Source organism: Propionivibrio limicola (assembly GCF_009469695.1).
Taxonomy (GTDB): domain Bacteria; phylum Pseudomonadota; class Gammaproteobacteria; order Burkholderiales; family Rhodocyclaceae; genus Propionivibrio; species Propionivibrio limicola.
Genome location: NZ_SSSR01000002.1, coordinates 113,853 through 171,523, shown reverse-complemented (window position 1 = coordinate 171,523; position 57,671 = coordinate 113,853). Strand labels below are relative to the sequence as shown.

Sequence of the window (57,671 nt, the reverse complement as noted above, 5' to 3'; positions counted from 1 at the left end):
CGGGCGTCAGGCACATCTCGCTGTTTCTCAACCTGTCGAAGAGGTTCTCGGTCAGATGGCAAAGCGTGACAAGCTCGGCCGCATTCAAGAACCCCGCGCCCCCCTTGATGGTGTGAAACCCCCGAAAAATATCATTGAGCAGACGGTGGTCGCCAGGGTCTTTTTCCAAGTCAACAAGCTTGTTATCGACATCTGAGAGAAGGTCGTTTGCCTCTTGCAGGAAATCCTGCAGGAGATCCTCCATTCCGGAAAAATCACTCATGTTGAAACTCCTAGAATCCCAGACTATCGAGCAAATCATCGACCTGCTGCTGACTTACAACGACATCCGAACGCCCATCGGCGTTAATAACAGGTCCGTTAAGCAGGGAATTGACAGATTCTGTGCGCCGTTCACCGGGCATCGTTTGAATAAGGATATTCATGAGTTGCGACTCAAGATCATGCGCCAGCGAGACTACCTTCTTGATCACCTGCCCTGTCAAATCCTGAAAATCCTGCGCCATCATGATTTCCATCAGTTGCGTCTTGGTTTCCGTAGTCCGCTGCGGCACGGAATATTTGAGGAATTCACGCGTCTCGACTGCCAGCAACTTGAATTCATCGACGCTCATACGATTGGCGAAAAGGGCATCCCACTTTCCACCCAACAGGGCTGCATCTTGCTCAATCTGATCCTGCAGGGGATTGGCAACATCTGTCGCATTCAACACCTTGCACGCCGCCTGCTCGGTGAGATTCGAGATATACGCCAACCGATCCCTGGCATCGGGGATAGCGCTGACCGTCTTCTCAATCAGCTTGTCGTAACCCAGTGCGGAGAGGGTGTCATGCAACTGCCTCGCCATTTGTCCAACCTGCTGGAAGACCTTTTCCTGGACGGGCCAATCCTCGGCCAACTCCGACGCACCGCCCCCGCTGCCAAACGAGTCCCCCCCCGTCCCTGTCGATCGGCTGTCTATTTCACCGACGATGGAATCGAACAGGCTCTGCAACTCCTGCGAATCCTCAACAAGGGCATCACTCTCTCGCGCCTGTTGCATGAGCGACGACTTTACTGGCGCCGGCTGAACAGGATGAAACCCGGCACCGGCCGCAATGCTTTCAAATAGCGCTTCGAGCTCGCTTGAGTCACCAGATGAATTAATGTCACTCATCTCAGCCACCCATCTTGTCGAAAATCTTCTGAAGCTTTTCGGACAACGTCGCCGCAGTAAAAGGCTTGACGATATAGCCACTTGCTCCAGCTTGCGCGGCGGCGATGATATTTTCCTTCTTGGCTTCTGCCGTAATCATCAGCACAGGCAGATGAGCAAGCGCAGGAGTAGAACGGATCGTTTGCAACAGCTGCAATCCGTCCATATTCGGCATATTCCAGTCCGTTACGACAAACTCGAAGCCGCCAGCCTGCAGCTTTTGCAAGGCAATCGCTCCGTCCTCGGCCTCATCAACATTCGTGAAACCAAGTTCCTTGAGGAGATTCCGGACGATGCGGCGCATCGTCGAAAAATCGTCAACCACCAGAATTCTCAACTTCGGATCAGCCATTCAATCACTCCTGATTTCTTCTTATCGCTCAAGCATCGGGCGGAGTGTCTCAGCCAGACCTTCAGCATCAAATTTCGCAACATAGGCGTCCACGCCCACAGCCTGCCCCATCGCCCGGTTGGCCTCGGATGATAGCGACGAGTGCATCACGACGGGAATTCCATCGAAACGGGAGTCGGACTTGATGTGCTTGGTCAGCACGTAGCCATCCATTTCGGGCATTTCGGCATCCACAAGAATGAGCCGTATGTCATTACGCAGCGGGGAATTCGTTTGCTTGGCATGTGCTGCAAGCCCTTGAAGGCGGCCCAAAGCCTCGACACCGTTCGTCGCATGTTTATGCTTGACGCCGAGTTTGTCGAAGACTTCGGCAATTTTCCGACGAGCCACAACCGAATCATCGACGAAAAAGACGCCTGTATCCTCTGCCACCTGAGCCGGAGGAATATCGACAATGATCGCCTCGCCAAACGCATTGGCAAGTATCTGTTCGACGTCGAGCAGCGAAACCAGCGTGCCGTTGTCCAACTCCGTAATTGCCGTAATCAGGCCTTGATTCGAGGAAAGCACACTCTCAGGCGCCCGGACCTTTTCCCAATCAACCCGGATAATGCGGTCCACCTCATGCACAAGAAACCCCAACGTGCGTTTGGAGTACTCAGCCACCATCATCGTTTTGCCTGGCTCCTTGGGCGGATCCTGTAAGTCAAGAAAGCTGACGAGGGAGAGAACGGGAATGACATTCCCGCGCAGCGACACCAGTCCCTCAACACCATGGGGCATATTCGGTGTCTTGGTGATGTGCGGAGCCTTACCAACCTCACGCACTTTGAACACGTTGATTCCGAAGGTTTCTCGGGTCCCCAGCGAAAAAAGGAGTATCTCCATTTTATTGGACCCGGCAAGACGCGTTCGTGCATCAACGCTATCGAGCAGACTGTTGTTTTCCACCAAATTCGTTGCCATCGTCTTGCTCCACACCGACTATTGTTTTTGCTCGGAAATCGACAGGCGCTCACCGCCCGTCAAAAGACGCGTCAGCACCTCCGATAGCTTTTGCGGTTCGAACTTTGGAACATATTCATCCACGCCAACCGACTTACCCAAATGCTGATTGGACATCCCAGAGAGTGACGAATGCATAATAACAGGGACCCCCGCAAAGCGTGGATCTGACTTGATCTTCTTGGTCAGGATATAGCCATCCATCTCCGGCATTTCGATATCAGTAAGCACGAGGCTGACAAAATCCGTCACCTGCTGCCCAGAGGCCTGTGCATAACCGGCAATTTTTTCCAATTCCTTCCAAGCATCGCGGCCATTGATCGCCTCGATGTATTTCACTCTCATCGCCTCAAGCGTTCGCTGTATTTGCTTACGTGCGACAACAGAATCATCCGCAAAGAACACCGTTAACGACTGATTATTCAGAGGCTTGATACTTCGATAAACGATCTCTTCGTCGTAGCTTGTCGTTTCCGACAACACCTTTTCGACATCCATCATCATCACGAGGCGGCCATCCTGCAGCTCCGTCACCGCAGTGACCAACCCGCCCATTTCGGCCATCAGCATCTCCGGGGGAACTCTCATTTGACTCCAGTCGAGCCGGAGAATGGTATCGACCCCCTCAACCAGAAAACCCTGCGTATGCCCGGCATACTCCGTGACGATCATGATCGATCTTGGTGTCTCGGTATTTACACCAGCATATCGCGCCAGATCGACCACTGGAACCAAAGCGCCACGCAGACTCACCATCCCCTCTACTGACGGAGGCATTTCTGGCGCGGCCGTAATTGGCGGAGTTCGCATCACTTCACGAACCTTGAAAACATTGATGCCGAAAGTCTCCCGCCGTCCAGTTGCCGAGTTGACACCCAGAGTAAAAAGCAAGATCTCTAACTTGTTGGTTCCGGCGAGTTTCGTACGCGCATCAATACTTTTTAGCAACTCTGACATGCCTGCTCCCTTGGAAAACCCCTTTATTATCCTGCGAAGGGCATCTTAATCGAACAATCCCTATTTCACCAGAACCCGATACCCCTCACATCGACATCCGCATTTTTGCTCCCGACCCGATTAGCCGAACGCTCGACCAACGCACGCAAATTTGCGAAAGAGGAAAATTCGTCAGGCACACCGCCCCAAAGCAGACGCAACCCGTTTTGAAAGATCCCCTAGAGGCACCACATCCTCCACCGCTCCGATCATCGCCGCCTCGCGGGGCATCCCGTAAACGACACAGGATGCTTCATCCTGACCAAATGTTCTTGCGCCAGACTGACGCATGCGCAACAGACCATGCGCCCCATCCTTACCCATGCCGGTCATGATCACGCCGATGGCGTTATGCCTGACAACATCGGCGGCTGAATCAAACAGAACGTCAACCGACGGACGGTGCCGATTTACCGGCGGCGTCTTGCACAATTCAATAGCATATCCCGCCGGGCTTCGCCTGATCTTCATGTGCGAATGCCCCGGAGCAATGTATACCGTGCCGGATTCCACCGATTCGCCGCCTTGGGCTTCGATCACACGGGGCAGGCAAAGACCATCGAGACGTGCGGCAAACGACCCCGTGAATGTTTCGGGCATATGCTGGACGATGAGTATGGGCGGATAGTTGGCGGGAACGCCCAACAGGAACGTCTTGACGGCCTCAGTCCCCCCCGTCGACGCACCAATAAAAATGATTTTGCCGCCATTCGTCGCCGGACGAATGAAAGACGCCTTGTCCATATCAGCGCCCCCGGGCCACGGGTGCATACACCGTCTTCCCAAGTGAACGGAATAAATCCGCCGCATGCAGAAAGCTCTCCGAGTGACCGGCAAAAAGCAACCCATCCTCACTCATCAGCGGCGCAAACCGCTTGAGTATCTTGTGCTGCGTCGGTTTATCGAAATAAATCATAACGTTCCGGCAAAACAAAGCGTCAATCGGCCCTCGCACAAACCAACTCGCCTCCAGCAGATTGAGGCGCTGGAAGGTCACCAATCGACGTAACTCCGGACGAACGGCAAACACTCCATCCGGCCCTGCACCGCTCCGCACAAAAAAACGGCTCAATCGCTCAGGCGACAATTTGTCGATCCGCTCTTTCGAATAAACACCCTTCGCGGCGGTTGCCAGGACATTGGTATCAAGGTCGGTGGCTACAATGGTCACTGGCGGCGTAAAGGTGTTAAACGCCTCCACGGCCGTCATGGCGATACTGTAAGGCTCCTCGCCGGTTGACGAGGCACAACACCAGATTTTGATCGATGGTCGCCCCTGCATTTTCTTCAGGTGGTCCGCAAGAATCGGGAAATGATGAGGCTCACGAAAAAAAGACGTTAGATTGGTCGTCAGCGAATTGACGAACTTTTCCCATTCACTTTTATCTCCGCGCTCAAGCAAGGCGAGGTATTCGCCAAACGAACGCTTGCCAGTTTCGCGCAGCCGACGAGCCAGACGGCTATACACCATGTCCTGCTTGGCAACCGAGAGCGAGATTCCTGCATGCTCGTAAATCAATTTACGCACGCGCTCGAAATCCGCCATCGTAAAGACGAACTCCCGATCAGAACCTTCCCGGCCCCCCGCAGCCTTGTCCGAGAGGGCAGACAGCGTTGAAAGCGGTTTACGCTCGATCACACATCACCTCCATATCCTGCATACACAGGGGAACAACCAGCTTGAAAACAGACTGCCAATTCTTCAGCCCGCTACGGTTTGCCTTGCACCGCGGACGAAAACATATCCCCGGCCTCGACGTCGCCGCCGACATCCAGCGTGGCATTGCCATCCTCCTGCAGCAGCGCCTCTTCAGTTCGTTTGTTCAGCACAACAATATTGATGCGGCGATTCGCCGGACTCAGAGGATCGTTTCGATCAAAAAGCACGGTTGACGCCAGACCAACCACACGCAGCACCTTGTTTTCATCCATCCCCCCTGCAATCATCTCGCGGCGCGATGTATTTGCCCGATTGGCAGAGAGCTCCCAGTTGGAGAAACCCTTCTCCCCCCCGGCAAACTGGGCTGCGTCGGTGTGCCCCGAAAAACTCACCTTGTTCGGAACCTCATTCAACGCTTTTCCGATTTCACGAAGAATCAGCCTTGAATAAGGCTTGAGTTCCGCACTGCTCGTATCGAACATCGGGCGGTTCTTTTCATCAATAATCTGGATTCGCAAACCTTCGGAGGTCACATCCAGCAGCAACTGGTTCCGGAACTGTTTGAGCGCTGGATTAAGCTCGATGAGCTTCTCGATATTCTGCTTAAGCAGTCCAAGAGCCGCCCGCTCACGCCGTTCGAATTCCTTGCGCACCTCTCCGGAACTGGATTCTCGAAGGGGCGGGCTTTTTTTCTTTGACGGGACATCTCCATCCTTGACCTGACCAGCGCTGCTCGTAAGGTCCTTCCCCCCCCCTTTCAGGACACTCGTTGCGTCACCAGCCCCGGAACCGCCCTGCATGCCAACCTTGAGCGGATTTTGAAAATAATCGGCAATACCCTTCAGATCGCCGTTCGCCGTTGAACCCAACAACCACATCAGCAGAAAAAACGCCATCATTGCCGTTACAAAATCGGCATAGGCGATCTTCCAGGCGCCACCATGGTGGCCGCCCGCGACTTTCTTGATGCGCTTGACGACGATAGGGCGAACTTCTTCGCTCACTCAAACTCTCCTTGGCGACTCAAACGGTCATTTCCCCTTGCGTGACTTAAGCTCTTCCTCAAGCTCAGCAAATGTCGGCCTGTCGTTGGAAAAGAGAACCTTGCGCCCGAACTCGACCGCCACCTGAGGCGCATACCCCGACATCGACGCCAGCAAAACAACCTTGATCACTTGGTAAATCTTTGAGCCCTCATGGGCCTTCTGCTCCAGCAGCGACGCAATCGGCGAAATAAAGCCATAGGAGATCAGAATACCGAGAAAGGTCCCGACCAGCGCGCCGCCGATCATTTTCCCGAGAACAGCCGGCGGCTCGCCCACCGACCCCATGACGTTAACCACCCCCATAACAGCCACTACGATACCGAAGGCCGGCGTAGCGTCCCCTGTTTTAGCCATGACATGCCCAGGGACCTCCACTTCGTGATGATGTGTCTCGATCTCAATGTCCATCAGATTTTCGATCTCCAAGGCATTGAGATTGCCCCCCACCATCATGCGGAGATAATCGGTAATGAACTCCATCACATGATGATCATGCGAAATTGACGGGTACTTGCTGAAGATCGGACTGTCGTGGGGATTTTCCACGTCGTTCTCAATCGACATCAAACCTTCCTTGCGCACTTTCGAGAGGACTTCGAAGAGCATCGCAAGCAAATCAACATAGAGCGCTCGGTTGTACTTGGACCCCTTGAAAATACTGGGAAGGGCGCCAACGGTAGCTTTGATGACCTTGATATCGTTGCCGGCGATGAACCCGCCGACAGTCAACCCGACGATAGCCACGTACTCGAGCGGCACCCAAAGTGCAGCCAGGCTACCGTGCACCGAATAGGTTCCGACCGACGCGGCCAGCACGATGACATAGCCAATGATTAGAAACATTAGACTCCTCCACGACGCACCGGACGAGGCGCATTTATCCAGCCGAGATTACGCGACTATTGTAACGGGATGGTACGCGCCGGCAAACTCAAACAGGTAGTATGCACAACGTCGACATGAATCCCTTGCACTTCGTGTGCAGGACAAACTTCCCGAGCCGCCAATACACTTCAATCGTATAAAATCACGCAAACAGCACAGTCGCACTTACACCATGAACTACTGCACCAAATGCGGCGCCCAGGTAGAACTCCGCATCCCCGACGGCGACAATCACTTGCGTCATGTTTGCCAGCGCTGTGGCGAAATCCACTACATGAATCCGAAACTGGTCATCGGCTGCATTGCCGAATGGAACGGCGAAATCCTGCTTTGCCGCCGAGCCATTGAACCTCGCTACGGATACTGGACGCTTCCAGCCGGCTTCATGGAAAACGGCGAATCAACAACCGAAGCAGCCTTGCGCGAAACACTTGAGGAAGCTTGCGCGATTGTTGAGATTGACGACCTTTTCTCGTTAATCAACGTTCCGCACATCAACCAGGTCCATCTTTTCTACCGTGGACAGCTAAAAACACCGGACTTCGGAGCCGGCGAGGAAAGCCTCGAAACACTTCTCTTCCCCGAAGAGGGGATTCCTTGGAAAGACCTGGCCTTCAGGACAGTCTCGCTGTGTCTTCGCGACTATTTTTCCGATCGCCGGCGCGGCCGGTTCTCCTTCCATGAGAGATCGCTTACACCAACTTCGTCAATCTAAATCCCAGCCCACACAAGGGGGCAAAAAAAAACCTCGCGTAACGGCGAGGTTTTTTTTGCGAAACCAAGGATTACTTCAGCTTGGTTTCCTTGTAAGCCACGTGCTTACGTACTACCGGATCATATTTCTTGATTTCCATCTTTTCCGGCATCGTTTTTTTGTTTTTTGTTGTTGTATAAAAGTGCCCTGTTCCGGCGGTCGATTCCAGCTTGATCTTTTCACGCATGACTAGGATTCCTTATCAGATCTCGCCGCGCACACGCAAATCTGCGAGAACAGCGTCGATACCCTTCTTGTCGATAATACGCAGACCAGCATTGGAAACGCGCAGGCGCACCCAGTGGTTCTCGCTCTCAACCCAGAAACGGCGGTACTGCAGGTTCGGGAGGAAGCGGCGCTTCGTTTTGTTGTTGGCGTGGGAAACATTGTTCCCGACCATCGGGGCTTTGCCCGTAACTTGGCAGACACGTGCCATGATCGTTGCTCCAATCAATCTTGGGGGAGAAAGGCGGCGATTTTATCCCAAACACTGCAAACAATTCAAGCGATTTTGGATACTGCCGCCACAATTCCGCTCTCATCACTTCCCACTCATGCGAACTTATTCCGTTTACAAATTGTTTGTGGCGCGAAGACGAGCCGCAGAAAGTGCTGTAGCACGGCAAGGCTACGCCAACAAAGTCACGGGCGATTCAGAAATGGGATTATCCGTTCTGCTACAGCAAACCACGCTCAGCAAAAGAAAGGGGCGTATGCTGCCCTGCCACAATAAAATGATCAAGCACCCGCACATCGACGAGCGCCAGCGCCTTCTTGAGTTCGCGAGTCAACGCCTCGTCAGCAGCGGAGGGTTCGCATACACCGGATGGATGGTTATGGGCAAACACAACGGCCGCCGCATTATGCGTCAATGCTTTTTTCACGACCTCGCGCGGGTAGACACTCGTTTGCGACAACGAGCCACAAAACAGTTCCTCTGAAGCGATCAGCTGATTTTGCGTATTCACCCAGAGCGCAAAAAACACTTCATGCGACAACCCGGAGAGATGCAACCGCAAATAGTCGCGCACAACGGTCGGCGACGAGAAGGCATCCGCTCCTTTCATTGTTTCGGCGAGCGCACGCCGCGACATTTCCAGAACGGCTTGCAATTGGGTGAATTTCGCCGGCCCCATCCCGGGAATCGCGGAAAACTCGGCTTCACCGGCCGCAAACAGGCGATTCAATCCCCCGAAGTGCCGCAACAAGTCGCGCGCCAAATCAACCGCACTCTTCCCCTTGATGCCAACGCGCAGAAAAATTGCCAGCAACTCCGCGTCCGAAAGCGTCGCCGCCCCTTGCGCCAACAGTCGCTCGCGCGGCCGTTCCCCGACCGGCCAGTCTGTAATAGCCATACGTTTTCTCGGTTAGAATTAATCCAATTTGCTCGCACCACATTCTAACCAAGCATTTGGAATAATTCACATGGAATTATCAGGAAAACGCATTGCCTTGGGCGTAACCGGCGGAATCGCCGCCTACAAGGCCGCCGACCTGGTTCGTCAATTGATCAAACAAGGCGCCAGTGTGCAAGTGGCAATGACCGAATCCGCGACTCGCTTTGTCACGCCGATCACCTTCCAGGCACTTTCCGGAAATTCCGTTTTTGTCGACCAATGGGATCAGCGCATTTCCAATAACATGGCGCATATCCAGTTCTCGCGGGAAGCCGATGCCCTGCTCATCGCCCCTGCCTCCGCCAACTTTATTGCCAAGGTCGCCCATGGCATCGCTGACGACCTGCTGAGCACGCTAACGCTCGCCCGGACCTGCCCGCTATTGGTCGCACCAGCCATGAACATGCAAATGTGGGAAAACCCCGCGACCCAACGGAATGTCGCGACGCTGCGCGGTGACGGGATCACCCTGCTTGGCCCAGCGCGCGGCGAGCAAGCCTGTGGCGACCATGGCTATGGCCGCATGCTTGAACCGGGAGAAATCGTTGAAGACATGATCGCATTCTTCCAGCCCAAACGCCTGAAGGGAAAGAAGGTGCTGATCACCGCCGGACCCACCTTCGAGGCCATCGACCCGGTACGCGGCATCACCAACCTGTCATCCGGGAAAATGGGATTCGCGATTGCCAAAGCGGCGCGCGAGGCCGGCGCCTGCGTAACTCTTCTTTGTGGCCCTGTAAGCCAACTGACGCCACGCGGCGTCAAGCGGATCGACGTCACCAGCGCGCTTGAAATGCACGCCACCGCGCTCGGACTCGCACCGTCGCAAGACGTATTCATCGGCGTCGCTGCCGTCGCCGATTACCGCCCCAAAACGGTCGCCAAGAACAAGGTGAAGAAAGACGGCAATGCGCCGTTACCAATCGAACTCGTGCAAAACCCGGACATCCTCGCTGAAGTCGCCGCCCTGCCGACGCCGCCTCTGTGTGTTGGCTTTTCCGCAGAAAGCGAGAAACTCGCCGAGCACGCCCAAAAGAAGCGTCTCGCCAAGAAAATCCCGCTCATCGTCGGCAATCTGGTTCAGGACGGATTCGGCGGGGATACCAACACCATGATTTTCTTCGACGACCATGGCGAAACCCCGTTGCCTCCCGGCCGCAAGATCGACCTGGCTCGTTTGCTCGTCGAACGCATCGCCCAGTTGCTTGGCCAACGCTGATCCGCAAAACCAACCAAAGCTCACAAACCATGCACCGCATCGACGTCCGCATCATCGACCCACGCCTGAAAGACAATCCGCCGCATTACGCCACCCCGGGCTCTGCCGGCCTCGACTTGCGCGCCTGTCTTGAAGGCCCGATAACCATCCACCCCGGCGAAACCCTGCTGATCCCGACGGGCCTGGCCATTCACCTGGCCGACCCCGGTCTGGCGGCAATGATCCTGCCAAGATCGGGACTTGGGCACAAACACGGTATCGTTCTGGGCAACCTCGTCGGATTGATCGACTCCGACTACCAAGGTGAAATCATGGTCTCGATCTGGAACCGCGGCAAAGCGAGCTTCGCCATCAACCCACTCGACCGGATCGCCCAGCTCGTTGTCGTGCCAGTGCTGCAGGTCGCCTTCAACATCGTTGATGAATTCGATGCCAGCACCCGCGGCGACGGTGGTTTTGGCAGCACTGGCAAGTCCTGACCAGCGGGATCACACCCGCAGGGCAACCGGAATCAGACCGCGCAAGGCGTTTCCGAGATACAGCAGGGAGGCCGCCAGCAAGTCCTCGCGCCGCAACACCTGCTCGACGGCACGGCCGGATTCAAGCAACTGCCGGCGCAATACGCCGGGGAGCAAACCGCACGCGAGCGGCGGCGTCAGCAACCGCCCGTCGCGCTCGACAAAAACATTGCTGCGCGCGCCTTCACATACTTCGCCACGGGTATTGAAGAAGATCGCGTCGAACACATCGGGTTGGGCCGCCAGCCTTTTCAGAACCCGGTCGTATCGCCCCCGTGCTGTCGTCTTGTGGCGCAACAGGTACTCGTCGCTTCCTAAAGCTTCGTCGGCCAATACCGCATACTTTGGCGCGTAATCGTCAACCATGGCGGAGGAGGTAATCTGCCACCGACCGGAATGAGCCAACGTCAAACGGACGCGGCACACTTCGTCACTATGCGCAACCGCATGCTCAATCAGCGCCTCCCGAATGTGCGCCATGTCGCACGCAAAGCCTAACGCCTGCGACGACGCCCGCAACCGGTCGAGATGAAACGCTAGCAACGGATACCCTCCCTCTTCCAAACGCAGGGTTTCGATCAGCTCGAAGCCGGGATCGAAACCTGCTAGAAAACGGGCTTTCAGCAGACATTCGGCATATTCGCGCTCCGCCTCGGCGTCGATGACGATACCGCTCCCGACTCCCAGCGTACCGGTTCCATCTGCCGCCAAATCCAGCGTACGGATCGCCACATTGAAACGGCAATCGCCTCCAGGAGCCACCCACCCGAGCGAACCTGTATAGAAACCGCGCGGCGCATCCTCCAGTTCGCCGATTCGCTGCATGGCGCGAATCTTTGGCGCCCCCGTGATCGATCCGCACGGAAACAGCGCCCGGAAAAGATCGAACAGGCCCACATCGTGAATCTCCGCGGCAATCGTCGATACCATTTGCCACAAGGTCGGATAGGCCTCTGCCTCACACAACGCCTCAACCCTGACCTTTCCCGCCTCAGCGAGGCGCCCGAGATCGTTGCGCAGCAAATCGACGATCATGACATTTTCGGCGCGCTCCTTGGCCGAAGCGAGGAGGGTTTGCCGTTGTTCGCTGTCCGCCTGTGGCGTAGCCCCTCGTGGAGCCGTGCCTTTCATCGGCCGGGTAACGACGCGCGCGCCACAACGCTCGAAAAAAAGTTCCGGCGACAAGGAAATCAGCGTTGCCTCCGGCGTCGAAACAAACCCGCCATAGCGAACCGGCTGACATTTACGCAGCGCCGCATAGAGTGCCAGCGGGTGACCGTAATGCCGAAAGGCGACCGGGAACGTCAGATTGATCTGATAACAATCGCCCTCGGTTATCCAGCGCCGGATCTGCCCGACCTTCTCCGCATAGGCTCGCACCTCGGCCGAGGGACGAAGCTCGGCGACCCCCGCGACACGCTCCGCCTCAGACATGCAGGCCAGACGCGACGCCAACAAAGCCTCAACGCCTCCGGCATCAAGACATTGCGCCTGCCCGAACACCCACGCGCGAAGCAACGGATCGTGAGTACGGCCGGGCGGCGCGTGGGCGGCCTTTGGCTCAAACAACGCCCCCAACTCATAACTCGCCGCCAGCGCCACCCACTCGCCATTGGCCGAAACCGCTTCAATGGCATCGAACACCTCTGCGAGATCATGGCAATTTGGCTGCCTGCCGCCAAAACTCAACGTTCGACGATAATCCGACAGCAGCACCGCACCGCCATCGTCACCGTCAAACACCACAAAATGGCCTGCGTCCGCCGCCATCGCGAGCTCGCTGGACAAACCTACTTTCGCTTGAAAAAGAATTCAAAGACCTGATCGATTTCAGCCGTCACCAGCAATTCGTTACCCGTCTGCTTGGCAAAAGCCTGGAAATCCTTCGCCGAATTGGCATCAGTCGCCAAAACACGCAACACTTGCCCGGAAGTCATCTCCGACAAAGCCTTCTTGGTTCGCAAAATGGGTAGCGGACAATTAAGCCCCTTGACGTCGAGTTCGCGATCAAACTGCATGAGCCAACACCTGCTGGACAAAATGGGAAAAGCGCATTTTAACCGCCATTCCTCTTCATCTTCTCTTCTTCGGCCTGCAGCTTGCGCAGCTCACGCAGGCGCGCGTCGACCGCCGATTGCTCGTAAAAATTGCCATCGGCTGATTGCTGCGCAAATTGCAGTTGCTCGACGGCTTGGCCGAGTTGGCCTTGCAACAGATAATGCTCGGCCTGCGCGCTGTGCTGCTGCAAACGCTTGCCAAGCGCCGCATACGTTTTTGCTTGCAGGCCAAAAAGTTTGTAATCCGATCGATCCGCCCGGATTTGTGCATCGAGGAAAGACAACGCCTGGTCAAACAAGCGCGCCGCATACAATGACTCGGCATACCCATAGACCAGTGCCTTGGCCTCTGGAAAGCGCTGCAGTGCTTCCCGGAAAACGCGCTGCGCTCCGGCATGATCCCCGGATGCCGTGTTGATTGCAGCACCAAGACCATACGCCAGGGGAGACGAGAGTTTTAGCGTCTCCAACTGCTCATACGCACGTTGCGCGCCCGCCACGTCGCGCGCGCTCAATAACGCCAGCGCGAGGCCATAATGAGCAGCGGCCACGGAGCCGTATTTTTTTTCCCGCAACTGATTCTGAAACTCCGACACAGCGTCTTTTGGCGTCAACGCTTGTACCCGCAGCTTCACCCGCAGGAGATGGAAATCGTCGCTGCTCACCACCTGCCGGTAAGGCGACTCCTGCGCCCGATTCTGCATGTCGGAAATGCGTTCGACCGTGAGTGGATGCGAGCGCAGATAAACAGGTGCATTGTTCTCATAAAGACGGGTGTTCTTTTGCAAACGCTCGAAAAAATCGCCCAGGCTGCGCGCATCAAAACCAGCCTTTTCAAGCGTCTGAAACCCCATGCGATCAGCCTCACGCTCAAAATCGCGGGTGTAGGCAAGCTGCGCCTGTACCATCCCAGCCTGCGCCGATGTAACGGCCGCCGCGGCCGCCGATGAGTTCGAGCGGGCCACAAGAATCCCGGCCGCCATGGCAATCAGCGCCGGAATGGTGTTCTGCTTCTCCTTCGCGATCTGGCGTGCCAAGTGGTTCTGCGTCACATGGGCAATTTCGTGTGCAATGACGCCCGCCAACTCCGATTCCGTCTGCGCCGCCAGCAAAGTACCGGTATTAATTCCAATAAAACCGCCAAACATGGCGAACGCGTTGATCGTATTATCGCGAATCGCGAAAAAATGGAAATCCCCGGTCGGATTCGCACTGGCACTGACCAGACGGCGCCCGATTCTGGTCAGATAATCGTTGATTTCCGGGTCATCGACATAAGACGGCTCACGCAGACGAATCTCATTCATGATGTTTTCGCCGATCCGGCGTTCGATCTGTGGCGACAACTCCGCCCGCGCCGACTCACCCAGATCGGGAAGGTCGTCCGCGTAAGCGCTTGATCCGATCAGAAAAAAAGACGCCGTCAACAGAGAACAAAAACGCGAAACTGGCGATTTCGTGCACATGATTATCTGAATAAGCCTAATGGCGAAACGCCACATAGTAACGCTCTTGGCGTTTAATTCTGTATCGGGATGTTTCCAATTCAGAGCAGAAAACAGCCGAAAAAAAACCCGCCTTAGGCGGGTTTCTTCCTACACGCTAATTATTATTAGGCGCGTGCGATATTCGAAGCTTGCTTACCCTTCGGTCCCTGAGTCACGTCAAACGAGACTTTTTCGCCCTCTTTGAGGGTCTTGAATCCGCTCATGGTAATTGCCGAAAAATGCGCAAAGAGGTCTTCACTGCCATCGTCCGGAGTAATGAAACCGAAACCTTTGGCGTCGTTAAACCACTTAACAGTACCTGTTGCCATATTGCTACATCCTTAAAATAGACAAGATCCGGGCGGGGCCCGACTTTCATGCCTCCAGCCAAGATTGACCATGAACAAGAGGCATGGCGACTTTTTACGCCAGTTCCCGCGGATGCGTCAAGCATTTTCACGAAGCCGCCTGCGACTGTGTTTTGGTGTGTAAAAAAAGCCACAAATTCACTGGCAACGAGAGACTCACGCCGATCGTATAGAATTGTGGGAACGCCCTTGCGCCAAGACTTACCAGACTAGACCCATGACGACGAAACATCAGGAAAACCAGGTTCTGGAGGCCAGTCACACCAAAGTGACGCCGCCTCCTTTATATACGGTTGTACTATTGAACGACGACTTCACACCGATGGATTTCGTCATACAAGTGCTCGAAAAATTTTTTTCCAAAAATCGCGAACAAGCGACCCAAATCATGCTCAAAGTTCACGTGGAAGGACGTGGCGTGTGCGGAGTTTATCCACGCGACATCGCTGCCACAAAGGTCGATCAGGTAACGGCCTTCGCACGGGAGAACCAGCATCCGCTGGCGTGCGTAATGGAGGAAAACTAAAATGATTGCTCAGGAACTTGAAGTCAGCTTGCACATGGCTTTTGTCGAGGCGCGTCAAAAGCGCCACGAGTTCATTACTGTCGAGCATTTGCTGCTCGCCCTGCTCGACAACCCGTCGGCCGCCGACACGTTGCGCGCCTGTGGCGGCAACATCGAGCAGTTACGCAAGGATTTGAGCCGTTTTATCGACGAGCACACGCCCAAAGTGGAGGGCGAAGGCGATATCGACACGCAACCGACTCTCGGCTTTCAGAGGGTCATTCAGCGCGCCATCCTGCACGTTCAGTCTTCCGGAAAAAAAGAAGTCAACGGAGCCAACGTGCTCGTGGCCATTTACGGCGAAAAAGATTCGCACGCACTCTATTACCTGCAAAAACAAGGCATTACGCGACTCGATGTCGTCAACTTCATTTCGCACGGCATCAGCAAGGTACAACAATCGGCCGCGCCACGCAGCGAGCCTGAAGCCGAGGGCGAGGCCGAGCATCCGGCCAACGCGGGGCCGCTGGAAAGCTACACGATCAACCTTAACGCACTCGCCCTGCAAGGCAAGATTGACCCGTTGATCGGCCGCGATCTGGAGCTTGAACGCGTCATTCAGACGCTCTGCCGGCGCCGCAAGAACAATCCGCTGCTTGTCGGTGAAGCGGGCGTCGGCAAGACAGCCATTGCGGAGGGACTGGCCCGCAAAATCGTCGAAGGCGACGTACCGGACGTACTCGACAAGGCCAACGTGTTCGCGCTCGACATGGGCGCGCTTCTGGCCGGAACAAAGTACCGGGGCGATTTCGAGCAGCGGCTGAAAGCCGTGATAAAACAACTGAGCGAAGACCCGCACGCCATTTTGTTCATCGACGAGATCCACACGCTGATCGGGGCCGGTTCGGCCTCCGGCGGCACGATGGACGCCTCAAACCTGCTGAAACCGGCCCTTTCGAACGGTCAGCTCAAATGCATCGGTGCAACGACTTATACCGAATACCGGGGCATCTTTGAAAAAGACCACGCCCTCTCCCGGCGCTTTCAGAAGATTGATGTCACCGAACCCTCCGTTCAAGACACGATCGAAATTCTGAAGGGGTTGAAGCCGCGCTTCGAGTCATACCATGGGATCAAGTATTCCGCGGCGGCGATCACGACGGCGGTCGATCTGTCGGTACGCTTCATCACCGACCGGCACCTCCCTGACAAGGCGATCGACGTTATCGACGAAGCCGGAGCCGCGCAGCGCATCCTGCCCAAGTCGCGGCAAAAGAAGATCATCGGCAAACAGGACATCGAAGAAATCGTTGCCAAGATCGCCCGCGTTCCTTCGACGCAGGTCTCGGCGGACGACCGCAATGCGCTCAAGAATCTCGACCGCGACCTGAAAGCCGTGGTCTTTGGCCAGGACCCGGCCATCGACGCGCTCGCCAAAGCGATCAAGATGGCTCGATCCGGCTTGGGCACACCGGGCAAACCGATTGGCTGCTTCCTCTTTTCCGGCCCGACCGGCGTCGGCAAAACAGAGGTTGCCAAACAGCTGGCCTATTGCATGGGAATTGATCTGCTGCGCTTCGACATGTCCGAATACATGGAGCGCCATGCTGTATCCCGCCTCATCGGCGCGCCTCCCGGATACGTTGGATTCGACCAAGGCGGGCAGCTGACCGAAGCGATCAGCAAGAAGCCCTATTGCGTGTTGCTGATGGACGAAATTGAAAAAGCGCACCCCGACATCTACAGCATCCTGCTGCAGGTGATGGATCATGGCACGCTGACCGACAACAACGGCCGCAAGGCCGACTTCCGCAACGTCATCGTCATCATGACCACCAATGCGGGGCAGGAAGCCATCCAGAAGCCGAGCATGGGCTTCACGGAAACCCGCCAGGTCGGCGACGAGATGGTCGAAATCAAGCGCCTGTTCTCGCCCGAGTTCCGCAACCGGCTCGATGCGACCATTTCCTTCAAGGCACTCGACCACGAAGTCATCTTGCGCGTTGTCGACAAGTTCCTGATGCAGCTCGAAGGGCAGTTGCACGAGAAGAAGGTCGAAGCCGTGTTCACCGATGCGCTCCGGCTGCATCTGGCCGAGGAAGGCTTTGACCCGCTAATGGGCGCCCGGCCAATGGCGCGGCTGATCCAGGACACGATCCGTTCGGCACTGGCCGACGAGCTGTTGTTCGGCAAACTGGCGCACGGCGGCCATGTCACCGTCGATCTGGACGACAACGGCAAGGTCAAATTGCTGTTTGAGGAGGAAGCTGAAACGGTCGCTTGAAATTCAGAAAACCAATGAAAAACGGGACTGCTTGGCAGTCCCGTTTCTTTTCCGGCACCCGGTGTTACAGAACGATCTGCGTACCGAGTTCGACGACGCGATTGCTCGGAATCTTGTAGAAACTTGTCGCGCTGCTTGCATTGCGGTACATGAAGACGTAGAGCTTTTCCCGCCAGAGCGCCATCTTCGAATCGATCTTCGGGATCAACGTCGCGCGACCGAGGAAGAAGGATGTTTCCATCATGTCGATCGGCAACCCCTGCTCGGCGCATTGCGACAACGCCTGAGGAATATCGAATTCGTCCTTGAAGCCATACTGCACGGTCACCTGATAGAACCCCCCCTTGAGCGCCCGGATCTCCACCCGGTCGATTTCGGGCACATACGGCACGTCGAACACCTGCACCGAGGTCACCAGCACGCGCTCATGCAACACCTTGTTGTGCATGAGATTGTGCAACATCGAATTCGGCACACGCATATTGTCGGAAGACATGAAAACCGCCGTACCCGAAACGCGGACGGGCTCGGAAATAAGCAGTGCATTGATGAAACTGTCGAGCTCGATCGATTCGCCCGCAGTACGCTCGCCCATCAGCTGCATGCCCCGCTTCCACGTGCTCATGAGCAGGAAAACGAGTGCCCCGGCGGCCAACGGGAACCAACCACCATCGGGAATCTTGAGAATATTGGCGGACAGAAAGGTCACCTCGACGACCAGGAAGGCGGAAAAGAGCGCCACCGCCTTAGCCCAGCTCCAACCCCACGTTTTAGCCGCCACAAAGACAGCGAGAACCGAAGTAATCACCATGTCGCCCGTCACGGCGATACCGTAGGCTGCCGCCAGATTGTTGGTCGATTTGAAGCCGATGACCAACACCACCACGGCCAAGAACAGCCCCCAGTTAACGCCTGGCAAATAAACCTGCCCCTGTTCCTTTTCCGATGTGTATTGAACCTCAAAGCGCGGCACGAAACCCAATTGCATCGCCTGGCGTGAAACCGAGAAGGCGCCGGAGATCACCGCTTGCGAGGCGATAACCGTCGCCATGGTTGACAAGCCGACGAGCGGGTACAGCATCCATTCCGGCGCCAGGTGATAAAACGGATTGGCGACAGCCGACGGGTTGGTCAACAACAGGGCGCCCTGACCAAAATAGTTCAGGACGAGCGCCGGCAACACAAAGCCAAACCAGGCTTGCCGGATCGGGCGGCTGCCGAAGTGCCCCATGTCGGCATAAAGCGCCTCCGCTCCGGTTACCGACAGGACAACCGCGCCCATGGCGACAATCGCCAGCGCGCGATTCTCGATCAGGAAACGCAGCCCATAGAGAGGATTAACCGCGACAAAGACCTCCGGGTTCTGCGCTATATTCAGAATACCGAGCGTCCCCAGAGTGGAAAACCACACCACCATGATGGGACCGAACAACGCGCCGACCGACCCCGTACCGTGCCGCTGGAAGAAAAAAAGAACGAAGAGCACGAGCAACGTCACCGGGATGACGTACGGTTTAAGCATCGGCGTTGCCACCTCCAGCCCTTCCAGCGCCGAGAGCACCGAAATCGCCGGCGTCACCATCCCGTCACCGTAGAACATTCCGGCGCCCAGCAACCCAGCCAGCAAAATGGCCCGCTCCCGCTTCTTGTTCCCGCGTGCTCCGTGCAGCGCCAGCGCGATCATCGCCATGATGCCGCCCTCGCCGCGGTTATCTGCGCGCATGATGAAGACGACGTACTTGATCGAAACGATGATGATCAACGACCAGAGGATCAACGAGAGAATCCCCAGAACATTGCCGGACGTCAGCGGAATCGGGTGAATCCCGGCGAAGACTTCCTTCATGGTATAGAGCGGGCTCGTGCCGATGTCGCCATAAACGACCCCCAGCGCGGCCAGCGCCAACGCCGCCTGGCGCGATTTACTCAGATTGGATCCCTGCATGGCTTATTCTCTGTTAAAGGCATTTTTGCCGGCCCCCACAATTTCATCCGGACTTTTATGGCCATTTCCTTTGAAAACAAGAAAATGAAATAGGGCAAAAGGGGAACGGGAGCATAACGCTCCCGATATCGCTTCGCAATTCCGGACAGGTTTATAGCTTCTTTGCAGCACAAGAGAAGTCACGAAAAAACAACATGGCGAAACGCCTCAAGGCACGTTTTCTTCTTCCGTGGGAAAATGACGAGTCATTTTCGGCAACAATTTCGGCTCGCCGCCGCCTCTTTTGACCATCCAGGAAAGACCGAGGCATTTGGAGCGGCCGAACATCCGGCAACACTCGCCACCCGCGTGGCAAAAGAAAGATTCATCATGAAAAAACACCCCCAGGAAATTTCCCTGAAATATCTGCAATTGCTCGCCGAGCGATATCCGTCGATCCAGGCCGCCTCAACCGCCATCATCAACCTCTCGGCACTACTGAAGCTGCCCAAGGGCACTGAACACTTCCTCTCCGACATCCACGGCGAGCACGAAGCCTTCGCCCACGTTTTGCGCAACGGTGCCGGTTCGATCTGGCGCAAGATCGAAGAGACATTCTCAAACTCGATGACCAAGCCGGAGCGCCGCAATCTGGCAACGCTCATTTACTACCCCGAGCAAAAAACGCCCCTGATGCTGCAAACCGTTGCCGACGCCGACGAGTGGAGCCGGATCACGCTCGTCCGCCTCGTTCAGCTCTGCCGTCTCCTGACGGCAAAATATCGACGGCGCACGGTGCGCAACTTCCTCCCCCAGCATTTCGCGGAAACCATCGAGGAATTGCTGTACGACCAGCAAGGCGTGGAATTCAAGGAAGCGTACTACCAGAATCAGATCGACACGATCGTATCGACCGGCAGCGCCCAGATGCTCATCACCGCGCTTGCCGAACTGATCCAGCGGCTCGCCGTCGAACGCTTGCACATCATCGGCGACATTTACGACCGCGGCCCCGGCGCCCACCTCATTCTCGACACGCTGACGGACTACCATCAGGTCGACATCCAGTGGGGCAACCACGACATCCTGTGGATGGGCGCCGCGGCAGGCAGCGACGCCTGTATCGCCAACGTCATCCGCTTCTGTCTGCGCTACGGCAACATGGAAACGCTGGAGAACGGCTACGGCATCAGCCTGCTCCCGCTCGTCTCGTTCGTTCTCGACACGTACAAGGACGATCCGTGCGAGCTATTCACGCCGAAGGTGCCCAAAGACGGCAACTTCACCGATCAGGAAGTCCGGCTCATGGCACAAATGCACAAGGCCATGGCCATCATCCAGTTCAAACTGGAAAGCCAACTCATCAAGCGCCGCCCGCATTACCGCATGGACGCCCGGCTGTTGCTCGACAAGATCGACTTCGCCCGCGGCGTCATTACCCTCGATGGCACCGAGCACCCATTGCTCGACACGCACTTCCCGACGATCGACCCGGCGCAGCCCGACGCGCTGACCGAAGGCGAGCAGACGGTCATGAACAAGCTCATGCTGTCCTTCACCAACAGCAAAAAGCTGCAACAGCACGTCCGCTTCCTGTTCTCGAAGGGGAGCCTCTATCTCGTGCATGACGGCAACCTGCTCTTCCACGGCTGCATCGCCATGGACGACGACGGGCAATTCCGCGGTTTCGATGTCGATGGCCAAAGCTTTGCCGGCCGCCACTTCCTCGACCGGATGGATCGCTTGGCCCGGCAAGGCTATTTCGCCACCGACAACCCGGAGCAGAAGCAGTACGGGATGGACGCCATGTGGTTCCTCTGGTGCGCCCCGCAGTCGCCGCTGTTCGGCAAGGAAAAGATGGCCACTTTCGAACGTTATTTCATCGCCGACAAAGCCACGCACGCCGAAAAGCGCAACCCCTACTACAACCTGCGCGACTCGGAAGACAGCGCCCGCAAGATCCTCGCCGAATTCGGCCTGAATCCGAACACCGGCCACATCATCAATGGGCACGTCCCGGTCAAGGTGTTCAAGGGAGAAAGTCCGATCAAGGCCAACGGCAAGTTGATCGTCATCGACGGCGGATTCTCGCGCGCCTACCAAAAAGAGACCGGCATCGCCGGCTACACGCTGATTTCCAACTCACGCGGTTTGCTGCTTGCCGCCCACCAGCCGTTCGAATCGACGCAAAAAGCCATTTTCGAGGAACACGATATCGACAGCGAGACCGAGATCATCCACACCTACCCGCACCGGATGCTTGTCGGCGACACCGACCGGGGCGCCAAGATAAAGGAACAAATCGAAGAACTGCACGCCCTGCTGAACGCGTACCGGGAAGGGATGCTCAAGGAACGCTGCCCGCAATAGGCGAGGCTCACCGGGCTCGCTGAATCGGATCCGTAGCGGGGCCGGTTATCCGGCCCCGCTGACCTACGCTACGAGATCAAAGCTTACTTTCCCCGCACTTTGGCAATTTCCGCGAACAGTTCCCGCGCCAGACCTTCGCCATACTCTTTCGCATACTTTTCGGTCACCGGCTTTACTTTCTCGCGCATTCGGACGACTTCACCCGCTGTCAGTTCGTTCACCGTCATCTTCGATTTCAGGAAAACCAACTGGCGCGCTGTGTTCTCCAAGGATAGCTCGCGCTGGAAGGCGGTCGCCTCAACGACGGCTTCGCTAATCACCTTGCGTTCCTCTGGCGTCAATTTTTCCCACGCCTTCTTGCTCATTAACAACGACTGCGGCGTATAGGTGTGCCGCGTCAGCGACAGGTATTTCTGATGCTCATAGAATTTCGCCGAGGCGATGTTGTTGATTGGCTGCCCAGCCCCATCGACCGACTTTTTGAGCAGTGCGTTATAGAGCTCGGGATAGGCCATCGGAACCGGTTCCCCGCCGAGCGCCTTGATGAAGTCAATCGAGATCGGCGTTTCGGTCACCCGGATTTTCAGTCCGCGTAAATCTTCGAACTTGCTTATCGGGCGCTGATTGTTGTGCAGGTGGTAGTAACCCATATCGAAATACGCCAAACCAAGCAGTCCCACCGGCTCAAGCGCTGCATGGATCTTACGTCCCACCGGCCCATCCAGTACTTTAAAGGCCTCCTGCTCATTCTCGAAAAGATAGGGCAGATCGAGCAGACCCGCTTCCTTGGCAAGTCCGACCAGCAGATTGGTGTTCATGATCGCCATATCGACGCCGCCGACCTGCATCGAATAAATCGTTTCCAGATCGCTGCCAAAGGCCGCGTTCGGATACAGCTTGATCCCGAGTTTTCCCTTACTTTTTTGCGCGACCAGATCGGCCAGTTTTTGCGCCCCCTGAAACTGCGGGTTCTTGATGTTATTGGCGTAAGCCAGACGCAAATACCGATCAGGGATTTCAAAACCATGAACGGCAAACGCCGCCATCAGTAGCAAACTCGAAAACAGCTTCAACAATGGATTCTTTGGATTCAATTTCATGACCAGCCCCCCCAGCGCGAAATTGCAGATAACGTTGTCCGACAACCAGACCACAGAGAAAACGACCCTGATGCGACAAGCGCCCCGCTCCTGAACAGGAGGGGGCGCTTTTTTAATCACACTGCACAGGCAGTGTTCAACCGGCGATTAGTTCTTGGCTTTACGAACCTTGGCGATTTCGGCGAACAATTCCTTCGCCAGCGCCTCGTTGTATTCCTTGGCGAACTTCTCAACGACCGGCTTCGTCTTTTCCTTCATGCGGGCGATTTCAGCCGGCGAAACTTCGTTGATCTTGGTCGTCCGCTTCAACTCGACCAGGCTCTCCGCCGATTTCTTCAGCGACATCTGGCGCTGGGCGTCGGCCGCTTCTTTCGCCGCTTCCTGCATCAGATTCTTCTCGTCAGCCGAAAGCTTTTCCCACGTTTTTTTGCTCAGGAGCAGCGACTGCGGCGTGAAGGAATACTTGTTGATCGAGTAGAACTTTTGCACTTCGCCGATCTTGCCGAAGATCATGTTGAGCGGGGGCTGGCCGCCACCATCCACAACGTTCTGCTCCAGCACGGTGTACAACTCCGAGTAGGGAATCGGCACCGGGTTGCCGCCGAGCGCGGCCATCGTCTCGATCGAGATCGGTGTTTCGGTGACGCGCATCTTCAGGCCCTGCATGTCTTCGAGCTTGGTGATCGGACGCTTGCTGTTATGCAGGTTGTAGTAGCCCATGTCGAAATAGCCCAGCCCGATCAGACCCTTCGGCTCCAGCGCCGCGTGGATTTTCTTGCCGACGGCGCTGTCAAGTACGGCGTACGCTTCTTTCTCGCTATCGAAGAGGAACGGCAGGTCCAGCAAGCCGGCTTCCTTGGTTACGCCAACCAGGAGATTGGTGTTCATGACCCCCATATCGACGATACCGCCTTGCATCGCCGATACAACCTGCAGATCCTTGCCGAGCGTCGCACCGCCAAAGACCTTGACCTTGATCTTGCCGCCGCTCTTCTGCGCGACCAGCTCGGAGAACTTCTGTGCTCCATCGTACTGGGGGTTGCCCGGCGTCGCTGCACAGGCAATGCGCAGCGTGCGATCCTTGATATCAGCGGCGTTCGCCGTGACTGCCGACAACATCAACCCACACGCGGCCATCGCCGCAAAAACGCCTTTCATTGCTTTAACCACGATTTGCTTCTCCTGAGTAATGGAAAGTACACCCCAAAACCTCTCGCAGCCGTCCCCCAACATCCCATTGGCCCCCTCGATAGCACGCCCCAATCGATTCATCACAAGCAGCAACTTTGCGTTTTGGATCAATCGTCCGGCGTAACGCCGACTGCGAAAGTGAGGCAACTATAGAGACAGGACAAACATCCTGTAAATCGCATGTTTCGGATAATCAATATTCTTTTTTTGAGATGAAAACAACCTTAAATCAGGGAGGATCACAGCGCTGAGGGCAGAGCAAAAAAAACGCCGCTCGAAAGAGCGGCGCCAAACCTTCCTAAGGAGAAACAGATACTTGGTCTTACTTCTTCGCGCCCCGTACCTTGGCGATCTCGGCAAACAATTCCTTGGCCAAGGGTTCGTTATATTCCTTGGAGAATTTGTCAATGACCGGCTTGGTGGCGTCACGCATGCGCGCGATTTCAGCGGACGAAACCTCGTTAACCTGCGTCGTCTTCTTCAGCTCAACCAGGCTTTCGGCCGACTTCTTCTGCGACTGCTGACGGTGGAAATCGACCGCTTCCTTGACGGCTTCCTGGAAGATTTTCTTCTCATCCGCCGACAGGCTGTCCCACACCTTCTTGCTCATCAGCAACGACTGTGGCGTGTAGGAATAGCGGTTGATCGAGTAGAACTTCGAAACCTCGCCGAACTTGGTATAAACCATGTTGATCGGGGGTTGGCCACCGCCATCGACGATCTTCTGTTCCAGCACGGTGTAGAGCTCGGCGTAAGGAATCGGCACCGGGTTGGCGCCCATGGCCGCCATCGTCTCGATCGAGATCGGCGTTTCCGTCACGCGCATCTTGAGGCCCTTCATGTCCTCCAGCTTCGTGATCGGGCGCTTGTTGTTGTGGATGTTGTAATAGCCCAGTTCAAAGTAACCCAGACCGACGAGTCCTTTCGGCTCCAGTGAGGCGTGGATTTTCTTCCCAACGGCGCCATCGAGAACCGTATAGGCCTCTTTCTCGTTCTCGAACAGAAACGGCAGATCGAGCAAGCCGGTTTCCTTGGCCACGCCGACCAGCAGGTTGGTACTCATGACCGCCATGTCGATGACGCCGCCCTGCATCGACGACGTCACCTGGGTATCCTTACCCAAGGTCGCTCCGCCGAAAACCTTGATCTTGATTTTCCCGCCTGTTTTTTGGCCGACCACCTCTGCCAGTTTTTGTGCACCTTCGAATTGCGGATGCCCGGGGTTATTCGCAATCGCGATCCGCATATTCCGCTCTTTAATATCAGCGGCATTAGCCGTAACTGCCGAAACCATCAACCCGCATGCAGCCATCGCTGCAAAAACACCTTTGACAATCTTGACCACAGTTTTCCCCTAATTTATTGACTACAGATCAGCCTGCAGAGGCCGCCCAGTTCAAGCCGGGTTTTCCGCCCGGTTGGGAAACAATCTAAGCCCGCCCAATCAATTTGTAAAATTAATATACTTAATTCCCAGCATAAAATACGCTTATAGCCATATTGTTTCAGCCAGGAAGTCTTCAGAGAGAACCAACGGCTATGAAAGAGCTCTTCAACGCCAGTCATTATCTTGACATCCGTGATCTGCAGTTGATTGACATCCTCTACGCGACCCGGAGCGTTACCCAGACGGCAGAAATTCTTGGGCAAACCCAACCCGCCGTCAGTATCGGACTGAAACGCATCCGGGAGCGGGTCAATGACCCACTGTTTGTCAAAACATCCGAAGGCATGAGCCCGACGCCCCGCGCCGACGAATTGGTCGTCAAGGGTCGCCAAGTGATCGAAACAGTCCGCCAACTCTGTGATCAGACGCCCACCTTCGACCCGCAGACATCCCAACGCATATTCAGGATTTGCGTTCCCGATGCCGCACAAATCACGCTGCTGCCGAAGATTCTCCAACACACGCGCGTTCACGCTCCCAACGTGCAGATCGAGGCACTTCCAATCGATGACGAAACAGCCGCCCGATTGGGGAGTGGGGAGGCCGATCTGGCGTTCGGCGGCTTTGTTCCCAAAATGAATGACGAGTTTTACCAGCAGGCCTTGTACGAGCAGGATTACATCTGCCTCGTCAGCCCACGCCACCCCCGCATCGGCGACCATTTGACGCTGGAAGACTACCAGCGCGAAGCCCACGTCACTGTCAGTTACGGCGGAAGCAATGCCATCGTCAGCGGCGAGATGAAGCGGCTCAACATCGAACGGAAGATTCTCCTGTCCCTTCCGGGCTTTCTTGGCGTATCACGCGTCGTCGCGGTCACCGACATGATCACAACGCTGCCCCGGCAGATCGGCGAAGACTTGGCAGAATTGACCGGATTGCGCGTCGTGAATTGCCCGGTTCCCCTTCCCATCTACAAGGTGAAACAATACTGGCACCCCCGTTATCACCTCGACCCGGGAAATCAGTGGCTGCGAAAATTGTGCGCGCTGACGGCCCAAACGCCCCCAGCCAAGCCCTGACCGGGGAACCCGGAGACGCCGAGCCGCACAAATTCCATATCAAGTTTCAACGCCGGACAACACTATGAACTTTCTTGCCCACGCCTTGCTCGCCGGGGATGCCGACACCGACCAGATCGGCGGGCTCATGGGCGACTTCGTCAAAGGCCCGTTGCCGGCCGGGCTGCCCCCCGCCCTTGCCTCGGGCGTCGCCCTGCACCGGGCCATCGACAGTTTTGCCGAACAGCACGACGCGTTTATCGCCAGTCGCGCCAGAATCAGCCCCCTCCGTCGCCGCCTCAGCGGAGTGCTGGTGGATATGTTCTATGACCACCTGCTCGCCCGTGACTGGACACTCTACGGCAGCGGCCCACTTGACGAATACACGTGCCAGCTCTATGCCGCGCTTCAAAATCATGTCGGCCATTTTTCGCCCAAAGCGCGTGAAGTGGCCGACAAGATGCGGACAAACGACTGGCTCGGCAGCTATCGGGAATCGGCCATGATCGGCCACGCCATCGACCGCATGGCGAACTATCGTCTGCGCCGCCCCAATCCGTTAGGCGGCGGCATTGAAGAGTTTCTCGCCAACGAGCACGGCTTCGAAGCCGATTTCCGCGCCTTTCTCCCCGACGCCATTGCTTTCGCCGCCCGCTGGCGTTCCGCGCGTGACGCTGGAATCAGCCGTAGCTGAATCCGGAACGTACACTGCACGCCCCCGCTTATGAGGAATGCCGATGAGTCGGCTGGCTCACATGATGTGTCTGCGCGGCGACTTGCGCATGGTGCCCGCCACGCAGCGCATCGTGAAGCCCCGGGTAGTGTGGAATTGTTTGCGGCAACAACGAGCCCGCAACCATGCCGAATATGCTGGCGAGCAATCCGGCCAGATGTGCCGGAATCAACGGATCCGCCGGGCCGACGATCAGGATGGCGAGCCAGGTACTGACACCGAGAAAAATCGAAGCGAGCGCCCCTTGGTTGGTCGAGCGACGCCAATAGACACCACCGACAAGCGGCACAAACGCCATCACGAGCGTGATCTGGTAGGCATTCTCAACCATTTCGAAAATGGTCGCATCGGAGTGCATGGCATACACAGTGACCAAGATCGTGAAGATCAGCGTCACGACGCGCATCCAGAGCAGCAGTTGCCGGTCGGACATGCGCGGCGCCAACGGCCGCAGGATGTTCTCGGTAAACGTAACGGATGGCGCAAGCAATGTCGCCGACGCGCAGCTCTTGATCGCGGACAGCAAAGCGCCGAAGAACACAATCTGGGCAACCAGCGGCGCCTTGTCGATGATCAGACGCGGCAGGATCATCTGGTGGTCGCTGTCGATCAGGCTGCTCACCATTTCCGGGTCGATCAGGGTGGCCGAATAAGCAAGGAACATCGGAATGAAGGCAAACAGCAGGTAGAGACTCCCGCCAAGGATGGATCCCCAGATGGCGATCTTCTCGGTCTTGGACGACTGGACGCGCTGAAAGACGTCCTGCTGCGGAATCGACCCCAGCATCAAGGTAATCCAGGCGGCGACAAAGCCGATGATTTCCTTGGCATCCAGCGCTGGCCAGAACTCAAACTTGCCCGCCGCCGCCGCGTGGCTGACGACGACCCCGACGCCCCCCGCCATATCACTGACCTCGGCTCCAATCCAGACCATCCCGACGACAATGACGATCATCTGCAGAAAATCGGTGATCGCAATCGCCCACATCCCGCCGAACAGCGTGTAGATGAGAATGGTGCTGGAGCCGATCCACATGCCGGCGACCTTGCTGATTTCACCGCCGGAAACGACGTTGAAAACGAGACCGAGGGCGGTAATCTGCGCGCCCACCCAGCCGAGGTAGGAAATGATGATGGCGATCGTCGTCAGCGTCTCCGCCGACCGGCCGTAACGCTTGCGATAGAAGTCGCCGATCGTCAGCAGGTTCATTCGGTAGAGCGGCGCGGCAAAGAAAATACCGACCAGAATCAGACACATGGAGGCGCCGAACGGATCGGCGACAACGCCTTTGAGACCTTCCTTCAGGAACGTCGCGGGAACGCCAAGGACGGCTTCGGAACCGAACCAGGTCGCGAAAACGGTAGCAGTGACCATGTAGAACGGCAGATGGCGCCCCGCAATCGCGAAGTCCTTCGCCGTATGAACGCGCGTCGCGGCCCAGAGGCCGATACCGACCGAGATGATCCAATAGACGATGACGAACCAGAACAACATGGCGAATGTCTCCGAGGGAATGGCAAATTCAGATTTTCGGGATAAGCCCCGGCGGGGGTGCTTCCAGGTATCCCGAGTTCAAAACCTCCCGGGGACAGGCCGTTGCGGTCTGCGCTCAGCACCACGTTGAAAGCGCGCGTATTCTACTCATCTCCGCCGCCAGTGAAAATCGAAAATTGCAGAAAAACCCTGTGAAAACAACGAAAACCAAACAGCATTAGAAAAACACTCCCGGCGTGTTTTGCCATTCCCCGGCAATGGGTACAGAATGACAATCGTTGCGGTTGGATTTTGAGTAGTCAGTTGCTCTTGGACGGGCATTGCTGCTTTTCGCCCCGGTCAGAGCACATTACAAAATGGGAGAAAACATGGGCCAGAACACCACCGTCAATCTGCGCACCGTCGCCCTCGTCGGCCACGGTGCCGCCGGCAAAACAACGCTCGCCGAAACACTGCTGGCGGCCGCTGGCGCAATCAGCAACCGGGGGACAGTCGAGAAAGGCAATACCGTTCTCGATTTCGATCCGCAAGAAAAAGAACTCGGCCACTCGCTCAATTCGGCATTGGCCAGCCTCGACTGGCAGGGCGCCAGAATTCACATGATCGACACGCCGGGATACCCGGATTTTGCCGGCCAGGCCATTGGCGCCCTGGCCGCCGTCGATACAGCATTGATTGTCATCAATGCCCAGACCGGCATCGAACTCTCCACCGAACGCATGATGAAACAGGCGGCCGTGCGCAACCTGTGCCGCATGATCGTGATCAACAAGATCGACGCCGACAATATCGACCTGCCGAAGCTGGTCAATGAAATACGCGAGCGTTTCGGGCGCGAGTGCATGTTGCTCGACCTGCCGGCGCATCACGGCGAGGGTGTCATCGAACTCTTGGGACACGATGCCGGCGACAGCGACTTCGACTCCGTGACCGCCAGCCATCGCGCCCTGATCGATCAGATCGTCGAGGAAGACGAAGATTTGCTGGCGCGTTACCTCGACGAGGGCAGCGACCCCGGCGTGGACGAACTGCACGCGCCCTTCGAAAAGGCGCTGCGGGCCGGTCACCTCATCCCGATTCTGTTTGTATCCGCGAAGACCGGAGCCGGCATCCCGCAGTTGCTCGACGTACTGGCCAAGCTGGCGCCCAATCCGCTGGAGGGCAACCCGCCCGCCTTCTATCGGGGCGAACCCGACGACGCCGAAAGCGTCCCGTTCGAGGCCGAGCCTGACCCCGACAAACACGTGCTGGCCCATGTCTTCAAGATTGTCAGCGACCCGTTTGTCGGCAAACTGGGAATTTTCCGCGTCCATCAGGGAACCATTCGCAAAGACTCCCAGCTTTTCGTTGGTGATGCCCGGCGCCCGTTCAAAGTCGGTCACCTCTACCGGCTGCAGGGCAAGGAAAACATCGAGGTCGACGAGTTGATCCCCGGCGAAATCGGCGCAATTGCCAAGGTGGACGAAATCGAATTCGACTGCGTTCTGCACGATTCGCACGAAGAGGACCACATCCACCTGAAGCCGCTCGAATTCCCATTGCCGATGCAGGGGCTGGCCGTCGAAACCAAGCGCAAGGCCGATGAGCAACGCCTGTTCGACGTACTGCACAAACTCGAGATTGAAGACCCATGCTTCAAGGTCGAGCGGCATCCAACCACGAACGAAACGGTGATTCGCGGCCTCGGCGAGATGCACCTGCGTGCGAAACTGGCGCGCATGGCCCAGCAATACAAGATCGAACTCAACACCAAGCCGCCGCAGATCGCCTACCGCGAAACCGTCACCAAGTTGGCTGAAGGCCATTGCCGGCACAAGAAGCAGAGCGGCGGCGCCGGACAGTTCGGCGAGGTCGCGCTGCGCGTCGAACCGCTCGAACGTGGCGCCGGATTCGAATTCGTCGATATCGTCAAAGGTGGAGCGATCCCCGGCGTCTTCATGGCGTCCGTGGAGAAAGGCGTGCGACAAGCGCTGGAGGATGGCGTGGTCGGCGGGTTCCCGGTGCACGACATTCGCGTCACCGTTCATGACGGGAAATCGCACTCGGTCGACAGCAAAGACATTGCCTTCTTTACCGCCGGACGCAAAGCCACGATCGAAGCAATTCGGGCAGCCACACCGATCATTCTGGAACCCGTCGTCGACATTGTCGTGCAGGCGCCAGAATCGGCGGTCGGCGATCTGTCGGGCGACCTTTCCGGCCGTCGCGGCCAGGTGACGGGCACCCAACCGCTGAGCGGCGGCACGCTCTCGATCAGCGGCAAGGTTCCGCTCGCTGAACTCGACGACTATCAGGGTCGCTTGAAATCGCTGACCGGCGGACAGGGATCGTTCAGCATCGACTTTTCACACTATGCGCCGGTGCCGGCAACGACACAGCAACAGCTGGCTTCCCAGCACAAAACAGTCGGAATTGATGACGAGCAGTAACGAACCCGGCTCGATTGAGCTTCAGCCGATCTAACTAACAGGCCATCGCCAATGCCCCCAATGCCCCAACTCCGGGGCATTGGTTTTTCAGCTAGCGAGCGTTGCTCGACGCGCCAGCTGACCGCTGTTTTGCTGCCTGCTCGAGGCGTGCTTTTTCTGCCAGCACTTTGCTCGCATAACTTCCGCTGGCATCCGACGATCCGGAATAGGACTGCAGCCCCGGAACCAGTCCGCCGCGCCGACGGATGGCCTCTTCCAGAATATGCACACCGACCTTGACGTTGAGCACGGGGTCAAGCAACCCCTGCTCGCTCTCGCCCTCTGGCAATTTATCGAGGTGGAAACGCGGAATGATCTGCATGAGACCACGCGCCCCCATCGAGCTTTCGGCGAACGGGTTGAAGCGCGATTCAATGGCGATGATGGCGACGATGAGCAACGGGTCAATCTGGCGCTCCTTGCCGATCGTCTGGACAGCTTCGAACACCGGCATCATCGCCTCAGGCGAGACGCGGTAACGGCGTTTGACGTAATCCAGCGCCCCCAGCATGCGCGGGCTCAGCGACGGCGATTCACCGGCCGCCGCATCGATGCGGCTGTTCGCTTCTGATTCCGATTGGAACAGGTTAGCGCGCTCCACGGGCAGAAGCCCAGGAAACGTATCGGCAGAATTACTGCCATTGTTCGCAAAAACATTAAAAATACCTGAAGCGAACATCAGGACGGCAACCAGCAAGCCGAGTTGAACAAGATAAAGCGCGGCGTCAGTACTGCGAGCCACGGTGCGTTTTAAAGAGATTGTTGCAGACATGCTCTCTCCTTTTCTCTATTCGCTTTCGACAAAAACATGCCGGGGCAGTCGTTGCCGGAAAGCGTTCGGTTACAGGCGGGTGCAAGGCCCGATTGGGCGAGGAGTAGCGCCGGGCGACGGCACTCCGTGATGCATGGACACAAGCCCTTAAGTGATCAGGGCTGCGTTGAAGAATCCAGACGAGAACTTTTAAGAACGCTGCAAAGTACCAACGTCTGGCGCGAAAGAGCGGCAATCCTATTGATTAATTGGGGTTTTGTCAAACAGGGGGATTTTGGACGGAATTCGGAAGCACATCGCGTAACGTCAAAAACCGTCAATTTATGCCATTTCAAACCGCGAGGAACGCCGTTCGACGGCAACTTTTTAAAGTGCAGAAATTGCCGGCCACAAAATGCAAAAGAGCGCTTTCCGGCGCTCTTTTGCATCCAGCATGGCGCTTCAAAAATCAGAGACGGAAGCGGGAAACCGAGTCGCGCAACTGGTTGGCCAGACTTTCGAGCGATTGCACATTTTCGTTAGCGGCCCGCACCGAGGCGGCCGATTTCTCAACCATTTCGGCAATCCGTTCAACGTTCTGGGCAACGCTGGTGCTGGCCTGACTCTGCTCGGCCGTAGCATTCGCCACTTCCCGCACGTTCCCGAGCGTCGTGGCCGTACCGTCATTGATCTCCCGCAGGGCGGCCGCCGCCGAGGTAGCCATTTCGACGCCGAGCGCCACCTGCGGTGTTACGGACTGCATGCTTTTGACAACCGCTCCGGTGTCAGATTGGACAGCACCAATCATCTGCGTGATTTGATCGGTGGCCTGAGTCGTACGCTCGGCGAGCTTGCGGACTTCATCTGCGACAACCGCAAAGCCGCGCCCCTGCTCGCCCGCCCGGGCCGCTTCGATCGCGGCATTGAGCGCCAGCAAGTTGGTCTGATCGGCAATTTCCTTGATGACGGCGGCGATGCTGTCGATCTCGCGCGAGCGCTCAAGCAGCCCCTCGATCTGCCCTGATGCCTCCTGCACCATTGCCGAGACTCCTGCGATGGTTTCGGACGCCCGATTGACCATCTTTTCCCCGTCCTCGGCGAGTTTGCTCGAGCGATCCGAATTAACCTCAGTCTCGCGGGCACTATTCGAAATATGGTCAATACTGACCGCCAGCTCTTCAACGGCCGCCGCCGTGGAGGCCGTGGCCTCCTCCGAATGGCTGGAGGCTTCGTGAATTTGCTCCATCTGACCCGAAAGTTCGCTCGCCGCGCGCCCCAACTGAGCGGAGCCTGACTGGATGCTTTCGATCATCTGGCGCAGACTGGCTTGCATCCTGGCAATCGACGCCAACAGGCTGTCACCGCTGAAACGGCCGTCAAGTTGCCGGCTCAGATCCCCAGCCGCGATGGCCTGCGCGACCTCCGCAGCGTAGTCGGGTTCTCCGCCGAGTCGCTTGTAGATATTGCGCGCCATGGTAACGGCCAGCCCGACAACGACCGCCAGCATGACGACGCCGAGCGCGATGAGGCTCATCGCCTGTTTCCAGAAGGCAGCATCGACGTCATCCACCCAGGCACCGTAGCCCATCACCCAGTCCCAGCCATCGATTTTTGTCACGCCGAGAATCTTGGGAAGAGTCTGGTCATTACCAGGTTTTTTCACCGCCAGCTCGACAAATCCGTAGGGATTGGTCGAGAGCAGGTCCAGATAGAGCTGGAAGTCCTTTCGACCGTCCGGGCGCGTTTTTCCCCAGTCGACCTGCCCGAGGCCTTCCTTTTGGTTGTCAGGAAGAACCAATGCCATTGCCCCGGTGGTACGCATCCAGATATACGCTGTTTTCCCGTCGCGCAACGTAGACATGGCTTCGATAGCCTTCGCTTGCGCCTCGTCACGGGTCAGCTTGCCTTCCTTCTCAAGCTGTTTGAAGTGATTCACCTGATTTGCCGCGAGCGTAAGTACGGTGCGTATTTCGTTGTGGCGGTCCTCCAGCATGGTTGTCCGCAGCGAATTCAGCGAAAAGCCGGCCATGACAACCAAGCCGATGACGCTGCAAATCACGATGATGGCGAGACGCGTCGAGAGTTTCATTTGTTCTCCATTTGTTTCAAGGGGAATAATTCAGGGCAGGCGCCAGAACCCAGAGGCCTTGCAGAAAAGAATTGGATTTTCCGACCACGCAAAATAACAAGCCCTGTCAAATAGAAAATCCGGGCTAGCACCTATATCTTTTCCCGCAAAACCAAACACGCCAATTATCGGCCAAGGGACAACATTCTTGAGAGTATAAAAACAACACGGCCTCCCGCAGGAGGCCGTGTTGTGCCCGCACAAACCTTGAATCAGAACGGGATATCGTCATCCATGTCGTTGAAATCAGGCGATTTTTTCGCCGGAGCCGGGCGAGAATTGGCTGCGGATGACGGTGCCGACGAGGGCATGCTGCCACCAAACTCGGCTTCACCGCCGGAATAGGCCGAACCGCTCTGGCGTCCGCCGAGCATCTGCATTTCTCTGGCATCGATTTCGGTCGTGTAGCGTTCCTGGCCGTCCTTGTCCTGCCACTTGCGGGTGCGGATGCGGCCTTCAATATAGACTGCTGATCCCTTTTTCAGGTACTGGCCGGCAATTTCCGCAAGCTTGCTACGGAAAACAACACGATGCCACTCGGTGAGTTCCTTCTTCTCACCGGTCACCTTGTCCTTCCAGGACTCAGTTGTCGCCAGACGGATGTTGGCGACTGCATCGCCGTTCGGCATGTAGCGGGTTTCCGGGTCGGCGCCCAGGTTGCCGACGAGAATTACTTTGTTGACCGAAGCCATGTTGCCTCCCTGTTGGATGTTCGAAGCCGGGGATTATATAGAAAGTTTGGGCGACTACTTGCGGCGCACTGCCGGCATGACCATCGTCAGTCCGACCAGCAGCCAAACGACGATCAGCACCGCACTGGTCCACAGGACGCTGGCCGTTCCCACCCGCTGCACCAGGACGCCCCCGAGCAAACCGCCGAGAAACAATCCGAGCGACTGGGTTGTGTTGTAAACGCCAAGCGCGGCGCCTTTCGCATCAGCCGGCGAGAACCGAGCAATCAGCGACGGCTGGGTGGCTTCCAGGATATTGAAAGCAATGAAGAAAAGCAGCAACCAGACAAATTGTGAAAAAGGACCATCAGCAAAAAATGCAAACCCGAGCTGGACAATCAGCAGGAGAACGATCGCCGCATTGAATACGAACTTCATCCGGCCGCGCTTTTCGGCCGCAACGATCGCAGGCGCCAGAAATACGAACGACGCCAGCACGGCCGGCAGGTAGATTTTCCAGAGCTCATCCGCTGGCAGCCCCCCCTCGCCCACCAGAGCAGACGGAAGCCACACCCACATCGCCGTTTGGACAAGGTAGAGAATGAATACCCCAAAATTGATACGCAGCAGCTGCGGATGCTTCACCACTCCGACAAAGCTCGGCCAGCCGGGCTGGCGCGAGGTCGACGGCACATCCTCGATCATCTTGGTGATGACAAAGATGGCCAAGAGCGACAGCGAACCCATCAAGAAGAAAATCCCAGGCATGCCGACCTTGGCATAAAGCAATGGGGCGCCGACCATAGACAAGGCGAACATCAGACCGATTGACGAGCCGATGATGACCATGGTCTTGGTCATCTGCTGCGGCCGCGCCAAGTCAGCGGCCAAGGCCGTCACCGCCACGGAAATAGCCCCCCCGCCTTGCAACACCCGACCGATGATGATTCCATAGATATCGGTAGACAAAGCGGCCACGTAACTTCCTGCCGCAAAAAGGAGCAAGCCGAAAACAATGACAAACTTCCGCCCGAAGCGGTCCGACGCCACGCCATAGACAATTTGCAGCAGCATTTGCGTAAGGCCGTAAGCCCCAAGCGCCAACCCCACCAGAACCATGTTGTTGCCGGACGGCAATTCCCGGGCATACAGCGAGAAAACGGGCAAAATCAGAAAAATCCCCAGCATGCGAAGGGAAAACACAAAGGCAAGCAACAGCGCTGTGCAGCGCTCGTCAACGGTCATAGCGTCTTGGGTCGGAGATAGCATTGGAGGCGGGAAGATGAGATTAAAGGGAAGCAAAAATACCGCGGAACAAGCGCTTCGTTCGCACGGTCGTAATCGGCACGCGAGTTGCGTATATTAACAAGTTTGCTTTTCTCTACCGTCCAATCTCCCCCATGGAAGAATTCAAGGAAATCCGGATTCGCGGCGCGCGCACGCACAACCTGAAGAACATCAACCTCGACCTGCCGCGCAACCGGATGATCGTGATTACCGGCCTGTCCGGGTCCGGCAAGTCCTCGCTCGCGTTCGACACCCTCTACGCCGAAGGCCAGCGCCGTTACGTCGAATCGCTCTCGGCCTACGCCCGCCAGTTCCTGCAGATGATGGACAAGCCCGACGTCGACCTGATCGAGGGCCTCTCCCCGGCCATCTCCATCGAGCAGAAGGCGACCAGCCACAACCCGCGTTCGACGGTCGGCACGGTCACCGAAATCCACGACTACCTGCGTTTGCTGTTCGCCCGAGCCGGTACGCCGTTCTGCCCGGAACACCAGCAGCCGCTCGATTCGCAAACCGTCTCGCAGATGGTCGACCATGTGCTGGCGCTGCCTGCCGAAACCAAGCTGATGATCCTGGCGCCAGTCGTCGCCAACCGCAAGGGGGAACAGGTCGAGCTGTTCACCGAGCTGCGCGCACAAGGCTTCGTGCGCCTGCGCATCGACGGCAAGATTTACGAAATCGACGCATTGCCGAAGCTCGCCAAGACGCAAAAACACACCGTCGACGTCGTCGTCGACCGTCTGAAAGTGCGCGACGACATGCGCCAGCGCCTTGCCGAGTCGTTCGAAACCGCGCTGCGCCACGCCGACGGCCGCGCCATCGCCTACGAAATGGACACCGAGAAGGAGCACCTGTTCTCGGCCAAATTCGCCTGCCCGGTCTGCTCGTATTCGTTGCAGGAACTCGAACCGCGCATTTTCTCTTTCAACAATCCAATGGGCGCCTGTCCGAAGTGCGATGGTCTTGGCGTCATCCAGTTCTTCGATCCGAAGCGCATCGTCGTCCGCCCCGACCTGTCGCTGGCCGCCGGCGCCATCCGCAGCTGGGATCGCAAGAATCAGTTCTACTACCAGTTGCTGACCTCGCTGGCGACGCATTACGGCTTCGACATCGACACGCCTTATCAGGACCTGCCGGCAAACATCCAGCAGATCCTGCTCTACGGCTCCGGCCGCGAAACCATCGCCTTCAACTACACCAACGAACGCGGCAAAATCAGCCAGCGCGAACACACGTTCGAAGGCATCGTCTGCAACTTCGAGCGGCGCTACAAGGAAACCGATTCGACGGCCGTGCGCGAAGACCTCGCCAAGCTGATCAGCAACAAAACCTGCCCGACCTGCAACGGTGCCCGCCTGCGCGAGGAAGCGCGCCACGTGCACATCGGCAGCGGCCCGGATTCGCTGACCCTGCACGAAATCAGCCGTCTGCCATTGAGGGAGGCACGCGACTACTTCCTCAACCTCACGCTCACCGGCAACAAGGCGCAGGTCGCCGAAAAGGTGCTGAAGGAGATCACCATCCGTCTGCAGTTCCTGATCAACGTCGGCCTCGATTACCTTTCGCTCGACCGCTCGGCGGAAACGCTTTCCGGCGGCGAAGCACAGCGCATCCGCCTCGCCTCGCAAATCGGCTCGGGGCTGACCGGCGTCATGTACGTGCTCGATGAACCGTCGATCGGCCTGCATCAACGCGACAACGACCGCCTGCTCGAAACGCTCAAGCACCTGCGCGACATCGGCAACACGGTGATCGTCGTCGAGCACGACGAAGACGCCATCCGCAACGCCGATTACGTCGTCGACATCGGCCCGGGCGCCGGTATCCACGGCGGCGCGATTGTCGCCGAAGGCACGCCACAGCAGGTCGCCGACAACCCGGCGTCGATGACCGGCGACTACCTCTCCGGCCGCCGCCGCATCGCCGCCCCGAGCACGCCACGCCAGCCCGATCCGACGCGCGTATTGAAAGTCGTCGGCGCGCGTGGCAACAACCTCAAGAGCGTTACGCTCGAACTGCCGGTCGGCCTGTTCACCTGCATCACCGGCGTCTCCGGCTCGGGAAAATCGACGCTGATCAACGACACGCTCTACGCTGCCGCGGCCAAGTACCTCTACGGTTCAACAACCGAACCGGCCGAGCACGACGAGATCGTCGGCCTCGACCATTTCGACAAGGTCATCAACGTCGACCAGTCGCCGATCGGCCGCACACCGCGCTCCAACCCGGCCACCTACACGGGCCTACTGACGCCGATCCGCGAACTGTTCGCCGGCGTCCCGGCCGCCCGCGAACGCGGCTACGGCCCCGGCCGCTTCTCGTTCAACGTCAAGGGCGGCCGTTGCGAAGCCTGCCAGGGCGACGGCGTCATCAAGGTCGAGATGCACTTCCTGCCCGACATCTACGTCGCCTGCGATGTCTGCCACGGCAAGCGCTACAACCGCGAAACACTGGAAATCCAGTACAAGGGCAAGAACATCCACGACATCCTGCAAATGACCGTCGAGCAGGCGCGTGAATTCTTCGACGCCGTGCCGGTCATTGCGCGCAAGCTGCAAACGCTCGTCGATGTCGGCCTCTCCTACATCACGCTCGGGCAGGCTGCCACCACACTCTCCGGTGGCGAAGCCCAGCGCGTCAAACTGGCACTCGAACTCTCCAAACGCGACACTGGCCGCACTCTGTACATCCTTGACGAACCGACCACCGGCCTGCACTTCCAGGACATCGAAATGCTGCTCAAGGTGCTGCACCGTCTCGCCGACAACGGCAACACCATTGTCGTCATCGAACACAACCTCGACGTGATCAAAACGGCCGACTGGATCGTCGATATTGGCCCCGAAGGCGGCAATGGCGGCGGACAAATTCTCGTTGCCGGCACACCTCGCCAAATCGCCGACTATCCGGAAAGTCATACCGGGCATTTCCTTAAGCCGTTGTTGCAACGGGGCTAATCGCCGACAACGGCATTGCCCAAGGAAAAAAACAACATATTTGCCTGATTCTTTACAAATTCCCCGTACTAACCCCTTCCCACCGCCCCAGCGAAGTGCAAGAATCGCGACGGAGTACCAGTACGACTCTCAACAAACAACATAGGAGAAACTATGAACAAGTCTGAACTGATCGACGCCATTGCTGCTCGTACCGAACTTTCCAAGGCTGCTTCTGGAAAGGCTCTCGATGCCGTTGTCGAAGCCATCGTTGAAGCAGTCTCTGCTGGTGACACTGTCAGCCTCGTGGGCTTCGGATCCTTCAAGTCCGCCCCGCGCGCAGCCCGCGAAGGCAAGAACCCGAAGACCGGTGAAAAGATCAAGATCCCGGCAACCACCGTGCCGAAATTCTCGGCCGGCGCGACCTTCAAGACCACCGTTGCCGAAGCCACCAAGGGCAAAAAGAAAAAGTAAATCCCTCCCCTGTGCGATAAAAAAGGCTTGCCTGAAAAGCGAGCCTTTTTCCGTTTACCCGACGGTCAGTTACGTCTCTTTTGTTGAAATATTGATTTAGGGCTTGACACCCGCCATATTTCGCGTAAAATTTTGCGCTTCCCGCGTTCTTAGCTCAGTTGGTAGAGCGCTAGCCTTACAAGCTGGATGTCGGCGGTTCGATCCCGTCAGAACGCACCAGGATGCCCTGGTGGTGAAATTGGTAGACACGCTATCTTGAGGGGGTAGTGGCGTAAGCCGTGCGAGTTCGAGTCTCGCCCAGGGCACCATCCAAAGATTCAAAGAAGTTCGATAAAAGCCAGACAACCAAACGGGTTTTCTGGCTTTTTTTTGCGCCGTGTCTTTGCGCTAGCCAACCGCCTCCCACCGCAAATCCGACCAAAGCCCTACGAAGCGTGCATAATTTCGCGGTTAAAAACGCCAACCATTGCCCCGCAAAATGAATCTTGATTTGCAAAAGACCCTCTGGGCTGCCGCCGACAAGCTGCGCGCCAACATGGACGCTGCCGAATACAAGCACATCGTCCTCGGCCTGATCTTCCTCAAGTACATCTCCGACACCTTTCAGGCGCGCCGCGACGAACTGACGCGCCGCTTCGCCGACGAAAACGACGAGTTCTACCTGCCCGACGCCGAACTTCTGGCTGGCGAACTCGACGACCGCGACTACTACCTCTCGGAAAACGTCTTCTGGGTGCAGGAAGGCGCCCGCTGGGAAGCCTTGCGCAGTCACGCCAAGCAGCCGGACATCGGCAAGCGCATCGACGACGCGCTGGCACTGATCGAAGCCGAAAACCCCAAGCTCAAAGGCATCCTCGACAAACGCTATGCGCGGGCGCAGTTGCCCGACGGCAAGCTCGGCGAACTCGTCGACCTGATCTCCACCGTCGGCTTCGGTGCCGACGTCAGCGTCGCGCGCGACATCCTCGGGCAGGTCTACGAATACTTCCTTGGCCAGTTCGCCAGCGCCGAAGGCAAGAAAGGCGGGCAGTTCTACACGCCGGCCTCCATCGTGCAAACGCTGGTCGCCGTCCTCGCCCCGCACCACGGTCAGGTCTACGACCCCTGCTGCGGCTCCGGCGGCATGTTCGTCCAATCGGAAAAATTCATCGAAGCGCACGGCGGCAAGATTGGCGACGTGTCGATCTACGGTCAGGAATCCAACCCGACCACGTGGCGCCTCGCCGCGATGAACCTCGCCCTGCGCGGCATCGATTTCAACCTCGGCAAGGAACCGGCCGACACCTTCACGCGCAACCAGCATCCCGACCTGCGCGCCGACTTCGTCCTCGCCAACCCGCCGTTCAACATCAGCGACTGGTGGCACGGCAGTCTCGAAGGCGACCCGCGCTGGGCCTATGGCACGCCGCCCGCCGGCAACGCCAACTACGCCTGGCTGCAGCACATGCTCTACCACCTCAAGCCCACCGGCCGCGCCGGCATCGTGCTCGCCAACGGCTCGATGAGTTCCAGCCAGAACTCGGAAGGCGACATCCGCCGCGCCATGGTCGAGGCCGACGTCGTCGAATGCATGGTCGCCTTGCCCGGTCAGCTCTTCTTCAACACCCAGATCCCGGCCTGCCTGTGGTTCCTCGCCAGGCAGAAGACCACCCGCCGGGGCGAAGTGCTGTTCATCGACGCGCGCAAGCTCGGCCAGATGGTCAGTCGCGTGCAGCGCGAACTGAATGACGACAACATCGCCCGCATCGCCGACACCTACCATGCGTGGAAGGGCGACGGCGAAACAGCGACCGCCTACGCCGACATCCCCGGCTTCTGCCGGAGCGTGAAGCTCGAAGAAATCGCCGAACACGGCCATGTCCTCACCCCCGGCCGCTACGTCGGCGCCGAGGCCGTCGAAGAGGACGACGAAGCGTTTGCCGAAAAGATGCAAAAGCTCACCGAAAAACTCGGCGAGCAGATGGCCAAGGGCGCCGAACTCGACCAGTTGATCCGGCAGAAGCTGGGGGGGCTGGGGTATGAGTTCTGAGATGGAAACAGACGTTCTGATTGTGGATGAAGTCGTTGATGTCGATAGCGTCGACCTGCCTTTTGGCCGCCGCTATGGCCATCAGGTGGTATCCATCAGCGCCGAGCAGCTCGAAGCCTTGCATGCAGGCAAGTGTCTGGCCATCGACGCGCAAGGCGAGTATGTGGTTTTCATCAGGCTGACTTCAGACGAAGCACCGCAATCTCGCCATATCGCCAACGGCTCATCCCGTAGGTCGGGTTAGCGCAGCGTAACCCGACAAAACCCATGCGCTACCGACGCACAATGACCCCGGGCGGCACCTTCTTCTTCACCGTGGTGACCGAAGCCCGGCGTCCCGTTTTCACCAACGCTGAAACGGTTGCCCTCTTGCGCAGCGCCTTTCGCGCTGTTTGCCAATCGCGCCCTTTTCAGATTGACGCCATCGTGATCATGCCGGACCATCTGCATTGCATCTGGACCTTGCCGCCTGACGATGCCGATTTTTCTACCCGCTGGCGTCTTGTCAAAACCTCCTTTACCAAACGCTGCGACCCCGCCTTGCGCGTTGCCCCCAACGCCGCACGCATCGCGAAGCAGCAGCAGGCCGTTTGGCAACACCGCTATTGGGAGCACCAGATACGCGATGAAAACGACTACACAAGACATGTCGATTACATTCACTACAACCCGGTCAAGCACCGCCTCGCCAATTCGCCCATCGACTGGCCGTACTCCAGCTTTTCCCGCTTTGTCGAAGCGGGCCTCTACCCGCCCGATTGGGGCCAAAACGCCATGAACTTCCCCGGAATCGACCGTGAATAACCGCGCGCCCACCTTTGTAGGTCGGGCTAGCCCGCAGGGCGTAACCCGACAAATACCGGTTATGGGCGCAGATGTCGGGTTACGCTCCGCTAACCCGACCTACGAGGCTGATCCGGCAGAAGCTCGGGGGGCTGGGGTATGAGTTCTGAGTGGGTGACCTCTAGTTTGCTCGACCATTATGAGGTGCGGTCTGGGCTATCTAAGCCAGCAAAGGACTTTGGTTCGGGCTACCCGTTTTTGACATTCAAGGATGTCTTTTACAACTACTTCACGCCTGACTCATTAGGCGATTTTGTTCAGTCCACAGAGAAAGAAAGGGAAGGTTGCTCCATTTCGCGGGGGGATGTCTTCCTAACCCGGACCAGCGAAACGATGCATGAACTTGGAATGAGTTGTGTAGCGCTGCGCGACTACAAAGACGCTACGTTTAACGGTTTTTGTAAGCGACTCAGACCTAAGCCTGACAGTGATTTACTCCCAGAGTACGTGGGTTACTACCTGCGCAGCCCAAATTTTAGGCAAGCCATGTTGGCATTATCGACGATGTCGACAAGAGCCAGCCTGAATAACGAGATGATTGGAAGGTTAGAAATATCTTTCCCTCCTCGGAAAACTCAGACACGAATTTCTGAGATTTTGAAATCCCTCGACGACCGCATCGCTCTCCTGCGCGAAACCAACGCCACGCTCGAAGCCATCGCGCAGGCGCTGTTCAAGTCGTGGTTCGTCGATTTCGACCCCGTCCATGCCAAAGCGCGCGGCGAGACGCCCGAAGGCATGGACGACGCCACCGCCGCGCTGTTTCCGGACGGGTTCGAGGAATCGGAATTGGGGGCGGTGCCGAGGGGGTGGAGGTTGGTGCCATTTGGTGAGTTGCTGAGCCACACAATCGGCGGAGATTGGGGCGATGAAACGCCGAACGACAAGAACAATACGCAGGTCGCGATCATTCGCGGCACGGACATGCCCGATCTGCAAAGCGGCATGTCCGGTCGTGTGCCAGTTCGCTACACGTCGCAGAAAAAGCTGGCATCTCGCAAGCTGCAGGATGGTGATCTTGTTCTGGAGGTGTCTGGGGGCAGCAAGGATCAACCTACCGGCAGATCGCTGTATATGACTGATGGCCTGCTGGGGCAGTTCGATTGCCCGGTAGAGCCAGCCAGCTTCTGCCGACTGCTCCGGCCTGCCAGCCAAGAACTGGGAGTGCTTTTGTCCCAGCACATGACTTACATCTATGCGGATGGAAAGACATGGCAGTATCAGAACCAAAGCACGGGCATCGCCAATTTCCAGACCACGCATTTTCTGGGGACGGAACTGGTGACCGTGCCTACGGACGATGTTTTGAAGGTGTTCGCAGAAACGGTAAGGCTGATGATCGATCGTTCGCACCTAACCCAAATCGCTCAACTCACCACCCTCCGCGACACCCTGCTGCCCCGCCTGATCTCCGGCCAGTTGCGCCTGCCGGAGACCGAGGCGGCCATTGAGGGAGCGCTCTGATGTTCGATCTGCGTACCCTCGACGATATCGGCCAGCTCGCCGAAACGGACGAACTCGAATGCAAGCTGGCGCACGGTCAGGATGGCAAGGGCGAGGTGCCCAAGGATTTCTGGCCGACTTATTCGGCGATGGCGAACGCGCATGGCGGCGTTGTGCTGCTGGGCGTGCGCGAGAAAAGCGGTCGGTTCAGCATCGCCGGTCTGGAAAACCCGACCAAGGTGCGCGGCGACCTGTTCAACACGCTCAACAACAAGGCCAAGGTCAGCGCCAATCTATTGAGCGATGCCGATGTCGAGGAAGTCCGTCTCGACGGGAAATCCATTCTGGTCGTGCGTATCCCGCCGGCAACGCGCAAACAAAGGCCCGTATTCCTGAACGGTCAGCCGTTCGGCAACACCTACCGCCGGCTGCATGAAGGCGACCGACATTGCGACGAGGAGACGGTCAAGCGCCTGCTCGCCGAGCAGGTGGAAGACAGTCGCGATACCCGCATTCTCAAGGGCTTCGGCTTGCCGGATCTGGACAGGGAGAGCCTGCATGCCTATCGCCAGGCCTTTGCGGTGCAGCGCCCCGATCATCCTTGGGTGGCCGAATCCGATGAAGCATTTCTGCGCCTGATTGGCGGCTGGCGGCAATCGCGTGAGGCGGGGGAACAAAGCGAAGCGGGGCTGACGCTGGCGGGCTTGTTGATGTTTGGCAAGTGGCCGTCCATCGCGGAGGCGGCACCGCTGTACTTCCTCGATTATCAGGAGTTGCCGGCGGATACATCGCAAACGCGCTGGCTCGATCGGGTCGTGCCGGACGGCTCATGGTCCGGCAACCTCTATGACTTTTACCGGCGGGTCATCCGCAAGCTGACGGCCGATCTGAAGGTGCCTTTTGTGCTCAAGGGCGATACGCGCATTGACGATACGCCCCTGCATCAGGCGCTACGCGAGGCGTTGGTGAACACGCTGATTCACGCCGATTACTCGGATCGCGCGTCGGTGCTGGTGGTCAAGCAGCCTGCCGGTTTCGTGTTCCGCAATCCCGGCCTGATGCGCGTGCCCGCGCAGACGGCGCTGCACGGTGGCGCCAGCGACTGTCGCAACCGCACGCTGCACCAGATGTTCCTGCTCATCAATCTGGGCGAGCGGGCGGGGTCTGGTGTTCCGAAGATCCGCGCGGGATGGGAAGCCTCCGGGCATGTGCTGCGGCTTTCGGATGCTTATGAGCCGTTCGATCAGACCCGACTCGAAATGCTGTGGGGGCCAACTTCTGGCAGCGCGCCGGGAGAAACGCCGGGAGAAACGCCGGGAGAAACGCCGGGAGAAACGCCGGGAGAAACGCTAAAAATGCCCGAACGGATTTTGGCGGCATTGCGTGCATCGCCACAGGCCACTCTGCCGGAACTGGCCGCCGCGCTCGGCAAGTCGGAAAGCGCGATCGAACGCGCTGTCCGGAAGCTGCGCGAACAAGGGCACCTGCAACGCATCGGCCCCAACAAGGGCGGGTATTGGGAGGTGAAAGAGTGACCGAAGACCAACTCGAACAAGACGCCTTGAGCTGGCTGGTGGAAACCGGCTACCGGCACGTTAGTGGCTACGACATCGCCCCCGACTCGGCTGATCCGTGGCGCGAGAACTTCCAGCAGGTGCTGTTGCTGGCGCGCTTGCGCGAGGCGGTCGCCCGGCTGAATCCGTCGATTCCGCTCGCCGCCCGCGAGGACGCGGTAAAGCAGGTCGCCGACCTCGGCATACCCGCGCTGCTGACCGCCAACCAGCAATTCCACCGCTTGCTGGTCAACGGCGTGCCGGTCGAGTACCAGAAAGAGGGGGAAACGCGGGGTGACTTCGTGCGCTTGATCGACTGGGCGGACGTGACGGCCAACGACTGGCTGGCCGTTAACCAGTTTTCGATCAAGGGGCCGAAGCATACGCGCCGGCCGGACATCGTCCTGTTCGTGAACGGTCTGCCGCTCGTCGTGCTCGAACTCAAAAACCCCGCCGATGAAAACGCCGACATCTGGAAAGCCTATGACCAGATCCAGACGTACAAGGAGCAGATTCCCGACCTTTTCCTGTACAACGAGATCCTCGTCGTTTCCGATGGCACCGAGGCGCGCCTGGGGTCGCTCTCGGCCAACTCCGAACGCTTCATGCAGTGGCGCACCATCGACGGCGTGACGCTCGATCCGCTTGGCAAGTTCGACGAACTGGAAACGATGGTGCGCGGCGTGCTTGCGCCGCCGATGTTGCTCGACTATCTGCGCTTCTTCGTGCTGTTCGAGGACGACGGCGGCCTCGTCAAGAAGATCGCAGGCTACCACCAGTTCCACGCGGTACGGGCGGCGATCCAGCAGGTGGTCGAGGCCTCCCGCCCCGGCGGCTCGCAGAAGGGCGGCGTCGTCTGGCACACGCAGGGCAGCGGCAAAAGCATCACGATGACCTGCTTTGCCGCCCGCGTCATGCGCGAAGCGGCGATGGAGAACCCGACCATCGTCGTCATCACCGACCGCAACGACCTCGACGGGCAGCTTTTCGGCGTCTTCTCGCTCTCGCAGGACCTGTTGCGCGAACAGCCAGTGCAAGCCGAAACGCGCGGCGATTTACGGGCGAAACTCGCCAACCGTCCCTCGGGCGGCATCGTCTTCGCCACGATCCAGAAATTCATGCCGGGCGAGGATGAAGACACTTTCCCGGTGCTGTCCGACCGGCACAACATCGTGGTCATTGCCGACGAAGCGCACCGCACGCAATACGGCTTCGAGGCGAAGCTCAAGACCTTCAAGCCCAAGGTGAGTGCCAATGACGCGCATAGCCTGATGGCCGCCGAGCCGAGCGCAACCTACCAGGTCGGCTATGCCCAGCACCTGCGCGACGCGCTGCCGAATGCCACCTTCGTCGCCTTCACCGGCACGCCGGTTTCCTCGGCCGACCGCGACACCCGCGCCGTCTTCGGCGACTACATCCACGTCTACGACATGCAGCAGGCGCGGGAAGACGGCGCGACGGTGGCGATCTACTACGAGTCGCGTCTCGCCAAACTTGGCCTGAAGGAAGAGGAACTGCCGCACGTCGACGCGGAAGTCGACGAACTCGCCGAGGATGAAGAGGAGAATGAACAATCGCGGCTCAAGAGCCGCTGGGCGGCGCTCGAACAGATCGTCGGCGCTGCACCACGTATCCAGCAGGTCGCCGCCGATCTCGTCGCCCACTACGCGGCCCGCTGCGACGCCATGCCCGGTAAGGCGATGGTCGTCGCCATGAGCCGCGAGATTTGCGTGCATCTCTACAACGAGATCGTCAGACTGCGCCCTGACTGGCACGACGCCGATCCGGAACAGGGCGCCATCAAGATCGTGATGACCGGCTCGGCCAGCGACAAGGCGCTGCTGCGCCCGCACATCACCAGCAAGCCGATCAAAAAACGGCTGGAAAAACGCTTCAAAGACCCGGCTGACCCGCTCAGGATCGTCATCGTGCGCGACATGTGGCTCACCGGCTTCGACGCGCCTTGCGTGCACACCCTGTACGTCGACAAGCCGATGAAGGGGCACAACCTGATGCAGGCCATCGCCCGCGTCAATCGCGTCTTCAAGGACAAGGAAGGCGGCCTCGTTGTCGACTATATCGGCATCGCCAACGACCTGAAACAGGCGCTCAGGGAATACACCGCCAGCAACGGGCGGGGCCGCCCGACCGTCGATGCTCGCGAAGCCTATGCCATCCTCGAAGAAAAACTCGACATCCTGCGCGGCCTGCTGCACGGCTTCGATTACGGCGATTACCTGAGCGCCGGCCACAAACTCCTCGCCAAGGCCGCCAACCATGTGCTCGGCCTCAAGGACGGCAAGAAACGCTTCGCCGATACGGCGCTGGCCATGAGCAAGGCGTTCACGCTGTGCTGCACGCTCGACGACGCCAAGGCCGTGCGCGAGGAAGTCGCTTTCTTCCAGGCGATCAAGGTGCTGCTCACCAAGCGCGACCTGACCGCGAAAAAACGTACCGACGAAGAACGTGAACTTGCCATCCGCCAGATCATCGGCTCGGCCGTGGTTTCGGAAGACGTTGTCGACATCTTCGACGCCGTCGGTCTCGACAAGCCAAACATCGGCATCCTCGACGAAGAATTCCTCGCCGAAATCCGCCACCTGCCGGAGCGCAATCTGGCCGTCGAACTGCTCGAACGCCTGCTCGAAGGCGAGATCAAGACGCGCTTTGCCAGTAACGTCATGCAGGAGAAGAAATTCAGCGAACTGCTCGCCAACGTGATGAAGCGCTACCAGAACCGCAGCATCGAAACGGCGCAGGTCATGGAAGAGCTGTGCGACATGGCGAAGAAGTTCAAGGCAGCGGCCGAGCGCGGCGAACAACTCGGCCTCAACGACGACGAACTCGCCTTTTACGACGCGCTGGCGGCCAACGAAGCCTCGGTCAAGGAACTTGGCGACGCGACACTCGCCAAAATCGCCCACGAACTGACCGAAAACCTGCGCCAGAACCTTTCCGTCGACTGGTCACAGCGCGAAAGCGTGCGCGCCAAATTGCGCCTCATGGTCAAGCGCATCCTGCGTAAGTACAAGTACCCGCCGGACCAGCAGGAAGAAGCGGTGAACGTGGTGCTGCAGCAGGCCGAAGCGCTCGGGGAGGCGTGGGGATGAGGCAACGTTGGCTTGCTGGACAGGACAGCAAACCGGCAACCATCAAGATTGGTTTTGACAAAGAGGGACAGGGCGCCTTGGGCGCCCTTCCAGAAAACTACGCTTTCAAGAATCCCAGCAACTTCTGCGCAGCGGCCCCCGGTGTTGTCTGCCCTTCCGCCACCTGACGCGACAATTTTGGCAAGTTGGCATGCACATCCGGGTGGCTTTTGAAGAAATAGTGCAAACCGGACTCGATCAGGCTCCACATCCAATCGAGCGATTGTTTGCGGCGCTTGCTCTCAAGCTCGCCGGTACGCGTCATGACTTCACGGTAGCTCTCGACCTCTTTCCAGAAATCGGCAATGCCTTCGTGCTTCAACGCACTGACACCGACAACCGGAGGACGCCAGTTGGGTGATGTCGGGCGCAACATGTGCAGCGCCTGCTTCCACTGCGCCCGTGAAACGGCGGCGGCCTGCGGATCGATATCAACCTTGTTGATCGCAACGAGGTCGGCAATCTCCACGATACCCTTCTTGATCGCCTGCAGGTCATCGCCGGCATTCGGCAACTGCACCAGCGTAAAAATATCGACCATGCCGGCAACGGTCGTTTCGCTCTGACCGACACCCACCGTTTCTACGATGATGACATCGTAACCAGCCGCCTCGCAGGCGAGCATGGCTTCGCGCGTTTTCTCGGCCACGCCGCCAAGCGAACCGGCTGACGGACTGGGACGAATGAACGCTTCCACACGCTGACACAACGACTCCATGCGTGTTTTATCGCCCAGAATTGAACCTCCGGACACCGAGGAGGAAGGATCGACGGCCAACACCGCCAATTTATGGCCGCGATCGATCAGCCAGTTGCCAAGGGCTTCAATGAAGGTCGACTTGCCCGCCCCCGGCACACCGGATATACCAACGCGGATCGCGTTCCCCGTATGAGGCAGCAACGCCGCCAATACCTTTTGCGCCCGTTGCTGGTGATCCGCACGGGTTGATTCGATCAGCGTGATCGTCTTCGCGAGCGCACGCCGCTGCTTGGCGAGGACACCATCGATCAGTTCGTGATCGGCAGGGCTGAGCGCATCTGCGGACGTATTGCTCGCATCCATAGACATCTCTCTAACAAAGACAATGGAAAATTAACCAGCCCGTTATCCGGACTGAACGTGAATAACAGCGAAAACAGCTTTAAGTTCAACAGAGGCAACAAAAGGTCGCCGTCCAAGAAAATTCGCCGCACCTGCTTGCGCACGGTGCGGCGAATTGAGACCTACAACAGCCAGCCCGGATTAGGCTTTAACGGCCTTGTTGATTTCTTCCAGAACTTTGCGAGCGGAATCTTCGATACGGGTACCCGGACCGAAAACAGCCTTGGCACCAGCCGCGTACAGCGCGTCGTAGTCCTGCGCCGGGATGACGCCGCCAGCGAAGACGATGATATCGTTCGCGCCCTGGGCCTTCAGCGACTCGATCAGTTGCGGCACCAGCGTCTTGTGACCGGCAGCGAGCGACGAGCAGCCGATGGCGTGCACGTCGTTCTCGATCGCCTGACGGGCAGCCTCTTCCGGCGTCTGGAAGAGCGGGCCAACGTCGATGTCGAAGCCGAGGTCGGCGTAGGCGGTCGCCACGACCTTGGCGCCACGATCGTGACCGTCCTGACCCAACTTGGCGATCATGATGCGCGGACGACGGCCATTTTCGGCGGCGAACTTCTCGACGTCAGCCTTGATGCTTTCCCAAGTTTCGATTCCTTGCACAACGCCTCCATAAACGCCGGAAATGGTCTGGTTGTTGGCGCGGAAGCGGCCAAAGACCTTTTCCAGCGCGTCGGAAACTTCACCAACGGTAGCGCGCAGACGCATGGCCTTGACGGTGAAGTCGAGCAGGTTGCCTTCGCCGGTTTCGGCACACTTGGTCAGCGCGTCGAGAGCGGCCTGAACAGCCGCGCTGTCGCGAGTGGCGCGGATCTGCTTGATGCGGGCGACCTGCGATTCACGCACGGCCACATTGTCGATATCGAGAATATCGAGATCGGCTTCCTTGGCCAGCTTGTACTTGTTGACGCCAACGATGACCTTCTTGCCGGAGTCGATCTGGGCTTGCGTTTCGGCCGCGCACTTCTCGACTTCCATCTTGGCCCAGCCGGATTCGACGGCCTTGACCATGCCGCCCATCTTGTCGATTTCCTGGATGATGGCCCATGCCTTGTCGGCCATGTCCTGGGTCAGCTTTTCCATCATGTAGGAACCGGCCCACGGATCGACGACGTTACAGATCTTGGTTTCTTCCTGAATGATGATCTGCGTGTTACGGGCGATACGTGCCGAGAACTCGGTCGGCAGCGCAATGGCTTCGTCGAGCGCGTTGGTATGCAGCGACTGGGTGCCGCCGAAAACAGCGGCCATGGCTTCGATCGTGGTACGGATCACGTTGTTGTACGGATCCTGCTCGGTCAGCGACCAGCCGGAGGTCTGGCTGTGCGTGCGCAGCATCATCGACTTCGGGCTCTTGGCGCCGAATTCGCTCATGATGCGATGCCACAGCATACGGCCGGCACGCATCTTGGCGATTTCGAGATAGAAGTTCATGCCGACGGCCCAGAAGAACGACAGGCGACCGGCAAAAGCGTCAACGTCGAGGCCCGATTCGATACCGGTGCGGACGTATTCCTTACCGTCGGCCAGCGTGAAGGCCAGTTCGATGGCCTGGTTCGCGCCCGCTTCGGAGATGTGGTAGCCAGAGATCGAGATCGAGTTGAACTTCGGCATGTGTTGCGCGGTGTACCCGAAGATGTCCGAGATGATCTTCATCGACGGCTTCGGCGGGTAGATGTACGTGTTACGAACCATGAACTCCTTGAGGATGTCGTTCTGGATCGTGCCGGACAGTTGGTCCTGCTTCACGCCCTGTTCTTCGGCGGCAACGATGTAGCCGGCCAGAACCGGCAACACGGCGCCGTTCATGGTCATCGAAACGGAAATCTTGTCGAGCGGGATGCCGTCGAACAGGATCTTCATGTCTTCGACGGAATCGATCGCCACGCCGGCCTTGCCGACGTCGCCAACGACGCGAGGATTGTCCGAGTCATAGCCACGGTGCGTTGCGAGGTCAAACGCCACCGAAACGCCCTGACCGCCAGCAGCCAGCGCCTTGCGATAGAAGGCATTGGATTCTTCAGCGGTGGAGAAACCGGCGTACTGGCGAATCGTCCATGGACGCACGGCGTACATGGTCGCCTGCGGGCCGCGGATGTAAGGCGGCAAGCCTGGAAGCGTGTCGATATTGGACAGATCCTTGACGTCCTGCTTGGTGTAAAGGGGCTTGACGACGATACCTTCCGACGTAACCCAGTTCAGGGCGTCGACGTCACCGCCAGGAGCGGATTTGGATGCGGCTTTTTTCCAGGCGTCCAGATTGGAGGAATCAGGAAACGCAGGGCTATTCTCGTTGGACATAGACGATTACCTTTCAGGAATATGGAACTTGTTCGGAACTTTATTTGAGCTTCCCAATCGAAAACCGTCAGACTGAACCAACTGACGCACCAGTTTTCGTTCGGAGTTTCAGAGCAGGCGCGCAAAAACCGCCTTGACACCAGCCGACAATGCTACTTTAACCGCGACACCAAGGCAAGAAAGGCAACGCTTTGCCGCCGGGTAGAAAGCAGCCAGCCATCCTTGTTTGCGCGGTTTCGCCACACCCCACTCAGCCCCGGATTCGACGTTTGGATCGGCATCGTCCAGGCGGAAGATTCGGCATCAGCTCCCGTTCTTCCGCAGAAGAATGCGCCGCCTGTTCTTTGGATGCCCGAGCAACTCCCAAAGGTCATCAAAAAAATGATTGTCCATGACAAAACGTTTGAGCATAATAATTGGCTATCATCGACGACCGGGATATGGCGATGCTTCCTCCGAATGTCATCAACGACCGCGTTTACGTATTGCAAACGCGCTGGGGCAACTACGTTTCACACGGATCGTTCGAGCATTTCATCGAATTCACGGTCGCCGTCAATAGCCTGGCCGAGCACTTCAGCCGCATGCGGCTCCCCGGACTGGTCCGCCTCTGCGAGGGATTGGAAAACGCAGCGCTGACCCATCTTGGCTGCGCGGAAACCCATCCCATCGACGCGCAGGACATCGTCGCTTTACAACGTCAGGTCGACACGCTGCTTGGTGCTGTCGCCACCTCACGGCTGACGACCCACGAACGCCGTACCGAAGAGCAAACGACAGAAAAGCGAGAGATCGACTGGATCCGGCCACGCCACATCAAAATCGTTGTCACCCCGGAAAAGGGGAAAATGGCCAGCGCGCTTTGCCGGCAAATTGATTTCTTCGGATTCCAGACACAAAAACACGCCTGGGATGAAAATCCGACCGGCGACACGCATCCCTTGGCCGTCCTCTTCATTCCGTCCACCACCGCCCCGGACCTGAAGACGCAGCATGCCTGCATCGCCGCCATGCGGTCGCACCATCCGGCAAGCCAGTTGATCTACCTCGACGCACCACAGGATATCGAAACCATCGTCACCCTGATGCGTTCCGGCATCGATCTGACGGTACCGATGGAGGACGGTTGTTCGCGCGTGCTCAACTGCGTGCTCGACCTCGTGCAAAGCCATGAGCAGGAAAAATACCGCGTTCTTCTTGTCGAGGACTCCCGCGTTGCCGTCGCCCTGATCCAGCGCACGTTGTCCGAACACGGCATCGACAGCCATGCCATCCGCAATCCGGGCACGCTGCTCGAAGAGTTGCAATCCTATCGCCCCGACCTGATCCTGATGGACATGCACATGCCGCGTTTCAACGGCGTCGAGGCAACTCGCGTGCTGCGCCAGATGGCGGCCTACACAGCGCTACCGATCGTTTATCTCTCCGGCGAATCGGACATTGGGCGACAGGTCGAAGCACTGCGTCTGGGCGGCGACCAGTTCCTGAGCAAGCCTTTCAACCCGGTGCTGCTGGCCGCCGTCGTCAAGACCAAGATCGAGCGCTTCCGCGAAACGCAACGCTCCTCCCGCCTCGACGGGCTGACCGGCCTGCTCAACCACACAGCGGCCAAATCCCGGCTCAAGACGATGCTGGCCGCCCTGACACCGGCGCATTCGCTGACGGTTGCGATGATCGACATCGACCACTTCAAGTCGATCAACGACACCTACGGCCACCCGGTCGGCGATCAGGTCATTCGCGGACTGGCCTGGTTGCTGAAGGGACGACTGCGGGCTACCGACCTGATCGGTCGTTACGGCGGTGAGGAATTCATCCTCGCCTTGCCGGACATTTCCCCCGATCAGGCGCTGAACGTCATCGACCGCATCCGCGCCGATTTCGCCTCGCTGCCGCACGCCCACGCAAGCGGTGCGCTCAACGCAACATTCAGCGCCGGCATCGCCTCCTTCCCGATGTTCGACACGGCGCAAGCACTGACCGAAGCGGCCGACTTTGCGCTGCTGAACGCCAAACGGAGCGGCCGCAACCGCGTCGAGGCCGCCGATTGTTCCGTCAAGAACGACAACTGTTTCACCTTGCTGCAGAAGATTTGAGGCGTTTTGTCCGTTCAGGCCCGGCCTGAGAACGCGCCAGTCGCAGTCCGTTGAAGACGACCAGCAAACTCGCCCCGACGTCGGCGAAGACCGCCATCCACAGGGTCGCCACGCCGCCCGCCGCAAGCGCCAGAAAGACGGCCTTGATGCCGAGCGCCAGAACGATGTTCTGCGCGAGGACACGGCACGTCTGCTGACTCAGACCGATGAACTCGGCCACCTTGCGCAAGTCATCGTCCATGATCGCCACATCCGCCGTTTCCAAGGCGGTCGCCGTCCCGGCCGCGCCCATGGCAATCCCGATATCGGCCCGCGCCAGCGCCGGCGCGTCGTTGATGCCATCCCCGACCATGCCGACAAAACCGTAGCGGGCATGCAGCTCAGCCACGGCAGCGTGCTTATCTTCCGGCAATAGCCCGGCCCGGATGTCGTCGATCCCGAGCGGGCGGGCGATCGACTTCCCGACCACCTCGTTGTCACCGGTCAATACCACCGGATGAACCCCCTGCGCCTTGAGCGCGGCAACGGCCTCGGCACTTTCGGCCCGTACCGTATCGGCGACGGCGAAAAGAACCTCATCCCCGACAGCAGAAGCAAGAACGGCCACCGTATTCCCGCTGGCTTGCAACGATTCCACTGCCGACAACAACACCGCCACCTGATTGCCAAGCTGCCAACGCACGCCGTCGATGTACCCCGCAACGCCACGCCCGGGCACAACTTCGAAGCGCTCGACGGGAAGCAGTTCATCCCCACCCGCCTGAAGCCGCCATCCGGCCAGAATGGCCTGCGCCACCGGATGCGTGCTGTGATCGGCCAGACTCGCGGCGATACGTAGCGCATCACGACGGGTCAATGAATCGACGGCGTTTCCCGACAACACGACATCGACCAGTACCGGCGCCCCCTTCGTCAGCGTGCCGGTCTTGTCGAACGCCACCGCTTTCATCAGCCGCCCGCTTTCAAGGAAAACGCCGCCCTTGATGAGAATGCCGCGCCGTGCGGCCGCCGCCAGTCCGCTCACCACCGTCACGGGCGTGGACACGACAAGCGCGCAGGGGCAAGCGATGACCAGCATGACGAGCGCCTGATAGAACCACTCCCGCCAACTCCCCCCGGACACCCAGGGGCCGAGGACGGCCACCGCGATCGCCAGCAACACGACGGCCGGCGTATAGAAATGAGCGAACCGGTCGACGAAGCGCTGGGTCGGCGCCCGCTGCGCCTGCGCCTCCTGAATGGCGGCGGCAATGCGCGCCAGGGTGCTGTGCCCGACGTCGGCCAGAACTGTCGCCTCGCCGCTGCCATCGACAATGAGACAGCCGGCATAGACCGTTTCGCCGGCGATTTTCTCGACCGGGACGCTTTCGCCGGTCACCGGCGACTGATCGAGCACGACATGGCCGCTGTCGACGCGAGCGTCGAGCGGCACGCGAGCGCCGGCGCGCAGACGGATGCGTGCGCCGACCGCAACATCGGAGATCGGACGCACCTGCCACCTCCCATCGACGACCACCTCCGCCGTTTCCGGCGCCATCGCCGTCAGCGACTTGATCGCGGCCCGGGCGCGATCAAGCGCCAGTCCTTCGATCGCTTCGGCCACGGCGAAGAGGAACAAGACCATCGCCGCCTCCGGCCAGCGGCCAATAATCAGCGCCCCGGCCACAGCCAGCGTCATCAGGAAGTAAATGTTCAACGTGAAATGACGCAGGGCGATCCAGCCTTTGCGAACGGTCGGCAGGCCGGTGCAGAGAATCGAGAAGGCAGCCAGGGCGATCACCGGCCAGGCCGTTTCCTCGCCGAAGACCCACGCCCACGCTTCGGCCGCCGTAGCCGCCGCCCCGCTCAAAGCCAGCAACAGCTTTTGCCGCCCGGCAAGCGTTGGCAGGGGCGGTGGTGCCGACACACCATCGAGCACGCGCGGTGCCATGCCGATCGACAGCAGCGCGTCGACAACCGGCTGCACCTCGTCAAGCCGGTGCAAGACCGTCAGTTCCCGGTCAAGCAAATTGAAGTCGAGACGAACGATTCCCGGCATCGACGCCAGCCGCCCGCGAATCAGCCGTTCTTCGGTCGGGCAATCCATGTTGTCGATGCGGCAGCGCCAACGCCGCGCGTCGGCGGGTAGCGGCTTATCCAACTTATCCGGCCCACCATCAGCGGAATCGCCGGGGGGCGACGGTTGCGAACTACAGCGGCTGCCACAACAGCAGGATGAAGGCGAATCTTTAGATGAATCCGTATCGTGCGCACGCATGGTCTTTCCTCCGGAACCGATGCCATCATTAGACAGTCTGTAGCCACTACAGAGTCAATAGACGACAAACATCCCGTTCAGGAATCAACCATGAGAATTGGCGAATTGGCCCGCCGCACCGAATGCGACATCGAAACCATCCGCTTTTACGAGCGCAAGGCGTTGCTCGACCGACCGGCACGCGAGCCGAACGGCTACCGGACGTACGACGAGGCGCACTTGCGGCGCCTGAGTTTCATCCGCCATTGCCGCTCGCTCGGCATGGGGCTGCCGGATATCCGTTTGCTGTGCGCGTACCAGCAAACGCCGGAACAAGGCTGCGACCGCGTCAACCGCCTGATCGACGAGCACATCGTCCGCATCCACCAGCAGATCGAAACGCTGCACCGACTGGAGGAACAACTGCACGCGCTGCGCAATACCTGCAGTGGCGCCGAACAAAGCACGGCCGACTGCGCCATCTTGCGCAACCTGCAGCACGCCCCGCACGGCGGCACCTGCATTTGTCACAGCAACCCGTGCCCGGCCCGGCCGGAAAACTGAAGAGCGCGCTACCTTACTCCCTCAAGCAGCACACAGGCCCACACCGCGGCCACATTGACCAGCGCGATCAACACCGCAGCACTACCGATATCCTTGGCGCGCTTGGACAGATGATGCCGGTCGAGCGAGACGCGATCGACCGCCGCTTCGATGGCGGAATTGAGCAATTCGACGATCAGCACGAGCAACACGCTGGCGATCATCAGCGCCCGTCCGCCCCAACTGACCGGCAGCCAGAACGCCGCCGGAATCAGAATCACCGCCAGCCACACTTCCTGGCGAAACGCGTCCTCGCAGGTGAAGGCGGCGCGCAAACCGGCCAGCGAGTAATTGAAGGCATTCCACACCCGGCGCAAGCCGGTCTTGCCTTTGAAGGGACTTTCCTCGGACACACTTTTCTCCTCGCCAGACGCGACAGGCCGGCAAGTATAACGACGAACGGATTTAACGGAGCGGAACAGCCGGCCACCAAGCCGGCTTTCCCCTACAACGGCGACAGTTTGAAGTCGCGCACGCGCCGATCCAGATGGGCGGAAAGAATCTGGCGATAAAGGCCTGCCATGCGGGCGGCCAGCGCGTCGCTCGACCACTCGCGCGCATAGTCGCGGGCCTCGCTGGAGAGACGCTGGTGCAACGCGGAATCG

General features: G+C 58.3%; 49 protein-coding genes and 2 tRNA genes (2 of these 51 cut by a window edge). 21 read left to right on the top strand and 30 right to left on the bottom strand.

Annotated elements, in window-relative coordinates:
* The 9 genes from GH659_RS02760 to motA all read right to left on the bottom strand — a co-directional run.
* Positions 1-262: the beginning of a chemotaxis protein CheA gene (locus tag GH659_RS02760; RefSeq protein WP_211364081.1), read on the bottom strand. Its footprint begins 1,706 nt before the window's first position; only the first 262 of its 1,968 coding nucleotides appear in the window; the start codon lies at positions 260-262; its stop codon lies beyond the left edge, outside the window.
* A gap of 10 nt (positions 263-272) precedes the next feature.
* A complete protein-coding gene (gene cheZ / locus GH659_RS02755) occupies positions 273-1,157 on the bottom strand; it encodes a protein phosphatase CheZ (RefSeq protein WP_153109219.1) in 885 nt (294 codons plus the stop codon).
* A 1-nt stretch (position 1,158) separates the two neighbouring features.
* On the bottom strand, positions 1,159-1,548 hold the full coding sequence (cheY, locus tag GH659_RS02750; RefSeq protein WP_153109218.1) for a chemotaxis response regulator CheY: 390 nt from the start codon (positions 1,546-1,548) through the stop codon (positions 1,159-1,161).
* Positions 1,549-1,569: 21 nt separating this feature from the next.
* The gene (locus GH659_RS02745; RefSeq protein WP_153109217.1) at positions 1,570-2,514 is read right to left on the bottom strand and encodes a chemotaxis protein; all 945 of its coding nucleotides are present in this window, start codon (positions 2,512-2,514) and stop codon (positions 1,570-1,572) included.
* 18 nt (positions 2,515-2,532) lie between these two features.
* Positions 2,533-3,510, bottom strand: coding sequence for a chemotaxis protein (locus GH659_RS02740; protein ID WP_153109216.1), 978 nt, complete (start codon positions 3,508-3,510; stop codon positions 2,533-2,535).
* A gap of 171 nt (positions 3,511-3,681) precedes the next feature.
* A complete protein-coding gene (locus GH659_RS02735; RefSeq protein WP_246167663.1) occupies positions 3,682-4,293 on the bottom strand; it encodes a chemotaxis protein CheB in 612 nt (203 codons plus the stop codon).
* Position 4,294: 1 nt separating this feature from the next.
* Entirely contained in the window at positions 4,295-5,095 is an 801-nt protein-coding gene (locus tag GH659_RS02730) for a CheR family methyltransferase (RefSeq protein WP_153109443.1), read from the bottom strand.
* A gap of 164 nt (positions 5,096-5,259) precedes the next feature.
* Complete coding sequence (gene motB / locus GH659_RS02725; protein WP_153109214.1) at positions 5,260-6,213, bottom strand: flagellar motor protein MotB; 954 nt, start codon at positions 6,211-6,213, stop codon at positions 5,260-5,262.
* Between the two features lie 27 nt (positions 6,214-6,240).
* Positions 6,241-7,098 (bottom strand): flagellar motor stator protein MotA, encoded by an 858-nt coding sequence (gene motA / locus GH659_RS02720; protein ID WP_153109213.1) that lies wholly within the window; start codon positions 7,096-7,098, stop codon positions 6,241-6,243.
* Between the two features lie 214 nt (positions 7,099-7,312).
* Between motA and GH659_RS02715 the strand changes: the two genes are divergently transcribed.
* A complete protein-coding gene (locus tag GH659_RS02715; protein ID WP_153109442.1) occupies positions 7,313-7,855 on the top strand; it encodes an NUDIX hydrolase in 543 nt (180 codons plus the stop codon).
* 70 nt (positions 7,856-7,925) lie between these two features.
* On the opposite strand, the gene rpmG is transcribed toward GH659_RS02715, so the two are convergent.
* From rpmG to radC, 3 genes are all read right to left on the bottom strand, one after another.
* Positions 7,926-8,081 carry a 50S ribosomal protein L33 gene (gene rpmG, locus GH659_RS02710; protein ID WP_153109212.1) on the bottom strand — a complete coding sequence of 52 codons (156 nt, stop codon included), beginning with the start codon at positions 8,079-8,081 and terminating at the stop codon, positions 7,926-7,928.
* Between the two features lie 15 nt (positions 8,082-8,096).
* Positions 8,097-8,330: a 50S ribosomal protein L28 gene (rpmB, locus tag GH659_RS02705; protein ID WP_153109211.1), complete on the bottom strand. Its 234-nt coding sequence runs from the start codon at positions 8,328-8,330 to the stop codon at positions 8,097-8,099.
* A 241-nt stretch (positions 8,331-8,571) separates the two neighbouring features.
* Positions 8,572-9,249, bottom strand: coding sequence for a RadC family protein (gene radC, locus GH659_RS02700; protein ID WP_153109210.1), 678 nt, complete (start codon positions 9,247-9,249; stop codon positions 8,572-8,574).
* Positions 9,250-9,319: 70 nt separating this feature from the next.
* Here radC and coaBC point away from each other — a divergent pair, with 70 nt between their 5' ends.
* Entirely contained in the window at positions 9,320-10,510 is a 1,191-nt protein-coding gene (gene coaBC / locus GH659_RS02695) for a bifunctional phosphopantothenoylcysteine decarboxylase/phosphopantothenate--cysteine ligase CoaBC (RefSeq protein WP_153109209.1), read from the top strand.
* 29 nt (positions 10,511-10,539) lie between these two features.
* The gene (dut, locus tag GH659_RS02690) at positions 10,540-10,989 is read left to right on the top strand and encodes a dUTP diphosphatase (RefSeq protein WP_153109208.1); all 450 of its coding nucleotides are present in this window, start codon (positions 10,540-10,542) and stop codon (positions 10,987-10,989) included.
* Positions 10,990-10,998: 9 nt separating this feature from the next.
* Here dut and pabB read toward each other — a convergent pair whose 3' ends face one another.
* From pabB to GH659_RS02670, 4 genes are all read right to left on the bottom strand, one after another.
* Positions 10,999-12,798, bottom strand: coding sequence for an aminodeoxychorismate synthase component I (pabB, locus tag GH659_RS02685; RefSeq protein ID WP_153109441.1), 1,800 nt, complete (start codon positions 12,796-12,798; stop codon positions 10,999-11,001).
* A gap of 20 nt (positions 12,799-12,818) precedes the next feature.
* A complete protein-coding gene (locus tag GH659_RS02680) occupies positions 12,819-13,046 on the bottom strand; it encodes a sulfurtransferase TusA family protein (RefSeq protein WP_153109207.1) in 228 nt (75 codons plus the stop codon).
* 38 nt (positions 13,047-13,084) lie between these two features.
* Positions 13,085-14,587 carry a beta-barrel assembly-enhancing protease gene (locus GH659_RS02675; RefSeq protein WP_246167661.1) on the bottom strand — a complete coding sequence of 501 codons (1,503 nt, stop codon included), beginning with the start codon at positions 14,585-14,587 and terminating at the stop codon, positions 13,085-13,087.
* Between the two features lie 110 nt (positions 14,588-14,697).
* Complete coding sequence (locus GH659_RS02670) at positions 14,698-14,901, bottom strand: cold-shock protein (RefSeq protein WP_153109206.1); 204 nt, start codon at positions 14,899-14,901, stop codon at positions 14,698-14,700.
* A 256-nt stretch (positions 14,902-15,157) separates the two neighbouring features.
* Here GH659_RS02670 and clpS point away from each other — a divergent pair, with 256 nt between their 5' ends.
* Positions 15,158-15,466 carry an ATP-dependent Clp protease adapter ClpS gene (gene clpS / locus GH659_RS02665; RefSeq protein ID WP_153109205.1) on the top strand — a complete coding sequence of 103 codons (309 nt, stop codon included), beginning with the start codon at positions 15,158-15,160 and terminating at the stop codon, positions 15,464-15,466.
* Position 15,467: 1 nt separating this feature from the next.
* The gene (clpA, locus tag GH659_RS02660; protein ID WP_153109204.1) at positions 15,468-17,729 is read left to right on the top strand and encodes an ATP-dependent Clp protease ATP-binding subunit ClpA; all 2,262 of its coding nucleotides are present in this window, start codon (positions 15,468-15,470) and stop codon (positions 17,727-17,729) included.
* A gap of 64 nt (positions 17,730-17,793) precedes the next feature.
* Here the strand turns inward: clpA and GH659_RS02655 are convergent, their stop codons facing one another.
* A complete protein-coding gene (locus GH659_RS02655) occupies positions 17,794-19,674 on the bottom strand; it encodes a potassium transporter Kup (protein WP_153109203.1) in 1,881 nt (626 codons plus the stop codon).
* A 369-nt stretch (positions 19,675-20,043) separates the two neighbouring features.
* Between GH659_RS02655 and GH659_RS02650 the strand changes: the two genes are divergently transcribed.
* Complete coding sequence (locus GH659_RS02650; protein ID WP_153109202.1) at positions 20,044-22,023, top strand: fructose-1,6-bisphosphatase; 1,980 nt, start codon at positions 20,044-20,046, stop codon at positions 22,021-22,023.
* Positions 22,024-22,106: 83 nt separating this feature from the next.
* Here the strand turns inward: GH659_RS02650 and GH659_RS02645 are convergent, their stop codons facing one another.
* The 3 genes from GH659_RS02645 to GH659_RS02635 form a co-directional block, all read right to left on the bottom strand.
* Positions 22,107-23,123, bottom strand: a complete 1,017-nt coding sequence (locus GH659_RS02645) for a DctP family TRAP transporter solute-binding subunit (RefSeq protein ID WP_153109201.1) — start codon at positions 23,121-23,123, stop codon at positions 22,107-22,109.
* A 147-nt stretch (positions 23,124-23,270) separates the two neighbouring features.
* Positions 23,271-24,293, bottom strand: coding sequence for a DctP family TRAP transporter solute-binding subunit (locus GH659_RS02640; protein WP_170285803.1), 1,023 nt, complete (start codon positions 24,291-24,293; stop codon positions 23,271-23,273).
* A gap of 343 nt (positions 24,294-24,636) precedes the next feature.
* Positions 24,637-25,560 carry a DctP family TRAP transporter solute-binding subunit gene (locus tag GH659_RS02635; RefSeq protein ID WP_170285802.1) on the bottom strand — a complete coding sequence of 308 codons (924 nt, stop codon included), beginning with the start codon at positions 25,558-25,560 and terminating at the stop codon, positions 24,637-24,639.
* A 293-nt stretch (positions 25,561-25,853) separates the two neighbouring features.
* Between GH659_RS02635 and GH659_RS02630 the strand changes: the two genes are divergently transcribed.
* Positions 25,854-26,783, top strand: a complete 930-nt coding sequence (locus GH659_RS02630) for a LysR family transcriptional regulator (protein ID WP_153109198.1) — start codon at positions 25,854-25,856, stop codon at positions 26,781-26,783.
* A gap of 64 nt (positions 26,784-26,847) precedes the next feature.
* Positions 26,848-27,456 (top strand): acyl carrier protein phosphodiesterase, encoded by a 609-nt coding sequence (locus tag GH659_RS02625; RefSeq protein WP_153109197.1) that lies wholly within the window; start codon positions 26,848-26,850, stop codon positions 27,454-27,456.
* Between the two features lie 28 nt (positions 27,457-27,484).
* Here the strand turns inward: GH659_RS02625 and GH659_RS02620 are convergent, their stop codons facing one another.
* Positions 27,485-28,990, bottom strand: coding sequence for a high affinity choline transporter 1 (locus GH659_RS02620; RefSeq protein ID WP_153109196.1), 1,506 nt, complete (start codon positions 28,988-28,990; stop codon positions 27,485-27,487).
* 368 nt (positions 28,991-29,358) lie between these two features.
* On the opposite strand from GH659_RS02620, the gene fusA reads away from it, so the two are divergent.
* The gene (fusA, locus tag GH659_RS02615) at positions 29,359-31,419 is read left to right on the top strand and encodes an elongation factor G (RefSeq protein WP_153109195.1); all 2,061 of its coding nucleotides are present in this window, start codon (positions 29,359-29,361) and stop codon (positions 31,417-31,419) included.
* A gap of 91 nt (positions 31,420-31,510) precedes the next feature.
* Here the strand turns inward: fusA and GH659_RS02610 are convergent, their stop codons facing one another.
* From GH659_RS02610 to GH659_RS02595, 4 genes are all read right to left on the bottom strand, one after another.
* Positions 31,511-32,230, bottom strand: coding sequence for a transglycosylase SLT domain-containing protein (locus GH659_RS02610; protein ID WP_153109194.1), 720 nt, complete (start codon positions 32,228-32,230; stop codon positions 31,511-31,513).
* Between the two features lie 448 nt (positions 32,231-32,678).
* Positions 32,679-34,298, bottom strand: a complete 1,620-nt coding sequence (locus GH659_RS02605) for a methyl-accepting chemotaxis protein (protein WP_153109193.1) — start codon at positions 34,296-34,298, stop codon at positions 32,679-32,681.
* A gap of 251 nt (positions 34,299-34,549) precedes the next feature.
* Entirely contained in the window at positions 34,550-35,029 is a 480-nt protein-coding gene (gene ssb, locus GH659_RS02600) for a single-stranded DNA-binding protein (RefSeq protein WP_153109192.1), read from the bottom strand.
* A gap of 54 nt (positions 35,030-35,083) precedes the next feature.
* Positions 35,084-36,253, bottom strand: coding sequence for an MFS transporter (locus GH659_RS02595; protein WP_153109191.1), 1,170 nt, complete (start codon positions 36,251-36,253; stop codon positions 35,084-35,086).
* Between the two features lie 155 nt (positions 36,254-36,408).
* Between GH659_RS02595 and uvrA the strand changes: the two genes are divergently transcribed.
* The 10 genes from uvrA (at position 36,409) to GH659_RS02545 (ending at position 48,683) form a co-directional block, all read left to right on the top strand.
* Positions 36,409-39,252, top strand: coding sequence for an excinuclease ABC subunit UvrA (gene uvrA / locus GH659_RS02590; RefSeq protein WP_153109190.1), 2,844 nt, complete (start codon positions 36,409-36,411; stop codon positions 39,250-39,252).
* Positions 39,253-39,405: 153 nt separating this feature from the next.
* The gene (locus tag GH659_RS02585) at positions 39,406-39,705 is read left to right on the top strand and encodes an HU family DNA-binding protein (protein ID WP_153109189.1); all 300 of its coding nucleotides are present in this window, start codon (positions 39,406-39,408) and stop codon (positions 39,703-39,705) included.
* Positions 39,706-39,848: 143 nt separating this feature from the next.
* Positions 39,849-39,924: transfer RNA gene (locus tag GH659_RS02580), tRNA-Val, on the top strand.
* Positions 39,925-39,928: 4 nt separating this feature from the next.
* Positions 39,929-40,013 (top strand) — tRNA-Leu (locus GH659_RS02575).
* 182 nt (positions 40,014-40,195) lie between these two features.
* Positions 40,196-41,734, top strand: coding sequence for a class I SAM-dependent DNA methyltransferase (locus GH659_RS02570; RefSeq protein ID WP_246167659.1), 1,539 nt, complete (start codon positions 40,196-40,198; stop codon positions 41,732-41,734).
* A 1-nt stretch (position 41,735) separates the two neighbouring features.
* On the top strand, positions 41,736-41,978 hold the full coding sequence (locus GH659_RS02565) for a hypothetical protein (RefSeq protein ID WP_153109187.1): 243 nt from the start codon (positions 41,736-41,738) through the stop codon (positions 41,976-41,978).
* Between the two features lie 23 nt (positions 41,979-42,001).
* Positions 42,002-42,538, top strand: coding sequence for an REP-associated tyrosine transposase (locus tag GH659_RS02560; protein WP_153109186.1), 537 nt, complete (start codon positions 42,002-42,004; stop codon positions 42,536-42,538).
* Positions 42,539-42,676: 138 nt separating this feature from the next.
* Complete coding sequence (locus GH659_RS02555; protein ID WP_153109185.1) at positions 42,677-44,041, top strand: restriction endonuclease subunit S; 1,365 nt, start codon at positions 42,677-42,679, stop codon at positions 44,039-44,041.
* Complete coding sequence (locus tag GH659_RS02550) at positions 44,041-45,555, top strand: RNA-binding domain-containing protein (RefSeq protein WP_153109184.1); 1,515 nt, start codon at positions 44,041-44,043, stop codon at positions 45,553-45,555. Before GH659_RS02555 ends, GH659_RS02550 begins: the two co-directional genes overlap by 1 nt.
* The gene (locus GH659_RS02545) at positions 45,552-48,683 is read left to right on the top strand and encodes a type I restriction endonuclease subunit R (protein WP_153109183.1); all 3,132 of its coding nucleotides are present in this window, start codon (positions 45,552-45,554) and stop codon (positions 48,681-48,683) included. Before GH659_RS02550 ends, GH659_RS02545 begins: the two co-directional genes overlap by 4 nt.
* 97 nt (positions 48,684-48,780) lie before the next feature.
* Here GH659_RS02545 and meaB read toward each other — a convergent pair whose 3' ends face one another.
* Together meaB and scpA are read right to left on the bottom strand one after the other, a co-directional pair.
* On the bottom strand, positions 48,781-49,791 hold the full coding sequence (meaB, locus tag GH659_RS02540) for a methylmalonyl Co-A mutase-associated GTPase MeaB (protein WP_425499974.1): 1,011 nt from the start codon (positions 49,789-49,791) through the stop codon (positions 48,781-48,783).
* Between the two features lie 174 nt (positions 49,792-49,965).
* The gene (scpA, locus tag GH659_RS02535; RefSeq protein ID WP_153109181.1) at positions 49,966-52,131 is read right to left on the bottom strand and encodes a methylmalonyl-CoA mutase; all 2,166 of its coding nucleotides are present in this window, start codon (positions 52,129-52,131) and stop codon (positions 49,966-49,968) included.
* Between the two features lie 446 nt (positions 52,132-52,577).
* Between scpA and GH659_RS02530 the strand changes: the two genes are divergently transcribed.
* Positions 52,578-54,227: a diguanylate cyclase gene (locus tag GH659_RS02530; RefSeq protein ID WP_246167657.1), complete on the top strand. Its 1,650-nt coding sequence runs from the start codon at positions 52,578-52,580 to the stop codon at positions 54,225-54,227.
* Here the strand turns inward: GH659_RS02530 and GH659_RS02525 are convergent.
* Positions 54,205-56,367: a heavy metal translocating P-type ATPase gene (locus GH659_RS02525; RefSeq protein WP_246167655.1), complete on the bottom strand. Its 2,163-nt coding sequence runs from the start codon at positions 56,365-56,367 to the stop codon at positions 54,205-54,207. The genes GH659_RS02530 and GH659_RS02525 overlap by 23 nt on opposite strands.
* Positions 56,368-56,574: 207 nt before the next feature.
* On the opposite strand from GH659_RS02525, the gene cadR reads away from it, so the two are divergent.
* The gene (gene cadR, locus GH659_RS02520) at positions 56,575-57,027 is read left to right on the top strand and encodes a Cd(II)/Pb(II)-responsive transcriptional regulator (protein ID WP_153109179.1); all 453 of its coding nucleotides are present in this window, start codon (positions 56,575-56,577) and stop codon (positions 57,025-57,027) included.
* An 8-nt stretch (positions 57,028-57,035) separates the two neighbouring features.
* Here cadR and GH659_RS02515 read toward each other — a convergent pair whose 3' ends face one another.
* Both GH659_RS02515 and GH659_RS02510 read right to left on the bottom strand, forming a co-directional pair.
* Positions 57,036-57,419, bottom strand: coding sequence for a diacylglycerol kinase (locus tag GH659_RS02515; RefSeq protein ID WP_153109178.1), 384 nt, complete (start codon positions 57,417-57,419; stop codon positions 57,036-57,038).
* A gap of 92 nt (positions 57,420-57,511) precedes the next feature.
* Positions 57,512-57,671, bottom strand: the 3' end of a protein-coding gene (locus GH659_RS02510; protein WP_211364079.1) for a glycosyltransferase. Its footprint extends 1,031 nt past the window's final position; 160 of the gene's 1,191 nt are visible here — the last part of the coding sequence; its start codon lies off the right edge, out of view — the gene reads right to left on this strand; the stop codon is at positions 57,512-57,514.

Coding starts and splice junctions, on each gene's coding strand:
- GH659_RS02625 (WP_153109197.1), top strand. CDS start 26,848: ATGAACTTTCTTGCCCACGCCTTGCTCGCCGGGGATGCCGACACCGAC.
- GH659_RS02605 (WP_153109193.1), bottom strand. CDS start 34,298: ATGAAACTCTCGACGCGTCTCGCCATCATCGTGATTTGCAGCGTCATC.
- GH659_RS02585 (WP_153109189.1), top strand. CDS start 39,406: ATGAACAAGTCTGAACTGATCGACGCCATTGCTGCTCGTACCGAACTT.
- GH659_RS02530 (WP_246167657.1), top strand. CDS start 52,578: ATGCTTCCTCCGAATGTCATCAACGACCGCGTTTACGTATTGCAAACG.
- GH659_RS02680 (WP_153109207.1), bottom strand. CDS start 13,046: ATGCAGTTTGATCGCGAACTCGACGTCAAGGGGCTTAATTGTCCGCTA.
- rpmG (WP_153109212.1), bottom strand. CDS start 8,081: ATGCGTGAAAAGATCAAGCTGGAATCGACCGCCGGAACAGGGCACTTT.
- GH659_RS02745 (WP_153109217.1), bottom strand. CDS start 2,514: ATGGCAACGAATTTGGTGGAAAACAACAGTCTGCTCGATAGCGTTGAT.
- GH659_RS02715 (WP_153109442.1), top strand. CDS start 7,313: ATGAACTACTGCACCAAATGCGGCGCCCAGGTAGAACTCCGCATCCCC.
- GH659_RS02550 (WP_153109184.1), top strand. CDS start 44,041: ATGTTCGATCTGCGTACCCTCGACGATATCGGCCAGCTCGCCGAAACG.
- fusA (WP_153109195.1), top strand. CDS start 29,359: ATGGGCCAGAACACCACCGTCAATCTGCGCACCGTCGCCCTCGTCGGC.
- GH659_RS02610 (WP_153109194.1), bottom strand. CDS start 32,230: ATGTCTGCAACAATCTCTTTAAAACGCACCGTGGCTCGCAGTACTGAC.
- GH659_RS02560 (WP_153109186.1), top strand. CDS start 42,002: ATGCGCTACCGACGCACAATGACCCCGGGCGGCACCTTCTTCTTCACC.
- GH659_RS02650 (WP_153109202.1), top strand. CDS start 20,044: ATGAAAAAACACCCCCAGGAAATTTCCCTGAAATATCTGCAATTGCTC.
- motA (WP_153109213.1), bottom strand. CDS start 7,098: ATGTTTCTAATCATTGGCTATGTCATCGTGCTGGCCGCGTCGGTCGGA.
- uvrA (WP_153109190.1), top strand. CDS start 36,409: ATGGAAGAATTCAAGGAAATCCGGATTCGCGGCGCGCGCACGCACAAC.
- GH659_RS02620 (WP_153109196.1), bottom strand. CDS start 28,990: ATGTTGTTCTGGTTCGTCATCGTCTATTGGATCATCTCGGTCGGTATC.
- GH659_RS02655 (WP_153109203.1), bottom strand. CDS start 19,674: ATGCAGGGATCCAATCTGAGTAAATCGCGCCAGGCGGCGTTGGCGCTG.
- GH659_RS02670 (WP_153109206.1), bottom strand. CDS start 14,901: ATGGCAACAGGTACTGTTAAGTGGTTTAACGACGCCAAAGGTTTCGGT.
- GH659_RS02630 (WP_153109198.1), top strand. CDS start 25,854: ATGAAAGAGCTCTTCAACGCCAGTCATTATCTTGACATCCGTGATCTG.
- clpA (WP_153109204.1), top strand. CDS start 15,468: ATGATTGCTCAGGAACTTGAAGTCAGCTTGCACATGGCTTTTGTCGAG.
- GH659_RS02675 (WP_246167661.1), bottom strand. CDS start 14,587: ATGTGGCGTTTCGCCATTAGGCTTATTCAGATAATCATGTGCACGAAA.
- GH659_RS02555 (WP_153109185.1), top strand. CDS start 42,677: ATGAGTTCTGAGTGGGTGACCTCTAGTTTGCTCGACCATTATGAGGTG.
- GH659_RS02565 (WP_153109187.1), top strand. CDS start 41,736: ATGGAAACAGACGTTCTGATTGTGGATGAAGTCGTTGATGTCGATAGC.
- cadR (WP_153109179.1), top strand. CDS start 56,575: ATGAGAATTGGCGAATTGGCCCGCCGCACCGAATGCGACATCGAAACC.
- clpS (WP_153109205.1), top strand. CDS start 15,158: ATGACGACGAAACATCAGGAAAACCAGGTTCTGGAGGCCAGTCACACC.
- radC (WP_153109210.1), bottom strand. CDS start 9,249: ATGGCTATTACAGACTGGCCGGTCGGGGAACGGCCGCGCGAGCGACTG.
- cheZ (WP_153109219.1), bottom strand. CDS start 1,157: ATGAGTGACATTAATTCATCTGGTGACTCAAGCGAGCTCGAAGCGCTA.
- GH659_RS02595 (WP_153109191.1), bottom strand. CDS start 36,253: ATGACCGTTGACGAGCGCTGCACAGCGCTGTTGCTTGCCTTTGTGTTT.
- pabB (WP_153109441.1), bottom strand. CDS start 12,798: ATGGCGGCGGACGCAGGCCATTTTGTGGTGTTTGACGGTGACGATGGC.
- GH659_RS02645 (WP_153109201.1), bottom strand. CDS start 23,123: ATGAAATTGAATCCAAAGAATCCATTGTTGAAGCTGTTTTCGAGTTTG.
- GH659_RS02735 (WP_246167663.1), bottom strand. CDS start 4,293: ATGGACAAGGCGTCTTTCATTCGTCCGGCGACGAATGGCGGCAAAATC.
- scpA (WP_153109181.1), bottom strand. CDS start 52,131: ATGTCCAACGAGAATAGCCCTGCGTTTCCTGATTCCTCCAATCTGGAC.
- coaBC (WP_153109209.1), top strand. CDS start 9,320: ATGGAATTATCAGGAAAACGCATTGCCTTGGGCGTAACCGGCGGAATC.
- GH659_RS02635 (WP_170285802.1), bottom strand. CDS start 25,560: ATGCGGATCGCGATTGCGAATAACCCCGGGCATCCGCAATTCGAAGGT.
- GH659_RS02730 (WP_153109443.1), bottom strand. CDS start 5,095: ATGGCGGATTTCGAGCGCGTGCGTAAATTGATTTACGAGCATGCAGGA.
- GH659_RS02740 (WP_153109216.1), bottom strand. CDS start 3,510: ATGTCAGAGTTGCTAAAAAGTATTGATGCGCGTACGAAACTCGCCGGA.
- rpmB (WP_153109211.1), bottom strand. CDS start 8,330: ATGGCACGTGTCTGCCAAGTTACGGGCAAAGCCCCGATGGTCGGGAAC.
- dut (WP_153109208.1), top strand. CDS start 10,540: ATGCACCGCATCGACGTCCGCATCATCGACCCACGCCTGAAAGACAAT.
- ssb (WP_153109192.1), bottom strand. CDS start 35,029: ATGGCTTCGGTCAACAAAGTAATTCTCGTCGGCAACCTGGGCGCCGAC.
- meaB (WP_425499974.1), bottom strand. CDS start 49,791: ATGTCTATGGATGCGAGCAATACGTCCGCAGATGCGCTCAGCCCTGCC.
- cheY (WP_153109218.1), bottom strand. CDS start 1,548: ATGGCTGATCCGAAGTTGAGAATTCTGGTGGTTGACGATTTTTCGACG.